A 57,671-nucleotide genomic window follows, 5' to 3' on the forward strand; every position below is an offset into this window, starting at 1 on the left:
GACCGCATATCCACGCTCAACAACCTGCGCCACGGCGTCCTGCTTAAACTCATCCGTAAACCGTATGCCCTTGTTCATATCCGTCTCTCCTTGGTTCCAAAATTACCAAGCAAAGCGTCTACAAATCTAGGGGCACCTCACCCTTTGCGCAGCGAGAGCGGCGGTTGCCTTTTCAATGGCCTCCAGCTCCTTGCGGAAAAGGGCGTCCGAGCTCATTCGCTCTCCTGTGCCACAAGCTCAAATTTGGCGTGTTCCAGATCTTCACCAAACTCCTCACCCAGTTCGAGCATGTTGTCATCTTCCGGATCATAAACCCATTTCACATTGACGGTTGCGCCGGCTTCGGCAGCTTCGTCGATCAAATCCATCAGGGTCATGACGATTTTGGCGCTTGATGAATTGAAATAGATGAACTCAAGCACAAACTCGCATGTTCCGTCGCCGTGGTTGCCGAGATGCGCTTCGAGCGGGTCCATGACAGGCTGGTAAAAGGCTGTGACATCCTCAGGATGCGACTCTCCTTTGAGACAGAAGCGGTTCTGATCAAAATCGAAATCGACTTCAGGCGTATTCGAGGTGGCGGGGATTTTTAGCGGTTCCATATACATATTCCTCAGATATTCGCCTTAAGCGCAAAAAAACTGTGACGATCGTCGACCTTCGCAAAATCAAACTCGATGGGTCGTGACGCACGACGAGCGATTTCTATGAAACCAATGCCCGCACCCTGGCTGTACTCGTCCGGGCCTTCCCGGAGTTTGTCTTTGTAAAACCGCTTAAGCTGATCGTGATTCATGCCTTGGATCTCTCGGAGCTTTTCTGAAACCCGCTCGGTGTCTTCGCTACGGATCAGGTTGCCCGACAGCAGGACATATTCATTGCCCTCTTTGCCGATGGTCAATATGCCAAAGCTAAGTTCGGTTACCTCTGGGGTTTCTTCTTCAGGTACACGTTCTGCCGAATACCGGATGACGTTTTGCATTTGCTCGACAAACACAGCAAACACGCTGCGAACCGTTTTGGTATCAGCTTCTTCCATGGAGAGTTTTTGTTTGAGCGTCTCGCCCACCGCAAGCCGCACTTGCTCAGTCATGTAGCCAGAATAGGCGAACATAACACCTGATTGCATGAGTGTCTTTCGGAGATCGTAGAGATCTGTAGCCAGCATACTGTTCCCCTATGCCTAAGAAATTTCAAACCCGAGAACGGTAAGATCGTCCCGCCGATATTCGTCACCTTGAAATGCCGCAAAGGCTTCACGAAGGCGATCGCCCTGTTCAGCCGTGCGGGTCGTTTCGCTCTCCGCAATAAAGTCGCGTAGCCGCACCTTGCCAAATCCACGACGTTTCGCGCCACCAATCTGATCAAACAAGCCATCCGTCGCGAGAATGTAGCGGCAAGCAGGCTCTAACTTCACGTCGATGTTCGTGAACTGCGTATCGGGACTGTAGCGATTGTACCCAATCCCGGCTTTGTCCCCTTTGACCTCATCGATGCCTGTACTGTTGGAGATAAACAGACTGAACCGTGATCCCGCAAAGGTTATGCGCTGATTAGCCTTGTCGATAAAACAGACACCCGCTTCAAGCCCGTCATCAGTTTCGGTATTGTCTTCGTTCTGACCCAGAAGTTGCTGAAGATCGGCGTGCAAGGCCGACAGCAACGCGCCCGGTGACATCTCGTCATTGGTGCGCAGATGTCGGTCAATAAGGCCACAGGCAATCAAAGTCATAAACGCGCCGGGAACGCCGTGGCCCGTGCAATCGCCTACAATGACGTAGGCGCCGTGATCAGTCTCGTGGCACCAGAAAAAGTCACCGCCAACAATGTCACGCGGCTCCCAGATCAGGAAGTGATCTGGGAGCATGTTGGACAAGGCTTTACGGGAAGGCAGCATCGCCTCCTGAATGCGGCTGGCATAGTGCACAGAGGACAAGATCTGAGTGTTGGCATGGCTCAGTTGATCTTCGCGTTGCTTTAGTTCGGTCAGATCCGAGTAAATCGCGACCGATCCGCCACCAGCCACTTTGCGTTCGCTGACCATGATCCACCGGTTGTCCTTGCGCTTCTGCAACAGGGGCTGGCCCGGCTCGCGGTGGCGTTCGAGACGGCGCTCCAGCCACTCTTCTGGGTCCAGCCGTGCTTCTTCGATCATGCCGGTTTTGACGGCGTTGCGCAGGATTGTTTCAAATGTGAGCCCAGGAGTCAGATCCACGTCAATCCCATCATACAGCAAGTCTTTGTAACGCTGGTTGCTCAGCACCAGGCGATCATCGGCGTCGTAGAACGCGAAGCCTTCGTTGATGCTTTCGATCGCGTCGACAAGCCGTTGCCGTGCGGTGGCGATCTCACGCAGATTACTTTCTTCAACCTCGACCGCAGTATCCCTGAAACCGACAAGGGCTTCAGCCATAAGAGTGATTTCGTCATGTCCCATCACAGGTGGCAGCGGTGTTTTCAGGTTTCCGTCAGCGATCGCCAGCATCGAATTGCTGAGCGCTGATAGCCGCGCTGTGAGGTTGCGGCTGACATAAAGCCAGACGATCAACAGCGAGCTGACAATACTCAGCAGAACCACCGCGATCAAAATATTCCGGTTCTGAAGCCGAGTCTCGACGGCCTCAAGATTGGCAACCGAAATGCGCTGATTTGCAGCATCCACCAAAGTGGCCGATCGATTGGTAAGAAAAGTGGATAGGCGCGTGTTCAACCCCAACAACTCTTCGGCTTGCGTGATTGCCATAAGTTCGGCTTTTCGGATTTCCGGCAAACCCTCCGTCCCTTGGGTCAGTCTAAGCAGAACATCCAACTGTTTCTCCAGACGCCCGCGTACGCGGGTGCGGATATAAGGGAGTAATTGCCGAATATCCGTATGTATCCGTTCCAGAGGGAAACTAAGCAGGTCAACCTGCTCAATAGTGCTTGCTTCAGAAATCAGGAATATCTGGCGGTTAAACGCATCAAACAGGACGGCTGCCTGCTGTTCAGGATAAAATGCAATGATCGACCGTGCCAATTCCTGCTGCCCTGGTGTCAGGTCCGTGTCCGCGTTTTCAGAAGCATCATTGCGCCATTCGCTAAGTTGGGATCCCAGAACTCGAGAGGAAGGCAAAAGGGTGCGCTGTGCATTCGCGTTTCCACGCGCAAGCCGAGTTTGCACCTTCTTCTTGCTTTGGATCAATTGCAAGCGATCGACGACAAATTGATTTATGCTCAGGAAATTATCGTCGATCCGCGCCACAAGCTCCACGGCACGGTCTGCGGCGACGCTTGTGTTGATGGCGCCATCCAAAAGATAGGGCTCATCGTCCAGTTCGCCGTACTGCCGGGCGTCTGCCAACAGAATTTTCAACGTCTCCATTTGCGAAAAAACTTCATCTGAAACAATCTTGCGGTCCGTTTCATTGTCTACGGCCAGCAAAGCGGGCGCGCCGCGCACCACGCGTTCAATGCTGCGCGAAAGTTCCTGCCAGGCCAGCGCCTCAGGCACCCGCCGTTCCGCAATCTGGTCAAACGATTTGCCAACCTGCGTGATCGAATAGATTCCTGTCGCTGCAGCCAGCACAGAGAACATAGCAACTGCCAAAAAAGCCAGAAGTAGTTTCCCACGCACTCCCCAAAACGCTATGGGGTCGGTACGCTGATCCGCGTCGAAGTCAGGGGTTTCCTTGGGCATGCTATCTCAGACGCTTTTCAGAACATTCGCGTCAATCATTCTGCAGGCTCATACCCGTCTTCAGTAATCTGGTTCCATATGAACGAAGTCAAACCCACCACATCACCTTTGCTATCAAAGGAGATCGTACCAAGCACGGTGTCAAATTCCTGTTCCAGAAGAGCGCGGGCGATGTCGGCGCCTTCAGTTGTTCCGGCTTTTTCGACTGCCTGCGCCCAGGCCTGAACCGCTGCATAGCTGTAGAGCGTGTACCCAGAGGGCTCAAAACCTTCATCATTTCTGAAAGCTGTCACAACCGCTTCGGCGGCGGGTGTTTCACGCGCATCGGGCCCAAATGTGAAATAAGCGCCCAAGCCAGCGTCGCCGGCTATAATTGGGAAGTCCTCGCTTGCCAGAGCATCGCCGGATATCAGAGTGATGTTGGGCAGTGCCCCTTTGGCCTGACGAATGATGATGCCTGCATCAGCCTGATACCCCCCCACGTAAATCACGTCGATTTCGCTTTGAACCAGTGCATCGACGAGGTCATCATAGCCGACCAGTTCCGGCTCGTAAGTTTGGAAGAGCGTTTCGGTAACGCCGTTTGCGTTCAGGCGATTTTTAGTGATCTCTGCCAATCCTTGCCCGTAGGCGGACTGATCATGCAAAATTGCAATATTGTCGTCTTTGAACCGCTCCGCCAAAAAATCTCCGGCAATCGCGCCCTGATCATCATCGCGCCCGATCACGCGGAAAACGTTGCCCAAGCCTGAATCGGTCACCAGCGGATTTGTTGAGGCTGGCGATATCATGACGATTTCTTCTTCCGCGTAGATAGGACCACCAGCGATCGAACCACTGGAACAGGCATGTCCGACGACAAAGCTGACCCCTTCGGCAACCAGTTGGCGGGCAGCGACTGCCGCCTGTTCCCCATTGCAGGCGTCATCTACTGATGTTGCCACGATCTGTTCACCCAGAACACCTCCGGCTGCGTTCAGATCGTCAATGGCCTTCAGAGCCCCAAACTCAACTTGCTCTCCCGTTGGAAGAGCCGCGCCGGAAAACGGTGCTGCGATGCCCACAAGGATCTCCGCGTTTGCAAAAGACGCACACAGCGAAAATGAAAACAAAACGGGGCTAAGGCATGGAAATTTCAAATCTATATACTCCCAAGGACGTGCCTTGGGGGATCGCGCCAAACCACTAAAGTGTGCTGCCAGCGTCTTCGACTTCCATCTTCAAACGTTCAGCTTCATTACTGGTTGAGCTAACGGACAAACCCTATTTGGCAAACACTAATTTGGCCCTTGACCCCCTGGCCGCAGCATTCAATCTATGGGTGTGGATACCGGTTGTCGCAATGGCTGTGTCGTCCCTGTTTTGTAGTGGCGGTTAGCACCGTTTCGTGCTGCTTTTCTTCGCTCAAAGCCGAGTTTGTAGGTGATTTATTTGTAGGTACCAGCCTTGCCGAAGAAGCCGCTGGAGATCAGGGGTACGTCCTAGTCACAGCCAGCCCGACCAGCAAAACTAGAGGCATCGCATGATCGACCGTGCGGCACAGTAGAGGTGATGGGACAACAAAGAAAGCCACACTTGCATAAGTACACTTTGTCCCCAACTCAGGCATTGCCCGGAATTTTTCGAATGTCTGCTGTTGGTTGGAAGCTGCCGTGATATCGGAGCCAGTTGATTGGTCCCGACCCCAGTGATTGCCTTCATGGTCCAGTTCATGCTTCAGACATCCGAATCCTCTGGCCTCGTCGCCGATAGGCAGCGGAAGGCGGATAACCTAATTTATCTATAGCTCAGGCAGGTCGCGAAAATGATCAAGTACCTCGGGATTTGCCAGTGAGTCCGTGTTCTTGACGCCTCTTCCGTGCAGCACGTGCGCTCTGGACTGCGTCCACCGCCACAATTCCTTTTCTCGAGTTTTTAATGCTTTCTCGCAGGTCAGGTACCGCCGCCGGCCCACCCAACTTTTTTAATAACTAAGGCTCGAAGCTTCGGTATTGGCGCTCGGAACGACAATCAGGTCGGGTTAATCCGAAGGCTCAAGACTGAGAATGTCGACTTTCTTGGAAAAGAGGCCCGCGAATAATCGTTTCCTCAGTGTCTAGTTCCACGGCTTAGGCTCAGTCGGAAATAGTTTTGAAAGTTCCACACCAGAAAAACCAAAGCAGATCGGGCGCAAACGGGCGTTGGTTTTTTGGTGCGCATTGGAGGCAACGGGCGCCATAAAGCGCCCGCAGCAATCTCAGATCAACCCTCAGGCGTATACCAGATGGGGGAAGAGTACGCCCGTTCCTGATGGATTAGTTGCGCCTCTTCAGGCAGATCGATCCCGTAACGCACCTTGTCGTAGACCACCCAGCGCGGGGTCGGGATTTCCAATACGCGCACATAGTAGAATGCGCGAGCAGCAGGATCAAAGTCGGGATCGCTCCACACGGTTGTCAGCTCCGAGGAACCGATTGTATTGGTCCAGCTTGCCGTTTCCAGATCAACAGTATTTCCGACTTCGGGGACGTTTCCGTTTTCGTCAGCGACACGGTCACCTGACCAGGCAACATCGTAGACTTTCTCGGCAAGCTCTCCGTCAGGAGTGAGCCAGCCCTTGACGACTTGAATCCGATCGAGGTTTGCACCGATGGCATCGCGCAAGGCATAGATCATAAAGCTCGGGGGGCCGTCACCTTCGGTCGGACGCAGGTCACTGCCCATGGGCACGCCTTTGCTATAGCCAATCTCGGCTGGCATCCGTGTGCGGAGGTCCGCGTCGGTGAAGTCCCAGCCGCCAAAGAAACGCAACGCGATACGCGGACCGGTGGTGGCATAGGTCTCCCGCCGCTTGAACGCATCAAAGATCGCGGAACGGGTGTTTTCCGTTGCCCATGCAGCCGTGTATCCGGACGCTACCAATAGGTGACCTGGAATCTCGCCCAGTTCACTTTTGATAAATGGGTGTTCAATCCTTGTTGCGGATGGTTCGACGCTCACAGATTTGCTAAAGAAGTTTTCTTCTTCGGCAGTCGCCAATGATGTGTGACTATCAGTCGCTCCGCCCATACCGAATTTGTAGGGGTTCACACCAAACTTCTCTTCCAGCATCAGACCGCGTTTGAGTGCTTCGCGCGCGTATTCGCCTGCCAGCATATCTTCGGTCTTCAACTCGGTCAGGTCGAGGTTGCCAATGTCCCAATTTTCGTAGTCCGCGAATGCATCGTCAGGGCTCAGCAGCGGATGGGTTTCACCGTCGCCTTTGATCTGTGTGATCTCATAGTGCGGCTCCCATTTGGCACGACGCTCGACATAATTCTGATCAACTTTATCGCCATGGTAGGTATCTTCGGTGGGAAACATCCAACCGTTCGACAGATTTCCGTTATGCGAGAAGGCAACTGCGCGTCCGCCAGTTTTCTCTTCGTACATTTCCAGCCAATCATACAGACTGTTGGGGTTGGTGTCGCCGTAAGGCGGTTGCGTAACCGGTGGCACAACCTGTTTCGCTCGGACACCGCCATCGCGCAACATAACGTTGCGGTGCAGGTTGAAGCCCTTTGGTACCGAGGTCCATTCAAAGCCGATGAAGGCCGTAAAGGTACCGGGATCGTTGTGGCGTTCCGCCGCGTCCACGATGTGCTCCCAGGTAAAGGCAAACGCATCCGCACCGGGGCTGTAGGATTTCAACAAAAGTTCCGGCAGAGTGCCTTGAGAGAAATTGGTAATCAGATCGAAAGCGGACTCCCCAGCCGCGGCACCACCAGCTGAATATCCTTCGTACCATTCGAGGCCTTTCGGGTCCGCCAGAACGGCCGGCTTCCCGGCCTGCAAATCAGGGGCAAAGCCCATAAGGTCTGTGTGATCCGTCAAGACCATCCAATCCAGTGGTCTGGACAGCCGTACAGGTTGCCCTGTCGATGAGATCACCTGTTCGCCCTTTGCAAATCGCCAAGCTTCATCCGGCAACAGAGTATTGCCGAACGCGCCTGCATCTAGCGACAGCCCAGTATGCAGGTGGGTTTCACCCCACAGTGGGCGCTCTGGAATTGTTCTATTTGCATACGGAGAAAAGGGTTTGTCTGAAAACAGATCTTCCGCAGCCTCGGGCGATGGTGCTCCGTCCGCAAAGGCGCCAGACGCCAAAAGCGAAACACTCAGTGTCCCAAACAGTTTTTTGTACATGATATTCTCCTTCCATATTGCAGTCAGTCCGCAGTATGCGACCGACCACAATATTTTGCTGCGATTCCAGATAGTTAATTCTGCTTGTTTTTCCGGCATCGAGAACTGAACCGATGGAATTGTACATCTACGGGCTCAGTCGGACGAAGATACCGCGACAAGCGTCGCACTCGTTCAACTTGCGAGAACTATGCAATTATGTTTCGCTCAAGTCGAATGAATAAGATTGATGACCTAAATGAACAAACTTGATTACCTGTCTATCGACGGCCAACTGCTACAGACTTTCCTTCTTATTCTTGAAACACAGTCCGTCACAAAAGCCGCGCGGCGAATGGGAGTCACTCAATCGTCAGTCAGCCATGCTTTGCGGCGGCTACGGATTTTTTTTGATGATCCGCTTTTCGTGCGCGCGGGCAACGGATTGATACCAACCGAACATGCCGAAAGCCTCAAGAAACCTGCCCAATCTGCCTTGGACCGGCTGAAGGCACTTTCATTTGAGCGTCCGTTCGATCCCACTGAGAACGAGCGGGCTTTCACGATAGCAGCCAACGATATGCAGCGAGAATTGGTGTTTCCACGTCTGATCCGAGACCTCAGTCGTCAAGGCATCGATGCCACTTTCGAGTTTATCCCATCCGGCCACCCCACACCTGCCCTGCTCCGCAACGGGCGATGTGATCTTGCACTTACCCCCTTTCCCCCGGACGCTTCAGATATCTTGCAAAAGCAGATCTTCGAGGGGCGAATGATGTGCTTTTTCGACGGGTCGATCCGTCGAGCCCCTGCGACCTTGGAGCAGTACATTCGCTCGGATCATGTCTCCGTGAAGTTTCCCGATGGTGGAACATCACGTCGCGCCTTAAAGGGAGTCGACACATTCACAATTCCCAAGGCCCGTGTGTCAGTCCCCAATTTTGGTGCCATCCCTGCATTTGTGAAGGGTTCTGCAATGGTTGCAACCGAGATGGATCTTATGAAAATAAGTTGCCTGAAGGATTTGGACATTGCGCCACTTCCGTTCGCCTCTAAACCTGTTTCAGTCTTCATGTCCTGGCACATCCGCGACTCAAACGAGGCAGCTCACATCTGGCTTCGAGAGACAGTGGAACAGATTGCAAATGATGTCGGTGCAGAATTTTCCACGTGCTGACGAGGTATCGGACAGCAACCATAAACTTGGTTATTTTCGCGCTATAAATCTGGCAAATCCCATCACCACGACCTGTCAAACCGCATTTGTGGCGCAAAATTCATGATTTATGGATTTGGAACGCTGTGACCTAGCGGATTATTTTGGCCTGTGCAGATGCTGAATTTGTCACGAGTTCAGGCTTTAAATGAGGGCGTGACGGTTGATAGTTGGGGATAGACTGCCGCCACGCCCTAAAAAATACTTCAAACAAACTATGATCTGCATCTGATGTGCCGGTCACTCGATTTACACACCAGCATGCAGCCAGCAAAACAACTCACGATGTCTCACTGGGTTCCGGCACAACGAACCGGTTTACTCGTACCATTTTAGCAGCCTAAAGATTTGGCCCCCAGAGTGTCCGCGGATCAGTAATGTTTCCGTACGGTCAAACTACCACTCTGGCTCAAAGCTACAAATTGGCAAAATTGCCTAGGTAGATTTACCTATGCCACCGCCATACATCCAAAGAACTTTAGGTGATGGATTAAGAGTTCAACCGTTGCGAGGCGATCGCCAAGTCAATGATTTCAACCATTGAACTGGCCTGCATTTTTTCGAGAATGCGTGCGCGATGGTGGTCCACCGTACGCGGGCTGATTTTGAGAGCGCGCGCGATTTCCTTGCTGGTTGTGTTTGAGGGGTTTGACACGACCATATCCACAATTTCCCGTTCACGGGTGGTCAGAGTGTCCAGCATCATTCTTGCGCGCACCGCCTTGTCCCGGGATTCGTTGGCAAGGGCACTGATTTTCAGCGCCTGATGGATACGATCCACAAGGACCTCCGTGCGAAAAGGTTTTTCAAGGAAGTCGATCGCGCCGGCTTTCATCGCCTCCACAGATTCAGGAATGCCGCCGTGACCTGTGATGAAAATAATTGGTGGCCCGTTTCCTTCAGTCACCAGCTTTTTTTGCAATTCAAGCCCGTTCATTCCCTCCATACCGTAATCAAGCACGATACACCCCGAACGGCCCGTTTCGTATTCATCCAGAAAGGCGCGGGCAGACTCGAAAGTTTTAACTGAGAACCCCCGTTTTTTCAGGGACCTGCTCAGCGAGGACCGAATGTCTTCGTCGTCATCGACAACAAAAATGGTATCCCCTTTGCCAGTCACTTTTGGGCCACCGGTACGGTAAAGCAGAAGCGCGCGCCCCCGGCCTGGCCGGGTTCATGCCACATCCGTCCGCCGCCAGTTTCGATGATGGATCGGCAGATAGACAGGCCAAGCCCCATGCCGTCGGCCTTTGTTGTTTCGAATTGGGAAAACAGATCAAGGCCTGGATCCACACCAGGCCCGCTGTCTTCGACAGAAACCGTAACGAAATCCTTGTCAGCGCTGGATGTTATCTGGATCGAGTTGTCGCGGTTGTCCGTGCCTGCAATCGCTTCAATCGCGTTGCGCAGCAGATTGACAATCACTTGCGCAATTTGGGTGCGGATGCCTGTCACTTCGGGCAGATCTCCGGGGTTGAATTCAATACGTACGCCATGTTCAGTCGCCTCTGCCTTAACCAAGTGCAAAGTCTGGCCGATCAGGGCGTCAAGGTCGAATGGTGTTTTCCATTCCTCCCCCTTTTTGGCGAAATTCCGCAGAGCCTTGATAATGTCAGCAGCGCGGTGGGCCTGTTGATCCAGCTCTTGGAGTATCTGTTGCAGTTCGCTGTCTTGCCCGGCGTTTTCTGTCGCGGTCAAAAGAGCGGCGTCTGCGTTCTGGGTAATGGCGGTCAGGGGTTGATTAAGTTCGTGTGCGAGCCCGGCCGCCATTTGGCCAAGAAGCTCGCCGCGCGCGAGATGCGACAAGTCCCGGTTCAGCTTTTCGATCTGCTTTTGGGAATTGAGGTTGCTTGTGATGTCAGCAATCGTCGCCACGAAATGCAACGGCTTGCCGTCGTTGTCGCGGATTAAGATCGCGTTCACCCTGAGCCAAACGGTCTGCCCATCCTTGCGAAGACATTTTCGGACAACGCTGGCATCGCCGCTATCCAGCATCTCGCTCAATATCCGGTTGAAGGCCGCCGGGTCGTCTGACGCCAGAAAGTCGACCGCCTTCATCTGCAACAGTTCTTCCGGCTCATATCCTGTGATGCTTGCGAACTTGGCATTGACCCGAATGAACCGCCCTGTTTCGGACGAAATTTGCACCATCCCCCGAGATGACAGTTCAAAGGTTTGTCCGTATTCGCGCTCTGCTGTTTTGCGTTGCATGATTTCTTCGGTCAGTGCGGAGTTCGCACGCTCAAGCTCTTTGTAAGTTCTTGGCATTGGCTCGGAAGGATCGACTTCACCCTGCGAAATGAGGGCGGCACGCACCGCGAAGGCACGCACGGGGCGGTTGATGTAGTTGGCCAGCAACAAGCCAACGGCGCCTGTCAGGACGGACACCAACGCCGCGATCCAGATGTTTCTTGTCCGGTTTTGAACAATCGCGCCGACGAAGTCCGATTTTGGTGCATAGACTGCAATCGTCCAGGGCAACTCCTCACTTATCGTTGGCACTATTGTTGATACGAAGTCTGCGCCCTCATAGCTGAACTCGGCATATGTTTCGGATTCAACCAAAACAGAGTCCATCTGCGCCAAACCTCCAAACGCGGTCTGCGCGATATTGTCTTCGATTTCCTCAATCCCAGCGAAACGGAACGATCCGTCTGTGTCGACTGTCTTGAGCAAAGCGGGGTTCGGATGTGCAATCACGTCCCCGTTCTGGTTAACGATAAGGGCAGTACCGTTCTCACCGATTTTTAACTGGGCGAGAAACTCCGATAATTCGCTGATCTCGATATCAACGCCCACCACGCCCTGTATTTCTCCATCGCTGCCGGTCACCGGAGCCGCGATTGTGATACCTGGGTTCTGGGAGGTGAAGAAAATATAGGGGTGTGTCCAGATCGTTCCGCGCTGCTGTTGGGCCTGTTTGTACCAGGGCCTTTCTCTGGGATCGTATGTATCTTCGGGGTCCGGCAGCTGGGCAACTTGAACATAGTCCCGGTCACGCCAGATCAGCTCTGTAGTTCGGTCATCACCGTCATAAGAAATAATTTTGGAGCGGAACGGCGCGGTCACATCGCTGCGTTTGACATAAACGAAATTGCCACGCTGATCGCCGTAAAATAAACCAGCCAGATGCGGCGCCGTCAGCAACTGCTGAAACAATAACTGTTCAAGCAGTTGCCGATTGTCGCTGGCGACAATTCTGTTTTCGGCGATACGCGCAGCCAGTTCGGCAGCATCTTGAGCAGGATTTAGGAATCCCTTGGAATGGGCGATTGTGTTGACGCCAACATCTCGTAGCAGATTGCGCGCATGATCCAACAAGACGCGCTCAGACGTCACATAGGACGACCACATGATGATAATGATCGCCACGAATTGTAGGCCGGCAAGGCAAAATGCAAGTACCAACCCTAACGAGGTTTTCATATGAAATCTCTCCCATACATCCCTGCCCTGCGTCGTTCTGATCGAAACATGGCTGGAAAATGCGTCAGTTGTTTGTGACACTTCAACCGAATTTTTAACAGTGTTGCGGGTCGCTATAGGCAAATCTACCTAGGTGAACACACCAATTTCGCACGATCTTTTTAGGTCGTATCGTACACGGGTGAGTGCAATAGCGTGTGTTTTCTGGTTGCTGAACGTCCTGCAAGCTGATCTCACGCGTTTTTCTTGGTGGTAACCTGTAAGCCGGTACAGTTTGTGCACCTGCGCGGTCCCGGGCCGAGCAGGACGGTTGTGTGCAAAGCCCGGGACCAAATTCCTTCGAACAGTCAACGGCCATTTACAACGGATCCCCGCGAGATCGGGGTCGGATACAAAGCTATGAACAAAGCCTTAAATTCGGGACGAAGAATGACCTTGATGCAGGACCCTTTTTTGATCGGCCGGGTTGCGATGGGTCAACTTGATGACGTTTCGGGCGGCGCAAATCGCATGGTTACTCACCTTTTTCTGCACGAGCCATTCGCGCTTGGTTACGCCATAGGCTTTGCCAAACAGGCCTTTCGACACGCAAAGAATGAAAATCAAGAAGTAAGCTGCGAAACCTACGTGCTGTGTGCGATCAGCCAAATGCTGGGCGATGAAAGGGCTGCCGCCTCTTTTGTGTCTTTTGCTGATACAAAAAAGGGCAACCGGACTTTTGAGCGCGGCTACGACGTAGGCTTGGGCGATATGGAATCCTGGTGCTTGAGCCATGAAGAGCGTCTGCCAGGCGGTCTTGTGCGGTATCTCGATATGGACGGGACCTGCAGCCGCATACAGCGCATCTAAAGGGCTCAGCCACCTATCCAACACTTGGTCCAATGGTTCATTTTCGCGGCCCGCAACTCTTGTTAACCATTCGATCTGAATGCTGCAGTGTGCTTCTTTAAAATGGCCCTTCCCCCACAAAGATCGAAGGGCCATTTCCGCCTAAAAAGTCGCTCTTCAGGTGAGATGATGAACCTCTTGCAATCCGTAAACCGGGGTGGGGATTCCTTCCATTCTTGCCTTGATTTGTAAGGCTAGGAATTGCGAATAGTGCCGCGACTGGTGCAAGTTGCCGCCATGCATCCAGAGGTTTGGCACCTGCGTCGGCTTCCACATATTGCGTTGTTCACCTTCCCATGGACCGGGGTCTTTGGTGGTGTCGGAACCGAGGCCCCAGCACTTACCAAGTTGGTCAGCCATGTCTTGCCCCATCAGGTCAGCAACCCAGCCGTTCATCGAATTGTACCCGGTCGCATAAACCACTAGGTCTGCGATCAGATGGGTGCCGTCATCAAGGATAACGCCCGTTTCGTCGAGTTCCACCACCTGACCGCGTTTGAGTTTTATTTCGCCGTCAATGATCAGCTGACTTGCTCCGATATCAATATAATAGCCTGACCCGCGCCGCAGGTACTTCATGAACAAGCCGCTGTCGTCATCGCCCCAGTCGAGCCAGAACCCAGCCTTTTCGAGCCCGTCGTAGAAATCCTTGTCCTGCGCTTTCATGGCCGCATAGGCGGGTATCTGGAATTCGTGCAGAATCCGATACGGCAGCGATGCAAAGATCAGATCAGCTTTCTCGGTTGTCATGCCCGCCTTAACGGCGCGTTCGGAATAGAGATCGCCCAAACCGAATTCCATCAAGGTATCGGAGCGCACGATATGGGTTGATGACCGCTGCACCATAGTCACTTCTGCATCCGCCTCCCAAAGCGCTGCGCAGATGTCATGGGCCGAATTGTTTGACCCAACAACGACAACCTTCTTGCCTTTCCATTGATCGGGACCGTCATGTTCAGATGAATGCTGTTGGACGCCTTTGAAGGTGTCCATGCCGGGGAACTCTGGCATCCGTTTCTTGCCTGACATGCCTGTCGCCATCACAAGTTGCTTGGGCTTGAGGACGACCTCTTTGCCGTCCCGGTCCACGACAACGGTCCATTCGCCCGAGGCTTCGTCGAATGTGGCGGACTTGGCTGAGGTCTTGGTCCAGTAGTTGAGCTCCATGACCTTGGTGTACATTTCAAGCCAGTCGCCGATCTTGTCCTTGGGGGAAAAGACAGGCCAGTTGTCTGGGAATTTTAGATAGGGCAGATGATCGTACCAGACGGGATCGTGCAGGCACAGCGACTTGTACCGGTTGCGCCAACTGTCGCCGGGCCGTTCGTTCCGTTCAACGATGATCGTTGGCACGCCCAGTTGTCGCAGGCGTGCGCCCATCGCGATCCCGCCCTGACCGCCACCGATAATGACGCAATACGGTTGCGTATCATAGCCAAGCTCAGCTTCTTCTTGCGCGCGTTCTTCGGCCCATGTGGTCCGGTTTTTGCCTGCGCCGTGCTTGGCCCCCAATGCCCGGAGTTCGCCGGCTGGTTCCTCATGCCCTTTCAGTTCTACCAGCGTGGTCAGAAGCGTCCAGATTTTGTCGCCCTTGAGGCGGACCAATCCGTATCCCCGGCCAACTTCGGTTTCGAATGTGATCCACGCAGTGGTAACACCGTCCTCCTCCGCTGGAGCCTCGCCCTCTGAGATTTTCCAATCGCGTGGCTTTGTGGTGGCCAGTTGTTGGGATAGCATGTCGCCGACCTGGTCTTTTCCCTCGACCGTCTTGATATTCCACGTGAAACTCACCAAATCACGCCAATAGCAGTCATCCTCAAACATGTCGCAGGCGCTTGAAATATCTCCCTTGGCGAGCGCGTCGCCAAAGCTGTCCAGGAACGCCTGAGTTTGATCTAAAACCGTGGTATCTAACATTGTGTCCTCCCATTAATCGCTGCAGTGACACTGAAAATTGCGCACAGATTCTGCCGGTGTCCTGACGACCATACCTTTCAAACATTGCTGCTCCGAGGATTTTTTTGGATATGGGCGGAACTCTGTGTGTGGTGGGTTTGCTGGTCAACCCATTGGCTCACTGAAGTTTACGCGGCACACGCAGCATCGCACTGGTGGATTATGCGTACCTCAGTTTGCGCAGACTAAGTCCTACTATACCGAGACAATCGGAGATGCTGCCGACGCAATCTGCTGTGCTCACCATTTGCCATCTCGTCAATTGAAATCGGTTCACCGAGGTTTGTTGAGACGTGCGGGATTGAAAAACCGGACGCTGCCGTTGTGAAGCTTAAGCAGGAGTTCGAAACAGATGCGAATGTGGGGTTTGTGTGCAGGGATCTTTCTTCACTAGAGAGCGTCCACGAAGCCGCAGTGAAGGTACTCAAGGTCCGGATAGTGGTTGTAAGCAGCCTCGGCTGCAATATGGGCATAAAAATAATGCAGTTCGACGACATGAACTGGGACAATAATTACCACCAGAACAAAACACATTCACAAAGCAAGCGGCGCAGATGATGTTTGCCCTTGAGTTACAGGACCGGCTGGAGACCGCCTGCAATTCGAACGTAGAGATTTACGTCTGCCATCCCGGCTCTTCACGGGCATCATTGATCTCGAACATCGGCAATCTAGCAACCCGGATCATGTTCGGGATTTTGTCCCTTTCACCGATGGTGCAATCGGCAGGGGAACCCTATATCCCACGGTCGGTCGCGCTCAAATAAGTCAGCATCTTGGGACCGGCCTCGTAGGCGTTAGCTGGTTATCAGGCGAACTCAATTTTTCGCGGTAGGGGTTTGCGATCGCATTTGAACAGCGTCACATTTCAGGTCTCGCAGCAGAGCCTGCCAAGCGTCGAATTGTGACAAGTGGACGCTTCCATTCAGATCCTTGATAAAACTTGACTGTTTCAGGCGGTCCATCACCGGGCCTTTGACTTCAGAAAGATGTAGTCCAACATCCATGTCCTTCAGGTGTTCGTTGATGGCCTCCAGGCTTTCCAGAGCGGAAAAATCTACTTCGTTAACAGCCGAGAACATGAGGATCACATGTTTGATGCTGCATCCCTCAGCCACTCGATTCTTGACCATTTCCTCAAGAAACCGCGCGTTTATGAAGTACAGGCTTTCATCAACCCGCAATGTAAGCACCTCCGGACTGGTTTCGACGCTGTGACGGTCGACGTTGCGAAAGTGCTGGCTGCCCGGAACCAGGCCAACTTCGGCAACGTGTGGGCGCGCCGTTTTAAACAGGTGCACCAAAACCGAGATGACGACGCCGGATGCCACACCGACCTCAACGCCAAGGCCCAGCGTCAAAAGGATCGTGGCCGTCACAGCGGCGAAATCTGACTTTGAATACCCCCAGGTCTTCTTCAGGATCGCAAAATCGACAAGGCTGAGAACAGCAACGATGATCGTTGCAGCAAGTGTTGCGTTGGGCAGATAGTAAACAAGCGGTGTCAGAGCGACAGCGGCGATGGCAAGGCCTACGGCAGTGTAGGCCCCAGCCGCAGGAGTTTCCGCGCCGGCATCATAGTTCACCACTGACCGCGCGAACCCACCCGTGACGGGATATCCACCAGTAAAGGCCGCCCCGATATTTGCGGCACCCAAACCGATCAACTCCTGATCCGGGTCGATGCGCAGACGTTTCTTCGCGGCCAGTGTTTGTGCAACCGATACAGATTCCACAAAACCAATCACCGAAATCAAGATGGCGGGAACGAGCAGAGCTTTGACCAAGTCTGGCGACAACCCGGGCAAAGTCAGCGGGGGCAGGCTTTGTGGCACGTCACCGACGATCCTGACCCCTGTTCTGTCCAGCCCCAAAAACCATACGGTCAGGGTTGTGACGACAACGACGGCAACTGGTCCGGCCTTGGTCGCAACATCTGCCAGTTTCCGAGACGCACCGACGCTTTTTAGAAACGGCTTCAGACCCTTGCGAACCCAGAACAAAAATCCAGTGGCACTCACCCCGATCACAACCGTGATCCAATTGATCTGCCCAAGGTGGGAAAGGATTGATCCGATCATTTCCGGCAACGTGTGGCCGTATGCGTCAACGCCCAGTATATGCTTGAGCTGGCTGGTAGCGATCAGGATCCCAGATGCGGTGATGAAACCTGCGATCACCGGATGGCTGAGGAAGTTAGCCAGAAACCCCAACCGCAACACCCCAAGCAACATGAGGAACCCGCCCGACAAAAAGGCAAGCGTCAGCGCCGCAACGGCATAGCCAGCGGTGCCTTGTTCGGCCACCTGACCGATGGCCGAGGCCGTCAGCAGCGAAACAACGGCGACGGGGCCAACGGCCAGCGCGCGGCTGGTACCAAAAATGGCATAGAGGATGATCGGCGCGATTGACGCGTAGATGCCCGCTTCGGGCGGCAGTCCGGCAAGAAGCGCATAGGCCAGCGATTGCGGGATCAGCATTATTGTTACGATCACAGCGGCGATCATGTCGTTTGAAAAGGCACTGCGATTGTATGTGCGGCTCCAGTCGAGGATCGGCAGGTAGTGTTTCAGCCCCATCGGCCACGCTCTTTCGAAAAAGCGCTCTGGCGAGCCAACGTCAACCCGCCTGCGCAGTTGCTTACAGAATTTCCACGCACAACGAGGAACACGTTCTGCTTTTGTGGATTATCCGGTCGCTAGAGTTTGGGCCGTGCCACAGTTTGCGATCCTGTCTGCAACTCCCGTCAGGTCGTAACCTGCCGCAAGAGTTGCAGCGAGGATGTCGGATTGGGATCGGCCGCCCGCGCCGTGAAACGCCCAAAGCATCGCTGACCGCGTACCGGTCCGGCAGTAGGCCAGCACCGGAAGGGGCCCCTGCGACAATGCCGCACCGAATTTGGCAACGTCCTCATCGCTAATCTGTTGTGGGGTGACCGGAATGTTATAGGCGACAAGACCCTCCGCCGTGGCGGCCGCTTTGATCTGAGCAAAGGACGTTTGGTCCTCTGTTTCGCCGTCCGGACGGTTGCAGACGATCGTTTTGAACCCAGCAGCTTTTATCGCCGCCATATCGTCGGGATGGATTTGTGGGCTGACGGTCAGCGTGTCGGTGATCTTGTTGAAGTTCATATCGAGCGAACCTTTCTGGCGTTAGAGCGCGTTGACAGGCACCTTGAGCATCGGGTTGCCGTCCTCATCAGTCGGCACCTCCCCCGCCCGCATGTTCACCTGAAGAGACGGAATGATCAGCTTGGGCATATCCAGTTGGGCGTCACGCTCAGTGCGAAACTTGACGAACTCTTCTTTGGTCTTGCCACCGCCTACATGGATATTGTGGGCTTTTTCATCGCCCACGGTGGTTTCCCATGCGATGTCACGTCCGTTCGGCCCATAGTCATGGCACATGAAAAGCCGTGTTTCGTCCGGCAATGCCAGCACTTTCATGATGCTCTCATAGAGCTCTTCAGCGCTCCCACCGGGGAAGTCGCATCGGGCGGACCCGCCGTCGGGCATGAAGAGCGTATCACCCACAAAGGCGGCATTCCCGACGACATGGACCATACATGCAGGCGTATGACCAGGCGTGTATATGGCAAAGGCCTGCATATTCCCGATCATGTAGGTATCAGCATCTTCGAACAACGCATCGAACTGGCTGCCGTCGCGCTGAAACTCGGTTCCTTCATTAAAGACTTTCCCGAAGACATCCTGAACAACTGTGATCTTTGACCCAACGCCGATTTTGCCGCCAAGTTTTTGCTGCAGATAGGGTGCAGCGCTGAGGTGGTCGGCATGAACATGGGTCTCGATGATCCATTCCAATTTGAGCCCTTGGGTCTCGACCTGACGGATCAACTCATCCGCATGGTCAAAAGTGATGCGACCGGCAGCGTAGTCGATGTCCATCACGCTATCGATGATGGCACAAGCGTCCGACGTGGGGTCTTTGACGATGTAGCTGATCGTATTGGTTGCATCGTCGAAAAAGGCCTGAACGTCGGGTTTAATGTCCATGTTCACAGGAAAGGTCATTTTGTTGCTCCTTCGCTTTTCGGCGCAGTCAGTGACCGCGGCCTTGTTCCATCATCATATCGTGGACAGCGGCCATACCGCGATCCGCCATATCGGTGACTTCGGCTGCATGGGTCTGCAGCGCGGCCACCAATTCGGGGTTTTCGGAGGTTTGGATGACGACAAGCCCGTCATCGGTCATCTCGACAACCGATTGGATTTCGTCACCGTGCAGAAAGAATACATCAAGCGTAGGGCTTTGGATCCGGATTTTGGGGTCGTCCTTTTGACCCACGCGATCAATCATGCCGACGGAATGGCTGACAAGAGCATCCATCACCTCCTGATCCGTTGACCTTGTCACGGTCCGGATGCCATCCGGCAGATTTTCCACCTCGCGGGTGATAGTATCGAATTTGCGGAACATCAGTGCCAGTTCCGCGCTTTCTTCCGGGCTAGCATTTTCGCCAAGCAGCCCTGGCATGGTAACTTCATCGTGCAGATGCATGCCCCCACCGTGAACCATATGCCCGTGGGATTGCGCATTGGCAAAAGTCAGACCAGAAATTGCCACCACAGCAACTCCTGCACCGAATTTCATCCAGTTTTTCACTGCATGGCTCCGATTGGTGTTCTGCGGGTTAGAAGACGGCGCAAATAGAACCCAAAAACAACTGCGATAAGAAAAAGGGCAACTTCCCAACGCCCGGTCCCAAGGGCTGGGATCGCAGCACCCGGACAGAAGCCCGCGATGCCCCATCCAATGCCAAATAGGGCCGATCCACCAACCAGTTTCATGTCGATTGCGTTGCCTGTGGGGACCTGAAACTGGCCAGCGAATAGTGGCGAGCCCCTCCGCCAAACCAGTCTGTAACCCACAAAGGTCATGACCAGCGCACCGCCCATAACAAACGCAAGACTGGGGTCCCAGCTGCCTGCTAAGTCAAAGAAATTAAGCACCTTGGCTGGGTCCATCATCCCAGAAATTGCAATACCGGTCCCAAAGACGATCCCCGAAAGCAGGGCAAAAACGAGCTTCATCGGTCAACCTCCCAACACATGACGAATGATAAAAACGGTGATCGCAGCGGTCACCATGAACGTTGGCACTGCAATCAGCGACCGGACAGACAGACGGGACAAACCGCAGACCCCGTGGCCGGACGTACAGCCGGACCCTAGACTTGCACCAAGCCCCACGATGATCCCGCCCACGACGATCATCGCCGGGTTGATAGGTACGTTGATGGCAGGCATCTGGCCTGTGACAACAAAGATCAATCCGGGCGCTAGGATCATGCCTGCGATTAATGCGATGCGCCAAGACCTCTCTTCTCGGTTTTCAGCGAAGACGGCCCCGGACAGTATGCCCGTTGCGCCAAAGATGCGCCCGAGACCCAGCATCAAAAGGACTGCGCCAAGACCGATAGCAAGCCCGCCACCGAACGACGCGAAAGGTGTAAACGTGGTTTCCATCTCAGCACTCCCGGCACGTTTTGAGCCCGAGAACCGAATAGATCGGGCATATCTTAAGCGTTGACGTCGCCAGCATTACGACGCCGATCACAGCTGCGCTGTATTTGAACAGCGGGGTTGCAAAGAGTGTCAGGCTGCTCAGAAACGCCAAGTAAAAAAGGACAGCGCCAATAGCCGCGCGCAAAATTCGGTCGATGGTTCCAACATTCGCAGTCATGAGATGCTCTCTGATGTGATTGATCTTCTCTGTTGATAGCCGGGGCGTTTTTTGGCTTCAGTGATATTGTCACCAAACCGCAAAGAAAATTTCGATGATCAGGTGCTTTCTGCTATCGCGCGCAGCCCCATTGCGTTTGTCATCGTGATTTGCCCACGGGTCTGTTGGATCAGCCCACGTTTGGAAAAGTCCTGCAATACACGCGAGATGACCTCACGCGCGGTTCCCAGTTCGCTGGCAAGCTGCTGATGCGTTGCAGAGATGTCGTTGTTGCCCCCTGCCAGCGCGATCAACCGCTCGGCCAGTCGCACGTCGATCCTGCCAAAAGCGACGTCATCGACCACACGCAACAAATCGATCAGCCGCCGCGAATAGGCGTTGAACACGAAGTTGCGGAATGCTGCTTCTTCGGCCACCAATCTGTCAAAGGCCGGACGCGGCAAGATTACTGCCACAACGTCCGTCTCGGCAGTTCCCTCAGCGTTATATGCCTCTTCGGCCAACATGCATGCAGTCGTCAGCACGCAACTGTCCCCGGCTTCTACCCGATAGAGTACGATATCGCGCCCGCCTTCGGATGATTGCGAGACGCGAATGGTTCCGTTGACGAGAAACATCAGGCTGTCAGGGATATTGTCGGGGTTGAACACCGTCTTGCCAGCTGAAAACCTCACGATCCTCGCATTGTCCAGAAGCCGGTTGCGGACAGAACGCGGCAGTGCCGCGGTGCCCTGAAAGCGTTCTGTCCAGTCGCCGATTGCCATCTTTCCTCAATCCTTTTTCCGTTGCCTCCCGTTAGGACGCATTTCACCTGCGGTGAAACACCGGGTGCTACAGATGTACTTGTCACATCCACTCAATACATTCATATTCAAATATAAGAATTATAGGGAGAGCTTCAATGCGCCAGTCACGCCGTTCATTTTTGCAAAGGGCCGCCGCAGTGCCGCTTGCCAGCGCCCTGCCCAACCTGACACGAGCCGACACACCGCTTGGGTCGGCCACCCTTACGACCGTCAGCGACGGCAGTTTGATGCTACCCGGCAGTTTCATCTTTGAACCCATGCCCAAAGACGAACTGGCTCCAATCCTCACGGATTACGGCATATCGGACGAACGACTGACACCCGAATGCAACCTCGCGCTCTACCGTGATGGAACCAACACTGTGCTCTTTGACGTGGGCTCGGGCCCGGATTTTATGCCAACAGCAGGCACTATCATTGACAGTCTTGATGCCGCAGGGCTTTCGCCCGAGGACATTACCCATGTTGTGTTCACTCACGCTCATCCCGATCACATCTGGGGGTTGCTGGACGACTTTGACGAACCGTTGTTCTATGACGCCACTTACATGATGGGCCGGTCCGAATGGGACTATTGGTGGGATCCAGAAACCGTGAATTCCATTGGTGACGCGCGCGCCGCTTTTGCTGTGGGGGCTAAGCGCCGGATGGAGGTGATCGAGGACAGCGTGCAGCTGTTCGACGATGGTCAGGAAATCCTGCCCGGCATCGCTGCCGTGTCGACTCCAGGTCATACACCCGGCCACATGAGTTTTGAGTTGCGCAATGGTTCTGACAGCGCGCTGGTCATTGGGGACGCAATTGGCAACCACCACGTGGCCTTTCGCAAGCCTGCCTGGATCAGCGGGTCCGATCAGGACGGCGATATGGCCGCCACGACCCGTAAGGTGTTGTTCGATCGGATCACATCCGAGCAAATGCAGGTTGTCGGCTTTCACCTGCCTCAAGGTGGCATGGGTCGCGTTGACAAGGATGCAGATGGGTACGTGTTCGTGCCGGGTGACGTATGATGCGTATTTTTGCCATCTTGAGCGCGCTTGTCGCCTTTCCCGCCCTCGCAAGCGAAGACATCGCAGACCAGTATCCCGGATCTATCCTCTATTCCAAACCGGTCGAGGTGATCCCGCACGTGTGGTCCGCCATCGGGGCCACGGCACCACCAACCTATGAAAACAGCGGGCACAACAACAACCTCAGCTTTATCGTCACAGGCGATGGTGTGATCGTCATCAACGGCGGCGCGGCCTACCTGTTGGCCAAGGCGTTGCATGATGAGATCAAAACGATCACCGACCAGCCCGTCAAATTGGTTATCGACGAAAACGGTCAGGGCCACGCGATGCTGGGTAATTCCTATTGGGCGGAACAGGGCGTGCCGATCCTCGCCCATGTCGATGCCGCACATGAGATCGAGGAGAACGGCTTCCGCATTCTCGAGAACATGAAACGCTACAATCGTGACAAAGCTGAAGGCACATTTGTTGCGGCGCCCACGCAGACCTTTGAAGACCGCGAAGATATCCAAATGGGCGATTTCAGGATCGAAGTCTTGCACCTTGGACCGGCCCATGGCCCCGGCGACACGCAAGTCTGGTTACCTGACAAAGGACTTGTCATTGCCGGCGACATGGCATTCCACGAACGCATGCTGCCAATCTTTGCCGACACGATGACCGCGGACTGGATCGAGACTTGGGAGTGCTGTTTCGAGGCGTTGAACGCCACTTATGTGATCCCAGGCCACGGCCATCCGACCAATATGGATCAAGTGCGCCGCTACACGCGTGACTACCTCGTGTATCTGCGGAAACAGGTCGGTGCGCATCTGGACGCCGGTGGTGATCTGGCCGACGCCTATTATGTCGACCAATCGCCCTATTCCAACCTTGATACGTTTGAAGAACTGGCCACAAAGAACGCCGGTCGCGTCTATGAACAAATAGAGTTTGAGTAGGATCCATTCACTTGCGCTAAGTCAAAGCGCGCGCGCCACAATGCTGGCACAGCACGCGCAGAATAAACAAGACTGGAGCATTTGGTGCTGGAGACCCTGATCGACCGGTACGGTGAACCTGCCTTCATGTGCGCGGCTGGGCTGCTTGTAGGTCTGCTGTTCGGTGCCGCCGCCGCGCATTCAAAATTCTGCCTGCGCGCGGCGACTGTTGAGGTGTCTCAGGGTCAACCCGGCCCCCGGCTCGCCATTTGGCTGGTGGCGTTTTTTGCCGCACTTTTGATGGTGCAGGTCGCCATACTAACCGGTGCGCTGGACACCAGTGATGTGCGCCAACTGGCAGCCACAGGTAGTCTGTCGGGCGCGATCATCGGCGGGCTGATGTTCGGCGCGGGCATGATCCTTGCCCGCGGTTGCGTCAGCAGGTTGCTCGTGCTGTCCGCGACTGGGAACTTGCGGGCCATCGTGACCGGGCTTGTCGTGACGATCGTGGCACAAGCTGCACTCACCGGTGTGTTTTCACCCCTGCGCGAAACGCTTGCGCTGCTTTGGACGGTACCTGGTGGGTCCGCGCGAAACATCGTGACGATGACGGGCATGGGCGTATCTGTTCTAACCATCATTGCAGCACTCGCGTTTTTGGGCGCACTAATTTTTGGACGTGTCCACCGCATGCCTGCGTTCGAGCTTGCAGCGGCAACTCTTGTTGGCGTCGCAGTCTTTGCCGGCTGGGCGGCGACCTACACCATTGCGCAGGTGTCCTTCGAGGTGATCGCGGTGCAATCCGTCACCTTCACTGGGCCCTCAACCGATACTCTCATGGCGCTGGTCACAGCCCCCGAAGTCATTCCCAGCTTTGGCCTTGGCCTTGTGCCTGGCGTTTTCATCGGCGCTCTTCTGACTGCACTGGTCAAGGGAGAGGCGCGCATCCAGCGTTTTGACGCCGACAGTCCAATGGAGCGGTATCTGGTCGGCGGGGTTCTCATGGGCTTTGGCAGCATGCTCGCCGGAGGCTGCGCCGTGGGGGCAGGCATGGCAGGTGGTTCCATCATGGCGCTGACAGCATGGGTCGCTGTGTTCTGCATGTGGATGGGGGCAATGATCACCGATCGCTGGTTGGCGTTACTACAGCAACTGAAGCAATCGATCTAAAGCTTACTGTGCGGCCATTGGGCGTCGCGCCAACTGGCATTGGGTCCACAACTCTTCCAGCGCGGACACAAGGCGTTCCACATCCGCATCGCTATGAACAGGCGATGGCGTGATGCGCAACCGCTCTGTCCCCTTCGGAACTGTCGGATAGTTGATGGGTTGGATATAGATTCCGTAGTCGCGCAACAACGTGTCCGAGATGAACTTGCACTTCATAGGATCGCCCACCATCACCGGGATGATGTGGCTTGGATTGTCGATATGCGGGAGGCCGATGGCGTCAAGCCGTTCACGCACCTGCGCTACGCGGGCCTGCTGGGACGCGCGCTCTGTTGCACTCTGCTTCAAATGGCGGATGGATGCCGCCGCACCTGCCGCAACTGCAGGCGGCAAGGCGGTGGTAAAGATAAACCCACTCGCAAAGGAGCGTACGAAATCACACAGTTCGCTCGATGCAGCGATATATCCGCCCATGACTCCAAAGGCCTTACCCAATGTCCCTTCAATCACGGTGAGCCTGTCCATCAACCCTTCGCGCTCGGCCACGCCTCCGCCGCGTGGGCCGTACAGGCCGACGGCATGCACCTCATCCAGATAAGTCATGGCATTGTAGCGGTCGGCCAGATCGCAAATCTCGGCAATCGGGGCGATGTCGCCGTCCATGGAATAGACGCTCTCAAAAGCGATCAACTTGGGCGCGTTGGCTGGCAGAGAAGCCAGCTTTGCCTCCAGATCCTCCAGATCATTGTGTTTCCAAATCATGCGTGCAGCTTTGGAATGGCGGATGCCTTCAATCATTGACGCATGATTAAGCGCATCCGAAAGGATCGTCAGACCGGGAATACGCGCACCCAATGTGCCCAGAGCCGCCCAGTTCGACACATAGCCGGACGTAAACAAAAGCGCCGCTTCTTTTCCGTGCAGATCCGCAAGTTCCGTCTCAAGCAACACGTGATCGTGGGTTGTGCCTGAGATGTTACGCGTTCCTCCTGCCCCTGCCCCGGTCCGGTCGAGAGCTTCGTGCATTGCGTCCAGCACCAGTGGATGCTGGCCCATGCCCAGATAATCATTGGAACACCAGATCGTAACTTTACCCGGGCCATTGTGGCATTTGGCCGACGGAAAGGCCCCGCGGTGACGTTCAAGCTCGGCAAAATCGCGGTAGTTGCCGCTGTCGCGAAGCGCATCCAGCTGAGATCGAAAGAAATTGTTGTAGTTCATCAGTTCTCCACGGCGTCAGCGACGATGTCGGCCAAAAGGGCCTGCACCTTCTGCATCTCTCCTTGCGGGTATTCGCGGTAGCCGACCATGACTCCATCGGCGTTTTCAGCCACGAAGATGCCATAGGGGCAATGCGCAATATTCATCGGGTTCGCTTCCATCACCTCGCGCGACACGACGGCCGAGCAGAAGATGAAAATGTCCGCCTCCTTGAACAGTTCGACATCGCTGCCAACGTCCGCACCCGTGCGGTTCAGCATCTCACCCGTATGGCTGACATAGTCGATCACAAGGCCTTTGCCGACAATCGCACTTTCCACGGCAAAGGTGGCGTCTTCGAAACTGCCCTCAAACGGCACTGTGATTGGGGTTTCGGCATGAGCAGCACTGGCAAGGCACAGCGAGATGGCAAGAACGGTCTTTTTCATCTTTTTCTCCTTATTTTGCTGCAGAATTGCATACCGTTGCCGGCGGTGCCTTGAGATACATCAAGACACCGCCGCATTCTTAAACCGAAGCGCCAAACATGTCGGCGGTGATGCCGGAGTACCAGCCTTCGGATTCTTCGTAGGTGGCCTTGCGCACATCTGCGGTTTCGCCGGTTTGCGAGATGAACCCGTCGACCTTGGCGATCTTTTCGTCCGTCGCCTCATAGGTGGCTCCGACTTTGACGCCGTCATTGGTGTCGATGAGCGACCAGCAGGTGTTCGAGAACTTGGCTGGGAACACCTTGGACCCCGTGAGTGCTCCGCGCACGGCGTTGGCACAAACCTTCGCCTGGCTGTTGGCAGAGAAGCCGGATTTCGGCATATCGCCCTGCTGGCTGGCATCCCCGAGGACATGAATGTCCGGGTCGGCCTTGGAAGACATGTCAGCCGCGTTGACCGGAGCCCAGTTGCCATCAGTGACGCCCGCGATTTCAGCGATGTGACCCGCTTTCATGGCCGGGATGACGTTGCAGACGTCAACTTTGGTCTCTTCGCCGTCGATGGTTACGGTCATGGCCGCAGGATCCACGGACACAGCACCGCCACCGAATTCTTCACCGATCCAGTCGATCATACCGGCGTAGTGGTTGTTCCACCCTTCCTGGAATAGAGCCATTTTTGAGAACTTTGGTTTTGGGTCAGCCACGATGATCTTGGCCGTCGGATTGTTGGCTTTGAGGAAGTGCGCAACCATAGATACGCGCTCGTATGGTCCGGGCGGGCAGCGGTACGGGTTTGGCGGGGCAACCATGGCAAAGGTGCCACCTTCGGGCATCGCCTTGAGTTGCGCCTTGAGCAACTCGGTCTGCGAGCCACCTTTGTAGGCGTGGGGCATCGCGTTCTGCGAGGTCAGATCCCACCCCTCGACCGCACCGGCGACAAAGTCGATGCCGGGGCTGAGGATCAGCTTGTCGTAAGGCAGGCTACCGCCGCTGGCGAGGGTTACAGTTTTTGCACCGCGGTCCACGCCCACGGCCCAGTCATGCACAACGTTCACGCCACCTGCGGCAAGCCCGCCATAGCTGTGGCCCAAGTCATCGATGTCTTTTACGCCACCAAGATAGAGGTTCGAGAAGAAGCAGGTGTAGTAGGTGCGCGTGGGTTCGATCAGGGTCACGTCGACCTCACCCTTGCTGTCTTTGGCAATGTAGCGGGCCGCTGTTGCGCCCCCTGCCCCACCGCCGATCACGATGACGCGCGGCTTTCCTTGCGCGCGCACCATTGGTGCGGCAAGGCTGGCTGCCATGACGGCAGAGGTTCCAAGGAACATCCTTCTATTAAAAGTCATTTCTGTCTCCTCCCTAAGGTTGCCTCTAATTTTCGAGGTCTTTGAAATATGCGGCGAGTGCCGCGATCTCTTCGTCACCCAAGCGCCCTGCAATCATCTGCATGACGGGGTGATTGCGTTGTTTGTTCTTGTAGGCGTGCATGGCCACGACGAATTGGTCTTCGGGCCAGAGGGTGATCGATGGGATGCCATCGTCGCCACCCGCTGCCTGATGACACGTGGTGCATTCGCCGCTCAGGTATTCGCCGTATTCGGGGTCGCCAACGAGGGCAAGGATCGCCGGGTCGAGATCGTGATCGACCGCTTGCGCCGTCGGGTCCGCCTCAGGGATGTTTGCGGGATTATCCGAGAACTGGCGCAGGTACACGATCAGGTGGGCTCGTTCCTGTGGATCCTTGAGGCCTCGGTAGCTCATCCGGGTGCCGCTGGTCATGGCGCGTGGGTTTTCGAGAAATACGTCAAGTGTATCGGCGTGCCATTCCAGACCGCCTGCGCCTGCGCCTGCGCCTGCGCGCTGAAAACTCTTGGAATATTTGAAGTCATCAAGCCCGGCTGCCTTGCGTCCAAAAAGACCATTCAAATGCGGGCCAATCCGGTTTTTAGCAGAGGCTCCAACCTGATGGCAGCCCTTGCATTGCTGGAACACCTTTTCGCCCAGCTCCGCGTCGCCGGTTTCGGCTTGGACGGGCAAGGCCATCAGCCCGACAAGGGCCAACGGCATCAGATACTGCAACACGCGCATCGCGATCACTCCGCGAAGCTCGCCAGATAGGCAGTGATGGCGTCCAGATCCTCGTCCTTCTTCAGACCGGCAAAGGCCATCTTGGTACCTTTGATGTAGGACTTGGGCTTGGCCAGGAACGCCGCCATTTCCTCGGGTGTCCATACTTTTCCTGCCGCGTTGGCCTCGGCAAAAACGTTCGAATACCCGAAGCCTTCAACCGAACCCATTATGCGGCCCATGACTCCATTGAGCTGAGGGCCCACTTTGTTCTTAGCCCCGTCGCCGACCGCGTGGCAGGCCGAGCATTTGCGGAACACTTTTTCCCCATGCTTCAGCAGCGCATCACCATCGTCGGCTACGGCCACTTCGGTCACCTGTGGAGCCGGCGCCTCGGCGGGTTTGGTTGCCGCTGCAGGGATGAAAGACGGTCCCGCAGCAGTGAAGGACGGCAAGTCGTCGACTTTGGCCGGGTTCATGACCGAATTTGACCCACCTTCGGGCGGAGTCTCCACCAGGAAGACCGAGCGCATGGTGATCGAGACCTCGTCCTTGCAGCTCTCCATGCAAGGTTCCACGCTCCATTCGGCATATTCCACGTCGGCACGGTCATCCACAATGAAGCCTTCGGCATTGTGCATCTCGACGTCGTTGAACGTCTCGTTGCTGAGGACAAAGTCATCGTCCACCATGTCGTTGGAGTAGAGTATGTAGGCCACGATGGCGTAAGTTTCGTCCGCTGTCAGAGTACCTGCACTGCCGAACGGCATCGAGCGGTGAACGTAGTCCCACACCGTTGAGAGATAAGGCCAGTAACTGCCTACGGTCTTGACCGGATCCTCGTTCGCAAGCGTATCAAAACCTCCGGCCAACACGGGCCAGTTGTCGACGCCTTCCGCAAAGTCGCCATGGCAGGATGCACAGTAGTCGACGAACACCTCTTCGCCGGTCCACACATCGCCACTGCCCTCAGGCAGACCGCGACCATCCGGCAGAACGTCCACGTCCCAAGCGGCAATCTCTTCGGCAAGCGCGGCGCGGCCCAGACCATAGCGGCCCTCAATCTGCGGCGCGGGTTCGGCAAGCGTTCCACCTGCCACTTGCTTGGCGGCAGCGGCCTGTATTTCGGCGACCTGCTGCTCCAATTCAGCCGCACGGGCCGCTTCAACCTTGGCCTTTTCAGCAGCAGAGCTTGCCTGCGTTGACACCTGATCCACCCGCATTTCGAGCGTATCGATCTTGTCGGCGGCGTAATCACGGTTCATCAGGCCAAACGCCACGCCAAGAACAAGGGCTGTGCCACCCAATGCGGGGAGGAGGAGATTAGGAGACTTCGACATTCTCAGCGATCCCTTCTGCGTTCACGTACCAGGTCTGGATACAGTTGTTGTGATAGACGGAGTTTTCGCCGCGCTTTTCGCGCAGCTGTTCTTTGGTCGGCTGGACGTATCCTGTTTCGTCCATGGCGCGAGATTGCAGCAGCATCGGCGCTCCGTCCCAATCCATGTCGAGGTAAAAGCGTGTGAGCGCTTTGGTGTCGCCCTGCTTGCCCAAACGCGCGGTTTCCCAAGTGATCCCACCATCCTTGGAGACATCGACGAGGGTAATCTTGCCATGGCCGGACCATGCAAGGCCTGAAATGACCAGTGGCCCCTTGCCATGGGTGATCGGCATTTGTGGACTGGGCGACGTGATGACGGATTTTGCGTCCATCTCCCATGTCCATTTGCGCGCCGTGCCGTCCTCCAGCACGTCTGTGTACTTACTTGTCTCTTCGCGGCTTTCCACGGCCATATCGGTCACTTCGATGCGCCGCAGCCACTTGACCCACATGTTGCCCTCCCAGCCCGGCACGACGAGGCGCACCGGATAGCCATGCTCCATGCGCAGCGCCTCACCATTGGCCTTGAACGCGACAAGCACGTCATCGAGGGCTTTCTCCATCGGGATGGATCGTCCGTTCGATGAGGCATCGGCGCCTTCAACATAGACCCATTTGTCAGCGCTGATATCTGCGCCCGCCTCTTTCAGCAGGGTCCGCAGGGGCACGCCGGTGTATTCCATGTTGTGGATCATGCCGTGGGTGAACTGGACACCATTCAGCTGGGCGCCGGCCCACTCCATGCCTGTATTGGCCGCGCATTCACAGAAATAGACGTGGTTTTCGCGCGGGAAGCGTTCAAGGTCTTCGTAAGTGAAGACAAGTGGCTGATCGACCAGACCGTTGATCATCAACCGGTAATCCAGTTTGGAAAGCTCAATGGCCCCCGAATGGTGGCGTTCAAACGCGCAGCCCTGTGGTGTGATCGTCCCCTCAAGGGCATGAATCGGGGTGAAGTTGATCGACGAGATGGGCGAAGCCGTCAGCCACTCCACATTGCGTCGCACCACGTGGGACTCAAAACTGATAGGCATGCCGTAGGGAGTCTCGTCCACGCCGACGCCTGTGTAACTGGCCCAGTCCTGCAGCTCTGTGATCAACTGATCGGGCGTGTCCGCCGCTGCCGCACCGGCAACACCTCCGGCAGCCAAAGCGGCGGAACCGCGAAGGAAGGCCCGCCGGGATGGTTTGAAGATATCATCCATGTTTGACAATTCCCCTGATTAAACGCCGGTCACGACGACGCTGTTGTTGTCTTGGTTAACGGTCACAGTGCCCATCTTGGCGATGTGGCTTTCCACCACGTCCCAGATTTGCGGCCCCTCAGTGTTTTCATTGACGGATGCCCAGCCGGCCACGACATAGTTGCGTGCGGGATCGATTGGTTCGCCCGTGCCCAGCAATGTCATATTGCTGATACGGCTGCCTTGGGGTTGGCCCACGTCAATGTGGTACCCAAGCCCGCCGGTGCGCACCATGTCCCCGCCCTGCTGGTAATAGGGATCGGGGTTGAAGATGTTGTCGGCCACATCCTCCAGCACAACCTTTAGGAATTCACCCGTCATTTCCGTGCGATAGGCTTTGCCATAGGTCATGGAGGTGACGTTGTAGATATCCTCGCGGGTGATGTCCTGTCCGGGGATCAGCGATGGGCCCCAACGCACACCGGGGCTGAGCGCAATCTCGGCCTCCCGTTCAGACAACAAGGCATCACAGATCAGATCATCCCAAGTGCCGTTGAAGTTTCCGCGACGGTAGAGAAGGCTGTCGGTCTGCCCAATCACTTGGCCCATGTCCGCTTCAAACGGTGCGCGCTGTTCATCAATCAGCGCGGCCATATCAGCATCGGGAGAAATGACATCGGAGAAGATCGGGATCAGTTTAGAGCGATAGCCCATCATCCGACCGTCGCGGATATCAAGGTCGATACGCGTCACAAACTTTCCGTTGGATCCAGAGGGAAAGATCAGCGTTTCGCCAGACAAAACGGGTTCGGGTAGCGCGTCATGCGTATGCCCCGACAGGATCACGTCGATGCCGCTGACGACCGTGGCCATCTTCTTGTCAACGTCAAAGCCATTGTGGCTGAGGACGACAACGCATTCAGCACCGGCAGCGCGGACTTCGTCCACCATAGCCTGCATGTTCTCATCCCGGATGCCGAAGGCGTATTCGGGGAACATCCAACCGGGGTTGGCAATTGGCATATAAGGGAATGCCTGCCCGATCACGGCAATCTTGGTGCCCCCGCGTTCGAACATCTTGTAGGGTGGGAAAAGATCTGTTGGCTCGTCCCACTCGGTGTCAAATATGTTCTGACCCAGAGCAGCAAAGGGCAGCCCCTCGACCAACTCGTTGACCCGGTCAGACCCCAATGTGAACTCCCAGTGGAAAGTCATCGCATCAGGCTCAAGCGCGTTCATGACGTTGACCATGTCCTGACCTTGAGTCTTGAGACAGGTGTAGGAGCCGTGCCATGTGTCGCCCCCATCCAGAAGAATGGCATCGGGGCGGTCGGCGCGGATGGCCTTAACCACTGTCGCGACACGGTCCATCCCACCGACAAGGCCATAACCTTGCGCAAGCGATGCAAAATCTCCGGAGCTCAGCGCGTAGTGCGAGCGCGAGCCGTCCTCGATCCCGTAGAGTTTGCGGAAATCAGAGCCCGTGACGTGCGGTACAACCCCTTTGTTGCCGCCAACGCCAATATTCACCGAAGGTTCGCGGAAGTAGATGGGTTTTAGCTGCGCGTGGATGTCCGTGACGTGGATCAGCGAGACGTTTCCGAAGGTGTCAAACTCCAGCAACTGATCCTGAGTCAATGCCTGTTGCGCGGCCAGCCGAGCCCAGCTCCCAAAACCCGATGTTCCAAGCAGCGCTGAGGCCGCCATGCCCACTTGCAGAAAGTCCCGACGTGAGATCATGTCTTAACAGCCCCCCAATACATATGCGCATGTTTGAATTTTTGCGCAAAAAAAGTGCCTCACCCCATACAGAGGCGAGGCTCAAATCAGTTTAGTTGCGAACGGAAGGCGTTTCTACCGACAGACCTTGTCCGCGTGAAGCAAGATACAACTCCAGTGCCTTGAATTCGGCTCCGCCTTCTTTGAACGGCGTGGCGCGAATGTTCTTCATGCAACCTTTGAAACGACCATGGATCGAATTCAGCTTGGCGTTTTTCAAACGGTATGTCGGAAAGCCGTTGATCTGACCCTGGCTGAGGTGATCGGCGCGGATCATAACCCCGTAATTGTCCTCGTGGCAGTTCGAGCAGGACATGTCGAGTTGGCCGACACGGGTGTAGTAGAGCTCTTTGCCCTGCTCCCAGAAGGGTGCAGCATCGCCATCGACAGCAACGTCCATGGGCATTCCGCGCGACTGAAGACCGATCAGCGCGGTCACGGCTGTCATCTGTCCGCCCGAATACTTCCAGGGTTCTGCACCCATTCGCTCCGTCCGGCACTCGTTAACCAGATTTTCCATCGTGACCAGTTCGCCATCGTCCACGCGTGGCAATTGTGTGCGCAGTCCAGCAAAGTCTTCGACATCCTCATGGCAGGACGAACACGCCTTGTTTTCGGTGCCTTCGACCTTGTCGAACAAGTCGATACCCTGATCGACGAAGACAAACGCGGGGTTGTCGAAATCGTCAGTTTCCAGTGCTTGCGTCTCGCTAGAACGGAAGCGCCAACCCGAATAGATCGTGTCAACATTTTCCATGTGCGCAGGCGCCGCCGTCTCAGTGACGAAAGAGTCGCCCTCGATCGAAAGCGTGCTGCTGTCCTGAGCAAAGGCCATGCCTGCAAAGCTGGCCATTGCCACTGTCATCCATGGTTTCAAGTTCATTTTGGTCCCTCCCTGGCTGACCCGGAACGGGCCAAACTGGATCGCGTCACTTTTTGTTAAGAAACTTCGATCTTCTTGGTTGTCTCATAAACGTCGCCGTCATCGTCGTACCAAGTGAATTTGAATTCACCGGATTCAGGCACAACCGCCTGGAACTGGAAGTACGGGTTGGTCGAAATCGCCGGCTCGAGCGTCACATCAATCACGTTCTGACCGTTAAAGTCGCAGGTAAAGCGATTGATGATCGAGCGGGGAATGACGTTGCCATCATCGTCTTTGCGCTGACCACTTTCCATCTTGTGGCTGATCAGGGTCTTGATCGTGATCGTATCGCCAGCTGCCGCCGTTTTGGGGACCTTGACGCGGGGTTTTACACCAGATGCCATATTTTCTCTCCTCGTCTCTTTGAGTCAGCCGCCGCAGCCGCCGATGGTCACTTTCACGTTGGCTTTTGCCATCTGGAACGAACCGTCTTCCATCTTTGCAACGGCAACGACATTCTGGGTTTTTGCCAAACGAATACGGGTCGAAGCGCTGCGTTCCGCGCTGAGCGGTCCGAAGTTGAAGGTCGCCACACTGGGCACAGGGTTACCGTCCGCGTACAGTGTGATCGCGACGGCGCCAGGGGCAGAGACTTCGATCGGAACAGTGTTGCCATTTTCAGCGATTTCAGGCGCTGTAAGGGTGATTGCTCCTTCGCCCAGCTCGGCATCGCCGGTCAGTTCCGCGATTGCATCATCGGTCAGCGAGGCAAAGGCAGGGAAAGACCCAATCGCCGTCGCTGCCACGCTTGCCGAACTCAGGATCAGCAGATTGCGCCGTGTCAGTTTCATTTCATTTCTCCTCGAGTTCCGGGATATTACTGTTCTTTGAGGGTCATCAGGTAGGCGACAACATCCTCGACCTGCTGTGCGGTCAGAATGCTTTTGCCAGCAAAGTCGTCCAGCGGACGGGTATAGCCTTCGTCGATGTAGAAAGCTGGCATGATCGTGCCCTCGAACATCATTTTAGAATTTGTGACGATACCGCGCAGCTCTGCTTCGAGCCACCGATCACCGACACCATCCATGGGCGGGCCGACTTCACCGTGAAAGCTTTCTTCGGACAAATCGGCATTAGCGTGGCAGGCCAGACAATTGCCTAGCTTGCGGTTGGCAAACACCTTGCGCCCTTCAACCGGATCGCCTGTTTGGCCCGTCAAAGACTCTGTGACTGTACCGTCGACAAATGAGACAGTCGTCGGCTTCACTTCCTCTGCAACAACCGTCGAAGCAAATAGTGCTGCGGCGGTTGTCAATCCAAATGCGTTTTTCATGCATCCTCCCTGGACGATTCTTATGGTCCTTAACGGGTACACTAACGTACACATTCACCATCACGCAATATCAAATTCAACTACTTGAATTTTTATATCTGTTCGCACCCGCAGCATTGAGCGCAACAATGACAATGCGCACGCAGCATTTCTTAGCCCTTCTGCGCCTCAAACTTGCGGGCATGGTACTTTTGGAACGGCTCGTCGCCCTCGTAACCCTTTTCAACAACCCAGTTCAGCATGTTGAACGTGGTCCAACGGCCAAAGGCGCCCGGCATATTCGCAACTGCCGCTTGGGTTGCCATCACATCATCACCCACCTCTTCCGGAAAGAAATAGATGCTGGGGGTGAACAGTGCGCCCCAACGTTTGACCATATCTTTCTCAGGCAACACTGTACCGTCAAAATCTGTGACTTCGACGTCGCCAAACATGTTGATCTGGACCACAAAAAAGTTGTCTTCGATGTATTGCCCGATCTCAGGGATCACAAAGACCTCTTCGTGCATCTTCTTGCAGTAGATGCAGCCGCGTTGCTCGACCATGATCATCAGGCGTTTGCCTTCCGCGTTGGCTTCGTCCAGATCTTCGGTCAGGTCCTTGAACGTATCGCGCATCCACGGCGTTTTGTGCAGCCCGTCATCTCCCAGCTCGCCAGCAATTGCTGGAACGGCAAGGCTCAGAGCGATCAGCAGTGCAATCAGTCGAAACATAGTATCCTCCGTTGAATGTCAGCCAATGGCGCTGAACCACGGCACGTGCTCCAGCATCCATTGCGCGATGTAGTTGATGGAATTGGTTGCGATCAGAACCCCGAACAGGATCAGCAGCGCCCCCATGATTTTTTCGATCAGTCCAAGATGGCGGCGAAACCGCGCCATGAACCTCATGAACGGCCCGATAAACAGCGCGGCCGCAATGAACGGCAAAGTCATGCCCAGACCATAGGTAAAGAGCAGGCTCGCCCCCTGCCCGGCCGTCTCTTGACCGGCGGCGGTGAACAGGATGGCAGCCAGCACCGGGCCCACGCAGGGCGTCCAGCCAAAGGCAAAGGCCAGCCCGATCACAAATGCACCGAACAGACCCACATTCGAGGTGTTCCCCGCATCCGCCCGGAACTGCCGGTACAGGAACCCGATGCGCACAATGCCCAAGAAGTGCAGCCCCATCGCAATAATAATCGCGGCCGCAACCCAACGCAGAACGTCAAAATACTCGCGCACCATCTGGCCAAAGGCGGTGGCCGTGGCACCAAGTCCCATGAACACCGTGATCACCCCGAGCGCAAAGCAGCACGCCGCCAGAAATGCACGCATGCGAACGGCGCGCGAGATCTCCGCCTCTACCGAGATCTGGTTCATGCTGACACCCGCCAGATAGCTTAGGTAGAAAGGCACGATAGGCAGTATACAAGGCGATAAAAAAGACAGCAGACCTGCCAGCAAAGCGCCCAAATATGTCACATCAAACATGTCTTCGCGGCCCTTTTACTTGAGATATTCACAAATTAGATTATGATGAACAGTGAATCGACGTCAATTGGAGTGGGTCGTGAAGACACTGAATGCCTGGCTGATCGCAGTCCTTTTGGTTCTGCCTTTGCCCGCCTTCGCGCAGACTTATCTGCTGATGGCGGAAGAGGCTGGATGCGCTTGGTGTGCTCGCTGGAACGAAGAAATTTCTCACATCTATCCAAAGACGCCCGAGGGCCAGACCGCCCCGCTCCAACGCTACGATCTGCACGGCGAGACGCCGAATGTCACCTTCACTCAGAAGGTGAGGTTCACGCCAACGTTCATTCTGGTAAAGGACGACATCGAAGTGGGCCGGATCGAAGGATACCCCGGCGAAGGTTTCTTTTGGGGCCTTCTCACAATGATGTTTGAACGTGCCGACATTCCCTTGGACAATACGGGCTAGAACGCTATGACGCTTGACATGACAAGTGAACCAACACCTCAGAGCGGCTCGCTCTCGCGCCTTCCAGTCTTTGACGCAAAAATGTGCGCCGAGGATATGGAAAAGATGATGCGCAACGCGCAGGAAGCCTCAAACTTCCTCAAGGCCATCAGCCACGAAGGCCGATTGATGATCTTATGCCATCTGGCGTCTGGCGAAAAGTCTGTGACCGAGCTTGAAGATTTGCTGTCTGCCCGCCAAGCAGCGGTTTCACAGCAACTGTCCCGGCTGCGTCTCGAAGGGTTGGTAAAACCCCGTCGTGATGGCAAGGCGATTTACTACAGCTTGACAGATGATCGTCCCCGGCAAATCATGGAAGTGGTCTACGACCTGTTCTGCAGGGACGACGACTGACCGATTGCTTAGCCAGCGATCGGTCCCGGGGGAGAAGCCGAGATGCTGGAATTACTGGGTGAAGCCAACACCGTTGCCTGTATTGGATTGCTGGGCGGCATAGCGCTTGGGCTGGCAGCGCGCATTGGCCGTTTCTGCACGCTTGGGGCAATCGAAGACTTTCTCTACGGCTCAGATGATCGGCGCATGCGGATGTGGCTGATTGCCATCGGAGTCGCAATCGTGGGCACCCATATTGCCATCTCCATCGATCTCTTTGACTCAGCCGAAGCGGCCTATCTCGACCGGGTGTGGAACCCCTTGGGAACGATCATTGGCGGGCTGATGTTCGGCTATGGCATGGCCCTCAGCGGGAATTGTGGCTACGGCGCGCTGGCGCGGCTTGGTGGAGGCGACCTGAGATCATTTGTGATCGTGTTGGTGATGGGCTTATCGGCCTATTTCGTCATGTCAGGGCCCCTCGCCCATCTGCGGGTCGCTTTGTTCCCGGTCGAAACCGATGCCACGTCGTCTCAGGGTTTTACTCAGCTGTTTGACGGGTTCGGGATAGCCCCCCTTGCGACTGGACTGGTGGCTGGCGGGGCACTTTTGATATGGGCCATCGCGTCCGCAGAAATGCGCCGTTCGCCTGGACACATGTTTTGGGGCGCCGTAGTCGGCCTTGCCATCGTATCCGGCTGGATTGGCACGTACTGGGTCGCCATGGCCGGTTTCGAGGCTGAGCCAATCGAAACCCACACCTTTGCCGCCCCGGTTGGCGATACGATTTTTTATTCGATGACTGCGTCCGGCAATGCCCTGTCATTCAGCGTTGGATCAGTGTTGGGTGTGGTGATAGGCGCAGCCCTCGGCTCATATTCCAAGGGCCACTTTCGCTGGGAAGCCTGCGAAGACCCACGCGAATTGCGGCGACAGATCATGGGCGCCGCGATCATGGGGCCTGGGGCCATCCTTGCCGTTGGATGCAGCGTCGGCCAAGGCATCTCTGCATTTTCGGTCTTGGCGTTCAGTGCTCCCCTGGCCTTCCTGGCGATCTTCGTCGGAGCAGCTGTGGGATTGAAACAGCTTATTACGGGCTTCGTTCCCGCGAGCTAGCCGAATGGCGTTTTGCAAAAGCGAGAAAGCTATGATGGTTAAGATACTCGTTGCCAAATTCCATAGCGCGCACCAACCTGACGAGCGCACGTTTACTTCCAAAACTGTATACCTGAACTCAGCCCTCGTCGCCTGTCGGCTCATCAGGAAAAGGCGCTCGTTCCCCGAGAAAGCTCTCATCGTCGGCTTCATCATCAGGTACTTCCATCACTGGCGGGACATGCGCTGCGGGTTCGGGCGTGGGCATAAGGTCGAGCGGTGCATACGCGGGTTCTGCGGCAGCATTGCTAAGCAAAATCTCCGCGCGGTAAGGCAGGCCCGTGTAGATATCTCTGGCAAAATAGACCAAGGTTCCACCGTTTATTCTAGGCACGTTGATCTCATCGAAATTCGGTATACCAAAGTCACGCAAACGCATCGCATCCTGGCTCCAGCCCTTTTCGGGGTCTTCTTCGGCCATTGTCGCCTCGTAAGCCGTGCGGAACGCTGCGGGGTCTTCAATCACTTCGTAGTCGCCACCACTTGCGAGTTCGTTGAGAATGTCCGCCCAGTTCATAGGTGAAGCGTTGGGCGCCAGAGATATGATATCTGCAATCGTGCGGGCTTCTTGAGTGCCAACAATAACCACCCATTCCCCCTGAGCCGTGACGCTAAATTCCATAAGATCTGTGTAGTCTGACATCGCCTGTTGTCCTTCCGGTTATTTCGGCTCAAGGCTTCGGGATCATGCTGGCCCAAGAGGCATCAATCCATTTCGGATCGAGAACTTTTCGCGTACCAGGGGGGTCATATTTCTTCCACAGGATGACTTCTCCTGACATGGGATCGGGCGCCGCAACAATGTACACGTGATAAGTGCTATCGCCCCAGTTTGTGTCCGCAATCACAACCTCCGGGGCGCCCAAGTCCGTGATCATCTCTGCAGCCATTGAATCCCGACCAGCATCGGGTTTTGAGAAATGGGCGGCAGTGCGGACAGTTTTGATAAGGTCGGCCAATTCCGTCGGCGTCTTGCCTTCAGTGGGGCGATTGTCCTTGGCCGCGGTATCATAATCACCCAGAAAACCTTCCAAACGCTGTTTTTCATGCGGAGTCGAAGCTTCACTGATCCAACGTTCAACATGTTTGCGCGAGGCCGCGACCTTTTCATCATAGTATTTCTGTGTCTGTTCAACCGGCATATCTTCACTGGCGATTTTTGCGCCGGGATCAATCAAGGTTGATTTGATCCGATCTTCAACGGTCCCTTCGCCCTCAAGGATGGGTTTAAGCGAAGGGTCGTTGGGCATGGCGTTGAACCCATGGATACCAACCGTCCGGATCACTATCATGTCTGCCGGGTCGGCCCCAAATGTGCCGACCAGATTCTCAAGAACCTTTGCAGTTCGAGCCCCTTGTTTAGCGCGCGTGTTAGATTTCGGCACCTCTTTGCCGCCGACAACTGCGTAGTTCTCGCCCACAGCTACGTTGTAGTCCGTCTCGCCAAAGAGCTGCTCGACCGCCTCGCCGGTCTGTCCTCCAGAGGCCATCTTCCATGGCGCGCGGTCAACAACGGTTTCCGTGGTTCCATCCGGTTTGGTGACTTGCTTGGTTCTGACCATCGCATCGACAAACTCTGCTTCGATTTTAGGCTTCAGAGCTTTGGCCGCATCGCTGTCAGCTTCAAGACCAAGGGCCTTGAGTACCATGGGTGTAACTGCAGCCACAAATTTTTCGCGCGATGTGATGACGGTTTTGGTCGCCTTTTCCACCAATACATGGCGGCCTTGGGATGAGTGTCCATCGCTAGACACACCATCAAGCTTAGCGTTGGGATCATACTGGATTTCAAACCCTTTGCGGACCTGAAGCAGGATTTTCGCAATATCCTTGCCGACCTCGGGCTCTTCTTTGCCCATGGCTGCAGCCACATCACCGCGAATCGCCGCTGCACCAGCGGCATTCCGGTCCTGGATCTTTTTAAATTGCGTGCTTGCTTCGTTTCGCGCCAAGGACGTGGCAAGAGTATATTCGAAAGACCGCATTATCGGGTCTTCGCCCGGGGGCGTTTCTGTAACGACCGGGGTTTTTGGACCCTTTGCTGTCGTCAATTTACCGGTTGATGCGATCTCGGCATATTTCTCCATCGCAACCAGCGGCTGCCCTTCGCGAAGATTGCGCGATGGCGCAGTGGAAAAGCATGACCCGACTGGTCCCTGATCAAGCGATTTCATCATTGTAGCCAGCACAGCTGTCTTGGCTTGATCTGCACTGACTGGCCCAGTTACGCCAACCGCGCGTCCAACCAGTTCTTCGGCGCCACCACCAACAGCGGGTTTGGTCATTCCATTGATGATTTCGCCTGCTTTGGGCTTTTTGAGTTCCTCAAGCGTGCGCAGAGTGGTGTCGCTCATGGTCGGCATCGGGTGTTTCATCGCATCCGGATGGAACAACAGATTGCCGACAGCCTTTTGGGCAGCTTCGCTTTCAACGTCCAGATTTCCGTCGCCGTCTATCATGGCCGAAGCGGTGGCTACGCTGCGCTTTTGCGCGCGCTCATTGGATTTGTCGGTGGGAATTGCCTTAAAGCCTGAGTCTTCAAGATGTGCACCCGACGAAATGTATGCATCAAGTTTGTCGAAGTATTCAGGACCGCAGTACGATCCCGTTTGGATAAGTTTTTCTGCGTAGGCACGAGGGTCTTCGCCTTCGGGCAAGGTTTTACCGTCTTTATCGGCAAATCCGGCTGACAGATTGTCCGCGATACCGCCAAGGGCGTTGGCCACTGCTTCGGGGTGACGCGCGCCTGTCGCTGACTCGATGGCTTTCGCCGTCAGGCCAGGATCCTTTTGAAAGCCTTCAATGAACTTGGCAGAAACCGCATCGTCGAAGGGAGCGCCATGATTGGGCGACAAAGGTCCGACGGTGATGGCATCCAGAATGCCCCGCTTGGCTTCCTTTTTCTTAAGATCATCGGATGCAGCTTTGGTTCCTTCTTTGGCGGTGTCATGCTCGCCCTTCGCGGCAGCAGCAACGTCTTCGGCGGCTTTGATGTCGCGCGCTTTGGCTTCTTCGGCCGCTTGCGCCGCCTCTTTGCGCAATCGATCCAGTTCCATGCCCTTGAGCATGGCCTCGTTGCGCTCACTTTCAGCCATTGATGCAAGGTCAGGCAACGCGTCGTTGAAGTCCTTCCATGCCTTTTCCGCAGCCTCTGCCGCGGCAAGCCCCTTGGCCCAGTCCGAATTAGGCGCCGGGTTGCCGTTCTTCAGCTCCTGAAGCGCGACGTTTGCAACACCGAGTGCCGCAAACTTTTCGGCCTCTGCCTTTTGCGCTGTGTCCAGCGCTGTCTTTCCTTCGGCAATCTTTTCAGCGCTGGCTTCGACGGCTCCACCAGCTTCCAGTTCCTTGAGCGTAATCATCGCCGCTTCAAACGACTTCGGATTCTTTTCAGCGAGTTTTTTAAGAGTCGCCTTTTGCTCATCCGGAACAGTCTCTAGCGCTGCGACGATTCTATCTTGCTCTTCGTCCGAGTAGCCAAGCTTCTGAAGTTCAAGCTTCAGGCGACCATCCGGAGTTAGGCTATCAATGAAGTCATCCGCCGCCTCGGCAACATCCGACACAACCTCCTTGACCGTATCAACAGCGTCAGATGCCATCTCAGACAGTGTGTCCATGAAACCAGACGAAGATTTTTCCAGTTTGGCGTATTCCTTATCGACAAAACTCTTGGCCAGATTAACCAGGCCAGTCGCCTTTTGGAAATCTTCGCTCTTGAGGAAATTGGCATAGGCCGCTTCAAGTTGTACTGCCTTCTTGGACACCGCTGTTTCACCAGCCTCTTTGATCGCGCCCAACTTGCTTTCAATTTCCTTGTAGGCTTTTTCGACCGTTTCGCGCATCGCGTCGGTGTCTATATCCGGCACCGTAGGGCTACCGCCGTCTCGATCTTCTGTCGCGGGCTTGCCACTCGACACACCCATCGCCTGAAGCGCTTTCGCAACCATGATGGTCGTCGTTTCCGCAGAACTGAATTTGCCCGACGCCACGGCCGCTGAAGCCTTTTTCAATCCGTCGGCCAGTTTGGATGCAGCTGACTTGTTAATTGCGCCCAGTTTTTTGACGCCGACAGCCAACTCTTTGATTTTGGCAGTCAAGAGTTCGACGCGATCATCCGTGCCTGCATCCGTATCTTGTTCGCCGCCTGCGTCTTCCTTAGCCCCAGTCTTGGACGGTTCTTCTTTGTCGTCTTCGTCGTCGGTGATAGATTCACCGCCCGGCATGACAAATGCAACTTTGAACGCCAACCCCCTGTCTTTGAGGTGTTTTTTCGTTTGCATAAGAAGAATTTTGGGGGGCGGATCGTCGCCTTCAACGGTAAACTCCAGTACTTTCCCCCTGACTAGAAAAGTACCCATCGTCCCCTTGGAGGTGCCACCGTTGGCCTTGGCTTGCCGCCACATCACTGCCGCAGCCTTTCGGGGGTCGGCTTCAAGAACCACACCGTCATCCTTGGCGATTACCAAGGCAAAGTTATGCGGTTTCTTACGGGCTTTTGCGATCAGAGCACCGAGTGCTGAACCCTCATCTTTGTGTTCTTTTGCAGACTTCTTGGCCAAAGCGCACACCTCTCTAAGCTAAGTTATTCAATCAGAAACGGCGTTGCGTTAAGAAACGAAAAAGCTAAACTGGTTTATTCAAAGTAGCTCTGCTATAGACCTAGCTTGACCACATTTGTCCTCATTTTCAAGCCCGACGGCTGAGGACTGGCCTACTTGAACACAGATGCTGCGCCTACCAAAAGGCCTGAGAGTACTACACCAGAGGCCTCGCGACGTTGTCGCCTCGCCCTACCTTCTGCGAACGAAGCGAAGAGCAGAATTGTTTAACCGTAAGACAGCTTGCCCTCACCGTTGCCGATGTCTCCTTCGAGCCCTTTGTGACAGTTGATCCACGCTCCGCTCCATCATACGGTGCCAACCATGTCAGAGTTTCCTCATTTTGCAGTCTTGGAACGCCACAGCGCTCATCGCCGAAAGCGTTTTGCCGGATAGCCAGGGTCGCAACAACACCACCCTGCATACGACTTTTGGAGACCATAAATGACTGAATTTACAGAAATACCAGTGCTTGACCTTGCGCCATTGATTACTGGCGAAGACACAACTCAACTGGCCGCAGACTTTGCTGACGCATATGGAAACATCGGCTTTGCCTATGTTGTTAACCATGGTGTGGCCTCCGATTTATGCAAAGCCATATTCGCGATTTCAAGGCAATTTCACGATCTGCCCGACGCAGCAAAACAAGCAATCGCGCTCGACTCAACCCACCGCGGCTATATTGCCATAAACACCTCTACAGACGTAAATTCCGATCTCGCCGAGGTGACAAAGCCCAATCAATCCGCGTCGTTCATGATGATGCGCGAAGACGCAGAACCCGATCCTGACCTGTATTTATCCGGCCGAAACCAATGGCCTGTCCTGCCCGGGTTTCGGGACGCGTGCGAGGCGTATGCGAAAGCAATGACAGAGTTGGGTTACCAGCTGATGGGGTTGGCGTTGGATGCGATCGGCACGACCGACAGGTCTATTCTAAGCGCATTCAAAACGCCGACAATTTGGTTGCGGTTGCTTCACTATCCGCCGCTGCCCCCGCAAGCGCCTGAGGACCTCTATGGTTCTGCCCCGCATAAGGACTTTGGGTGCTTAACGCTTCTTGCGCAGGATGATGTCGGCGGCCTGCAGGTTCAGACGCCTGCGGGTCAATGGGTCGACGCACCACCACGAGATGACGCTTTCATCGTGAACGTTGGCGACATGTTGCACCGCATGTCGAACGGAAAACTGCTGTCAACGCCGCACCGGGTTATTAATGCAACGGGGCGGGAACGCTATTCGGTGCCCTTCTTCTTTGACCCCACTGTTTCAGCGACCATCAAACCTCTACCAGGAACCGGTTCACCGCAGTTCGAACCTTTAAATTTTGGCGACTTTCTAAAAGGCGAGTTGGAAGCCAGCTATGACGCACATCAGGCCGACCCGTCTGGTCCACAGCCTAAAACCGGCTAACAAACACATTTCCCTTCATCAGAACCAACTGAACGTCGACTTTAGCGGCGCTAAAAAGCAGTTAAGCACCATCAGTTGCGAATGAGAGACCAGCAAGGTAGAGCGCCAACGCAAAGATGGGTTTTTGAAGCATGGTTGTTGGGCACGTCCTGATCTATGGTCCCGCGCAGCTTTGATGCTCGTTTCTAACGGGTGAATCGATGGGACTACGATATGACGACAACACTGCAAATTCTGCTTGGCAGCGCTCTGTTGACCTTCTGTGCACTCGTCCATGTGGGAATAGTGGCAAGTGCTATTCCTGTTCTGGAAAAGGTTGGGCAACGTGTCGCTCATGCCAGCCATTCATTGGGGAGCATGATTGTTCTGAGTACTGGCGTCCTGATCATCCTTTTGGCGCACACGATGCAGGTCTGGACGTGGGCAATTGCATTCATCGTCAGCGCCGCAATACCTGACTTTCCCACCAGCTTTTACTTTTCCATGGTCACTTACACCACACTGGGATACGGCGATCTGGTGTTGGGTGAAGGCCTGCGCATCTTTGCTACGTTTGCGGCGGTCACTGGTCTTTTGACGTTCGGGATAAGCACCGCGTTCCTGATCAGCATCCTCACTTCGCTCTTTCCAGAGATATACACCCGCCGTTGAACACGGTGCACTTGGGTTTCGCCCGCTGTCATCTGAGGACAGGCACGAAAGTCGTTAACACATTCAACCATTCATGGTATTTCGGTGGCATTGATTTAGATTTTTGCACCGAGGTCGCGGATGACAAATATTGCAGGCAAGGCCTACGCCATGAATGTGGTAACCCCGAGCAACCCGCGGGTCACTTGGATCAACCGGCTATTGTTCATGGCCGCACGGGGGATGCCGGAACGGCTCATGGGACTGTTGGGCCTGTCTTTGATCCACTTTGCCCGCTGGGTGATCATCAAACCCGAAGATTGGCCCAATCTGGGCCAAGGCCGCCAGAAGATCGACAATGACTACATGCTGTTTTGTTCCAATTTCAACGGCACGTGGGATCAGTACATTGACGCCTTTTCCGATGGCATCCCAAACGGCCTGAACCTGTTTTGGTTCTCGGCCACAAAGTACCCGCTTTCGATCCCTGTGACCCCATTCAAGACCTACATAACCCACAATCAGGTCCATACAGATTACTACTACAACGCCACACCGGGGGCCGCACAGCGCGATATCAAAACGTCACTCGACATGTATGACGCCCTGCTAGACCTTGAAAAGACGCACAAAAACCAAACCCCTGAAGAATTCGCAAAAACCTACAAGGCCGCTGTAACCCGCGTACAGGCTGGGTTTGGTGACACGGGGTTCGGCCCGGTTGCCAGCCTCAGCACAGAAAGCGCCGACCTCAATCGCGGCGACTACATCGCCAGCGCTGGCGAGGGTTGATCATGCCTGATCTCGACAGCGGACATATCTTTCTGACAACCTTTGCCCCTATTCGCGACAGCAGCGCGCGCCCGGACAAACATACCTCTTTCACGCAGGATGTGCGGGTCGCGCTGGCCAGCCTTCCTACGGCTCTACAATCCCCGGCGACGGAAAAAATCGGTGTGAACAGCCCGTTCTCACGCAACACTCGCACCCATCTGGCGCGGATGTTTGTGCTGAACGACGTGGTCTACAATGGACGTTTGGGCCAAAACGCACTGGCAGCGTCCGTCTCTGGAGATAACCCGGCCACCATTCAGGAAGTGGACCGCCTAAACACTTCCTACCTTGTGTTCTGCGCTGACATTGACGCGGTCGAAGTTGACGGCGCTCCCCTGCCCCATACCCTCGCCCCCGAAGACCAAAAACGTGTTCGTGCTTCTTACGCCACCAAGCTTTGGGAGACGATGGAGGACGAATTGCGTGCCGTCTATTCAAACTGCGTCGGGTTTGACAGCGTAGACAGCGCCGAAGACTTCGCAACCTATCTGGACCGCTGCCACGTCGAAACGACCATGCCGTTCCACGATTACTATCTTAAACTGCCCGAGTTTAATCGGCTGCCCCTCAAGCTTTTGTTGGCCGCTGTTGGGCTGCCCCTTCTCTATGCGCTTCTCGGTCTGATTTTGCGGATATTTGGGGTGATGGAGATGCCTGTCTTTGGCACCAACACGCTGCTCGCTCTGATCTTTGGCGGGATTGCCACCATAGTCATCGGGTTCGCGGCCGTACTTTATGCCATCCACAACGGAGAAAAGCCGCTGCCACCGGGGGAATATGACGATCTGCCCTCTGTGTTGAAATCTCTCTATTTGCAACGTGCATTTTCGGACTTTTATGTGGAATCCCAAGGGGTAGACGATGCCGATCTACACGCACGCTTTGGCGCCTTTCTTAAGCAACACAAACCCAGCGACCGCTCCGGTCCGACACAGGCCCCCGGCGTGATAGGTGCCCCATGACCAAAGCGCTGAACTTGCACGACATCCAAGGCAACGTGGTGCGCGCCTACGGGCGGTTTTCCTTTCCCTTTGCGCGCTATTTCTTCTTTCATATCGCTGACCGAAAGGCCGGGCGAAAATTCGTGGATGATGTGCGTGGCCAAGTGACCACAGCCGCGCGCTGGCCTGATCAGGCTGAAAAGCCGGACTGCACTGTGAACATCGGCTTCACGTTCTTTGCACTTTGGCAGTTGGGCGTGCCTGCGCGCACGCTCAAAGGCATGCCAGACGAATTCGTGGACGGTATGAAGGCACGGGCCTTTGTCCTTGGAGATCGCGACACAACCAAAGTGGCCGAGGATGACCCCGAATGGGACGCCCATTGGGATCCAATCTGGCAGAGCAACCGTATGCCAGGCACGTCTGGTCGCGATGACGTGCACATCTGGGTGTCCCTCAATGCGCAACTCAAGACACCCGGCGCAGCTGAGCCTGTGGATGCGCTGGAGGATAAGACGCAGTGGCTGCGCGACTTGTGTGACGCCACGGATGGCGGCGTACGTTTGTTGAGTGGGCACGGCAAGGACGGCAAGGCAGACTTTCAGTCCGCCAACGCAGTCTTTGATAAGTACGGTGAAACAGAACTGCCCACGCCAAAAGAGCATTTCGGCTTTGCTGACGGAATTGGAGACCCGGTCTTTGACGGGCAATATGATCCAGAGAAAACCAAGACCGCAGTAATCGGACGAGGCAAGCAGGTGGACGGCAAATGGGTGCCAATCCAGACCGGTGAATTCATTCTTGGTCATCCTGACGAAAGCCAGGAACTCCCGCCCGCCGCCATGCCGCCTGAATTTTCGCAAAACGGCACCTTCATGGCCTTCCGCAAACTGCATGAATATGTGGGTCGGTTCGATGAGGTTCTGGCAGAAGAAGCCAAATCATTTGCCGCGGTTATGGACGTCTCTGCCGAAGAGGCGGCACAAACGCTGCGGGCAAAAATGTGCGGACGCTGGTCAGATGGGGTGCCACTGGCCACCGTGCCAACTTACGCAAAATGGCAAACTTTTCGGTCAGAACATGGGTTTGACGACCCGGACCCTGTCAAAGCTCTGGAAAATCAGGCCAAATACCTGCGGTCTCCGGCTGCATCTGACTTTCGTTACGCCGACGACATGCCCGGTTTCAACGTGCCCGGTGGCGCGCATATCCGGCGGATGAACACACGCGACTACCTTGATCCTTTGAACAAACCTGGCGTTGATGACACGGGCTGTCCCTTCTCAAACGAAAACGCCACCCACGCGCTCAACAAGCGCCGTCGTGTGTTGCGGCGGGGGTTGCCATACGGGGCGTCGGACCCCAGCCAAAACACAGACGACACCGAACAGGGCGTGGCCATGATGATCATCGGGACCAGCTTGTTTCGTCAGTTTGAATTCGTGCAGCAACAGTGGGTGCAGTACGGGCTCGACTTCCATCAGGGCAACAACACCTGCCCGATGCTGGGAGAGCACCGCACGCACACCCGGTTTACGATTCCGTCAGACCCGAAGTCAGGCAAACCACCCTACATCATGAGCAAGCTAAAGACCTTTGTAGAATGTCGTGGGGGGGAATACTTCTTTATCCCATCGATGACATGCCTGCGCCTGATCGCAATGGGGATCGTTGACCCGACCTGAGCGCACGCACAAAGAAATCCCGCGCGTTATCGGCTCATGCGGTAGACTTTCCCGTTGCCCACAGAAACAAAAAGAATGCTGCCGTCGGCATCCTCAACAATATCGCGCACGCGAAGCGTCTCGTCACTTTCAAGCTGTTCGACTTCGCGCACGCGTCTGCCGGATACATCCAGCCTCGAGATATAGCTGAACTTGAGAGAACCGACGAACATATCGCCCTTCCATTCGGGGAACATATTGCCCTGATAAACAATCAGTCCCGACGGTGCGATCGACGGGTCCCAGTAGTGTGCCGGCTGCTCCATTCCCGGTGCCGATGTGCCCTGCCCGATCTTGGCACCGGAATAGTGAACCCCGTAGGAAATGATGGGCCAGCCGAAGTTCGCGCCTTTCTGCACCCGGTTCACCTCGTCCCCACCTTGTGCACCGTGTTCCGCTGTCCAAAGCGTGCCGCGCGCATCCAGACCGGCGCCCTGAGGATTGCGGTGTCCGTAAGACCAGATTTCAGGCTGCGCCCCCTCCACACCCACAAAGGGGTTGTCGCCCGGCACCGTCCCATCCCGGTTCACTCGAACGATAGAACCGTTGTGCACGGAACGATCCTGCGCAGATGGGCGATCCCCGCGATCTCCAATCGTGACAAAGAGCGTGCCATCGCGCGCCTCGACCACGCGGCTGCCAAAGTGACGACCACCAGAGCCGCCGGGTGCGCTTTCAAACAGGTCGCGCAAGTTGACAAGACGTCGTCCATCCGCGCTCAACTCAGCCGCAGCAAGGGCTGTGCCTGACCCGCCGCCCTGCCGTTTGGAATAGGTCAGAAACAGGGTGCGGGTACGAGCGAAATCACGCGCCAGTGTAATGTCGAGAAGGCCACCCTGCCCCCGTGCCACCACGCGCGGCGTTCCTGATACCTTGTTTTTCCGCCCGTCCCGGATCAGTTGCAACGTTCCATCGCGTTCGGTGACAAGAAGACCACCATCCGGCATTGGCGCCACAGCCCAAGGTCATCTAGCCCGGTGGCTACGGCTGTCACGTTTACGGTCCCGCGCTCGGCATCAAGCGCAACGGCTTGTGTGGCTAATATAGTCAGAGTCAGTGCAACGGCATTTTTCATAGCAACCTCCCGGATCGCAAAAGCGCGCTAGTCGCCTTTGAAGTCATATGTGCCGCGTTTGAAGGATTTACAGGCCGATTGACCGCGGGGAGGCCAAGTAACCCACTTTTCTTTTTCAAAAGCCCCACGTAACGTCCTGTCCCAGAACAACAGTTCCAATAAGGGAGAAACAAAATGAAAAAATTCATGATGGCCACAGCGGCCACAGCACTGATGGCAGGCTCTGCCTTTGCCGACGGTCACCAAGCGGACGTCAAAATCGGCATCATTCTGGGTTTCACCGGCCCCATTGAATCGCTGACGCCTTCCATGGCCGATGGCGCTGAGCTGGCGATGAAGGAAGTCACGGATTCCGGTCTGCTGCTCGACAGCGCAACCGTCACACCCGTACGCGCAGATTCGACATGCATTGACGCAGGCGCGGCATCGGCTGCCGCCGAACGTCTTGTGACGGCCGACAAGGTCGATGGCATCATGGGCGCTGACTGCTCCGGCGTCACAGGCGCGATCCTGAACAACGTGGCCGTGGCCAACGGTGTTGTGATGGTCTCACCTTCCGCCACAAGCCCCGGCCTGTCGCACAACGACAACGAAGACAACGGCCTGTTCTTCCGTACGTCACCTTCTGATGCGCGCCAAGGCGTTGTGATCACCGAACTGCTGATGGATCAGGGCATCAAAGAAGTCGCCGTGACCTACACCAACAACGACTATGGCAAGGGTCTGGCTGACAGCTTCCAGGCAGCGTTTGAGGCCGCAGGCGGTACTGTGACGATCAACGCAGCACACGAAGACGGGAAAGCCGACTATTCCGCGGAAGTTGGCGCGCTGGCATCAGCAGGCGGTGAACGTCTTGTCGTCGCCGGTTACGTTGACCAAGGCGGGTCGGGCATTGTGCGGGCTGCACTTGATTCCGGTGCCTTTGACACATTCCACTTCCCGGATGGCATGGTCTCTGCGGCACTGCTGGAAAACTTCGGCACTGAAATCAACGGCTCCTCGGGTGCACACCCCAGCCCCTCCGAAGAGCTTTCTACTGCGTTTGCCGATCACGTCGGCGGTGCCTTTGACAGCTCCTCTCCCTTCACACCAGAAAGCTATGATGCGGCTGCGCTGATCATGCTGGCGATGCAGGCGGCTGGCTCCAAAGACAGCAACGACTACAAAGAGCACGTCATGAACGTCGCCAATGCACCGGGTGAAGAGATTGGCGTGGGCGAATTGGCCAAAGCGTTGCAAATCCTCAAGGATGGCGGCGACATCGACTATGTCGGTGCCACAGGCGTAGAACTGGTCGGACCGGGTGAAGCCGCGGGCAACTACCGCGAAATCAACTATGACGGCGGGGTGGACAACACGGTCGGCTTCCGCTGATCCGTTTCGCATGTACAAACAAGACAGCCCGAGGCGTAATCCTCGGGCTGTTTCAATATCTTGAAGGTCGCTCTTAACGTGGCACGGGGACAGATATGATCGTCGTTGACGACCTGCACAAGCATTTCGGCGGATTTCACGCCGTGGACGGTGCATCGCTACAAATCGAGCCGGGATCAATTACTGGGTTGATTGGCCCAAATGGCGCCGGAAAAACCACACTATTCAATGTGATCGCGGGCGTTCTTCCACCAACCTCCGGTCGCGTGACCATGGACGGCGAAGACATTACCGGCCTGCCGCCGCATACCCTGTTTCACAAAGGCCTGCTGCGCACCTTCCAGATCGCCCACGAGTTTTCGTCCATGACATGCCGGGAAAACCTGATGATGGTTCCTGCAAGCCAATCGGGTGAAACGCTGTGGAACACTTGGTTCGGTCGCAAGCGCATCGCCGATGAGGAACGTGCACTGGCCGCCAAGGCGGACGAAGTGCTGGAGTTTCTCACGGTCGAACATCTGGCGGATCACAAGGCGGGTCAGGTTTCGGGTGGACAAAAAAAGCTGCTGGAACTGGGCCGCACCATGATGGTGGACGCCAAGATCGTATTTCTGGATGAAGTGGGCGCAGGCGTGAACCGCACTCTGCTCAACACCATTGGCGACGCAATCCTGCGGCTTAACAAGGAACGCAACTACACCTTTGTGGTGATTGAGCACGACATGGATTTCATCGGCAAGATTTGCGACCCCGTCATATGTATGGCCGAGGGCCGTGTGCTGGCCGAAGGAACACTGGCCGAGATCAAGGCCAATGAGCAGGTGATCGAGGCTTACTTGGGCACGGGCCTCAAGAACAAAGACAAGGTGGGCGCATGATCCTGTTTGGCATTGATCGCAACAATCTGACGGGCACGAGTGGCGCTTTCCGTAGTATTGTCGGTCCGGAAAAATTGGGAGAAGACGATGTCTGAACCCTTTTTGATCGGCGACACAATGACCGGAGGTTACGGCGCCGGCCCTGACATCCTGCATGATTGTACTGTCGCCGTTGAACCAGGAGAGATTGCGGTGATCGTTGGCCCCAATGGAGCAGGCAAGTCTACTGCAATGAAGGCCGTGTTTGGCATGCTGAACGTGCGGCAAGGCTCGGTCAGACTGGACGGCGAGGACATCACCAATCTGTCTCCGCAGGACCGTGTGGCTAAAGGCATGGGGTTTGTGCCGCAGACGTCGAATATTTTCACCTCGATGACGGTTGAGGAAAACCTCGAGATGGGTGCGTTCATCCGAACGGACGACTTTTCCGGGACGATGGCGCAGGTCTATGACCTGTTTCCGATCCTGAAAGAAAAACGCTATCAGGCTGCGGGCGAACTGTCCGGTGGACAACGCCAACAGGTCGCCGTGGGTCGCGCGTTGATGACACAGCCCAAAGTGTTGATGCTGGATGAGCCCACCGCCGGAGTCAGCCCAATCGTCATGGACGAGCTGTTTGACCGTATAATCGAGGTGGCACGCACCGGTATTCCGATCCTGATGGTGGAACAGAACGCCCGCCAAGCGCTTGAGATTGCAGATAAAGGTTATGTTTTGGTGCAGGGGCGCAATGCGTATTCAGGGACAGGCAAGGAATTGCTGGCTGACCCCGAAGTGCGCAAGAGTTTCTTGGGGGGATGAGGACCGTGAAGCGAGATTTCATCCCGGCCGTGGCATCGGCAATGACCCATGCCACAAAGTGCGAGGGTAAATAGTCATGGACCTGCTAAATGCCTTCGTGGCCCTTTCCAACTTTGTTCTAATCCCCGCCATCGCCTACGGCTCGCAACTCGCCTTAGGCGCACTTGGCGTCACCCTAATCTACGGCATCCTACGCTTTTCTAACTTCGCCCATGGCGACACGATGGCCTTTGGCACTATGGCCACCATCTTGATCACATGGGGGCTGCAATCCATAGGTGTCACTGCCGGCCCACTTCCAACGGCCCTCATCGCCCTGCCCTTTGGCATCGCGATTTGTTCTGCTCTTTTGCTTTTCACCGACCGCACCGTTTATCGTTTCTACCGCCAGCAAAAAGCGAAACCAGTGATATTTGTAATCGTGTCGCTCGGAATCATGTTCATCATGAACGGGCTTGTCCGCTTTATCATCGGGCCCAATGACCAGCGCTTTGCGGATGGCGAACGCTTCATCATCTCGGTGCGGACATTCAAGGAGATGACGGGCCTGCAAGAGGGGCTCGCCATCAAGACCACCCAAGGGATTACAGTTGTCACGGCCGTCATCGTAGTCGCAGCTCTGTTTTACTTCCTTAACCGCACGCGCACTGGCAAATCCATGCGGGCCTATTCGGACAATGAGGACCTCGCGCTGCTCTCCGGCATCAACCCCGAACGGGTCGTCATGGTCACCTGGCTGATCGTAGCGGCACTCGCCACGATCGCTGGAGTTTTGTACGGCCTCGATAAATCGTTCAAACCCTTTGTCTATTTCCAACTGCTTCTTCCCATCTTTGCCGCTGCCATCGTTGGCGGTCTCGGCTCCCCAATCGGCGCCATTGCAGGTGGATTTACCATCGCCTTCAGCGAAGTCATGATCACTTATGCTTGGAAAAAGGTCGCCAACTACGCTCTCCCCGAGGCCATCGCGCCTGACGGTCTGGCCCAGCTTCTGTCCACGGACTACAAATTTGCCGTCAGTTTCGTAATCTTGCTGATTGTGCTTCTGTTCAAGCCGACCGGCCTTTTCGCGGGGAAATCCGTATGAGCGATCTCACACGCAATACCCTCTATTTTGCATTCGTCGCCCTTCTCATCATCGGCACTGGCTTTGTTCAAAGTTGGAACTCTGCCCTGTTTGTACTCAACTTCGGCCTGATCAGTGCGATCATGGCGTTGGGGGTGAACCTGCAATGGGGGTTCGCGGGGCTGTTTAACGTCGGGATCATGGGTTTCGTCGCACTGGGCGGGCTTGCCACGGTACTCGTCTCGATGCCTCCAGTAGGTGAAGCCTGGGCGGCGGGTGGTATCCGCGTCGTCCTTTCTCTTGTATTGGGGGCCGCCACGATCGTCGGAGCGATCCTTGCTTATGGCGCCTTGCCCAAAGGGCGAATGCGCACGATTGGCATGATTGCCATCCTCGCAATTGGCTTCTTTGTCTACCGTGCTGTCTTTGATGGCGGCGTACAGGCGGTCGAGGCGGTTAATCCTGCCAATGCCGGCTATCTTGGCGGGCTGGGTCTGCCGGTGCTGATCGCATGGCCTGTCGGTGGACTGCTGGCAGCGGGTGCGGCTTGGATCATTGGCAAAACGGCCCTCGGCTTACGCTCGGACTACCTTGCCATCGCGACGCTTGGCATCGCTGAAATCATTATCGCTGTGATGAAGAACGAGGACTGGTTGGCGCGTGGTGTCAAAAACGTGGTTGGCTTGCCCCGTCCCGCGCCGTACGAAATTGATCTGCAAAACGACCCGTCTTTCGTCGAACGCGCCGCCGGTTTGGGCCTCGACCCCGTTACCGCTTCGACCATCTGGGTCAAACTGATCTATGCGGGCCTCTTCGCCGTGGTCCTGATCGCTCTCTTCATTCTGGCGCAACGCGCGCTCCACTCCCCATGGGGACGGATGATGCGCGCCATCCGCGACAATGAGGTGGCGGCGGAAGCCATGGGCAAAGACGTCACCGCCCGCCATTTGCAGGTTTTCGTGCTTGGCTCGGCCATCTGCGGTATTGCGGGCGCTATGATGACGACGCTGGATGGGCAACTTACCCCCGGCAGCTACCAACCACTGCGCTTTACCTTCCTCGTTTGGGTTATGGTGATCGTTGGTGGCTCGGGCAGCAACCTCGGCTCGGTGTTGGGTGGGTTCCTGATCTGGTGGCTCTGGGTGATGGTCGAACCTATTGGGCTTGGGCTCATGCAATTGATCACATCGGGCATGGCCGAGGGTTATTGGCTGCGAGACCATCTGCTGGATTCTGCGGCGCACATGCGACTTCTGACCATGGGATTTGTGCTGATCCTTGTGCTGCGGTTTAGCCCGCGGGGGTTGATTCCTGAGAGGTAGGAGAACGTCCGCATAGCGAACACACTCATCGTTCGCGATCTATTCTTCGCCAAGTGACCTTTGTGTCTTTGAATATCGCCCCCGATACTGCCAAGTTATTCTTGTAGAACGATGGAGACTGTTATGAACCGACTGGCTCTTCGCCCCGGACACAGTGACTTTGGCGTGCTCCACAAAGGATTGTCATGATGGCCCGCCTTTATCCCATCGCCCTGGCGATCCTGATTGGCACTGGTGCGGCGACTGCCGAGGACTGGTCCGGCCAGATTTCCCGCGCTGTCGAACTGCCTGCGCATCGATGGCTGGCTGAGCAACGCGCGGCCAGCGATGGTCCGACCCCATTCAGAACAGATGGTTGCTCAGGGGGAATGTCCAGCCTCTGGACTTTCATGGCCGAACGTTACCCGGCATTTTCCGAGGCGCATGGGGGTATACCACCTTGGGAATCCTGCTGCGTGACGCATGACCGGGCCTATCACGATGCTGGACCTGACCCGGCACCCATCGTCAGCTACGACGCGCGCCTAACTGCCGACGAGGTTCTGCGTCAATGCGTGCAAGGAACTGCAAGCACTCGCGATAGCGTTCTGATCGAGGAATACGGGTTGAATGCAGAGCAAGTGCGAGCCGCTTACGATGCGATCTCCGAGTCAATGTTTCAGGCCGTTCGGCTGGGGGGCGGTCCTTGTACCGGTCTGCCTTGGCGTTGGGGGTACGGCTACCCGCATTGCTGGCAGCGATAGGGCATCACGGGCCATACTAAACACCGTCGGTGGGCTGTGAACACCGTATGGTAAAGCTCTGGCAAGATGACCAAATCGCGGAATGTGCGGGCTGCGCCATGTCGCTTCCCCAACTACCGTTTTGTGGATGAATCTGCCGGTCGAACGCGTTATTCGGATCGCGACAAATCCCCCAAAGCCAACCCTCACGGCAGGTGCCAGCGCGTCACTTTGCAAAATACATACGGACTTCCATGCGTGGGAGCAGCCGTGTTTCCATCAGAAACAACACAATGTTGGACCGCATCGTGGATGCAGCCGGATAGCTCCACGCGCAAGAAAAGTGAGCATTCCAAAAAGCAATTTGTCCAGTTGGCAACATGGATCTGTTGGAACGCGTTTATACAGTTTGGGCCATGATTGACCTCATCCGAACAATCTCAGTCTTTATTGCTCTGACCGCTGGACTGAATGCCAGAGTAAGGCCGGGCAGTACCCGGCGCTTTCGGGTTTGGGTGCCTGACCCACAGAAAACTCTGCTGGATCAGGCCATTTTTCCGATTGCAGTCCTACTGGGACATGCCACCTTCAGTCGATACTTGTTTTTCAACATCGCTCTGGTTTTCGACAGCGGCTCCACGCGGCGGGAATTCCTGAAAGCTCTGCAGGTGTCGTTGAACGACGCGAGCTGCCGGACCAAACGCCCACATCTTCTTGCCCATCCAGTTGACATACATACCTGACTCTTCGGCAGCTTTTTCGTATGGGTCACGCCTAAGATTGAACAGCAAGGGTGCGTTCAACTCATCCTTTGGACCGCCCCACCCGTGATTTTGAACGACAAAGTGAGCTTTCCAATCACGATAGCGGATCGCTTGAAGGTTCGTGCCTTCATAGTACACGATTTCATCTCGTTGGCTGTCTTCTCCGCCCATCAAATAAGAGAGCTGATTGTAACCGTCGAGGTGGACTTGGTAGCCCTCATATCCTTCCAGCAAAGCCTCGGGCAGGTTGTCTGGGCCACCGGCTGCAGCGACCAGCGTGGGCATCCAGTCCATCCCTGAAAAAATGCCGTTGGCGACACGGCCTTCAGGTACTTTACCCGGCCATTTGATGATTGCAGGCACGCGGAAGCCACCTTCCCATGTGGTCCCTTTTTCGCCATGAAACGGTGTTGTACCACCGTCAGGCCAAGTCATCGTTTCCGGTCCGTTGTCCGACGTAAAGACCACGATCGTGTTGTCGCTTACGTTCAACGCATCCAGGCGTGCGAGTACTTTGCCTACGTTGTCATCAAGCTCTTTCATGACCACGTCCTGCAAGCCACGCCCATCGCCCAGCATCGCTTCATACACCGGGCTCAGGTGAGTCCAAACATGCGCTCGGGCTGGTGCCATCCAGACAAAGAACGGGGTTTCGCTTTCCACTGCGCGGTCAATGAAGTCCAGCGTCTTTGCTGTCACCTCATTGTCGAGAGTTTTTTGCCGTTCAGGTGGCGCCGGACCATCGTCGATAATGCGCTGGTTGCCGACCAATCCCCACCGCGGATCTACAGTCTCGTCGGTTTCTTCGGTGGCAAAGGCGTGGATGACATTGCGCGGCCCGAATTGTGCTTCGAATTCGGGATCGTCAGGCCAGTCGGGGTCAGACGTATATTCCATTGCAT

The 57,671-nt window shown here is 55.5% G+C and carries 52 protein-coding genes and 1 pseudogene (1 of these 53 running past the window's edge); 19 read left to right on the plus strand and 34 right to left on the minus strand.

What is annotated here, in order from left to right; translation table 11 throughout:
- Window positions 1–212: 212 nt before the first annotated feature.
- From ABJD00_RS02075 to ABJD00_RS02095, 5 genes are all read right to left on the minus strand, one after another.
- Window positions 213–602 (minus strand): DUF1987 domain-containing protein, encoded by a 390-nt coding sequence (locus ABJD00_RS02075; RefSeq protein WP_413829150.1) that lies wholly within the window; start codon window positions 600–602, stop codon window positions 213–215.
- Between the two features lie 11 nt (window positions 603–613).
- A complete protein-coding gene (locus tag ABJD00_RS02080; protein WP_413829151.1) occupies window positions 614–1,168 on the minus strand; it encodes a SiaB family protein kinase in 555 nt (184 codons plus the stop codon).
- 15 nt (window positions 1,169–1,183) lie between these two features.
- The gene (locus ABJD00_RS02085; RefSeq protein ID WP_413829152.1) at window positions 1,184–3,676 is read right to left on the minus strand and encodes a PAS-domain containing protein; all 2,493 of its coding nucleotides are present in this window, start codon (window positions 3,674–3,676) and stop codon (window positions 1,184–1,186) included.
- 35 nt (window positions 3,677–3,711) lie between these two features.
- Window positions 3,712–4,740 carry a branched-chain amino acid ABC transporter substrate-binding protein gene (locus tag ABJD00_RS02090; protein WP_413829153.1) on the minus strand — a complete coding sequence of 343 codons (1,029 nt, stop codon included), beginning with the start codon at window positions 4,738–4,740 and terminating at the stop codon, window positions 3,712–3,714.
- A gap of 1,177 nt (window positions 4,741–5,917) precedes the next feature.
- The gene (locus tag ABJD00_RS02095) at window positions 5,918–7,840 is read right to left on the minus strand and encodes a DUF3604 domain-containing protein (protein ID WP_413829154.1); all 1,923 of its coding nucleotides are present in this window, start codon (window positions 7,838–7,840) and stop codon (window positions 5,918–5,920) included.
- A gap of 238 nt (window positions 7,841–8,078) precedes the next feature.
- Between ABJD00_RS02095 and ABJD00_RS02100 the strand changes: the two genes are divergently transcribed.
- Complete coding sequence (locus ABJD00_RS02100; RefSeq protein WP_413829155.1) at window positions 8,079–8,996, plus strand: LysR family transcriptional regulator; 918 nt, start codon at window positions 8,079–8,081, stop codon at window positions 8,994–8,996.
- Window positions 8,997–9,525: 529 nt separating this feature from the next.
- Here ABJD00_RS02100 and ABJD00_RS02105 read toward each other — a convergent pair.
- The 4 genes from ABJD00_RS02105 to ABJD00_RS02120 form a co-directional block, all read right to left on the minus strand.
- Window positions 9,526–10,155, minus strand: a complete 630-nt coding sequence (locus tag ABJD00_RS02105) for a response regulator transcription factor (RefSeq protein WP_413829156.1) — start codon at window positions 10,153–10,155, stop codon at window positions 9,526–9,528.
- Entirely contained in the window at window positions 10,152–12,461 is a 2,310-nt protein-coding gene (locus ABJD00_RS02110; protein ID WP_413829157.1) for a sensor histidine kinase, read from the minus strand. The genes ABJD00_RS02105 and ABJD00_RS02110 overlap by 4 nt, the downstream gene beginning before the upstream one ends.
- Before the next feature lie 411 nt (window positions 12,462–12,872).
- On the minus strand, window positions 12,873–13,445 hold the full coding sequence (locus tag ABJD00_RS02115) for a hypothetical protein (RefSeq protein ID WP_413853739.1): 573 nt from the start codon (window positions 13,443–13,445) through the stop codon (window positions 12,873–12,875).
- A 21-nt stretch (window positions 13,446–13,466) separates the two neighbouring features.
- Window positions 13,467–15,266 carry an NAD(P)-binding domain-containing protein gene (locus tag ABJD00_RS02120; RefSeq protein ID WP_413829159.1) on the minus strand — a complete coding sequence of 600 codons (1,800 nt, stop codon included), beginning with the start codon at window positions 15,264–15,266 and terminating at the stop codon, window positions 13,467–13,469.
- 593 nt (window positions 15,267–15,859) lie between these two features.
- On the opposite strand from ABJD00_RS02120, the gene ABJD00_RS02125 reads away from it, so the two are divergent.
- Complete coding sequence (locus ABJD00_RS02125; protein WP_413829160.1) at window positions 15,860–16,072, plus strand: hypothetical protein; 213 nt, start codon at window positions 15,860–15,862, stop codon at window positions 16,070–16,072.
- A gap of 51 nt (window positions 16,073–16,123) precedes the next feature.
- On the opposite strand, the gene ABJD00_RS02130 is transcribed toward ABJD00_RS02125, so the two are convergent.
- The 8 genes from ABJD00_RS02130 to ABJD00_RS02165 form a co-directional block, all read right to left on the minus strand.
- Window positions 16,124–17,884 carry a SulP family inorganic anion transporter gene (locus tag ABJD00_RS02130; RefSeq protein WP_413829161.1) on the minus strand — a complete coding sequence of 587 codons (1,761 nt, stop codon included), beginning with the start codon at window positions 17,882–17,884 and terminating at the stop codon, window positions 16,124–16,126.
- A gap of 108 nt (window positions 17,885–17,992) precedes the next feature.
- The gene (locus tag ABJD00_RS02135; protein WP_413829162.1) at window positions 17,993–18,436 is read right to left on the minus strand and encodes a TIGR01244 family sulfur transferase; all 444 of its coding nucleotides are present in this window, start codon (window positions 18,434–18,436) and stop codon (window positions 17,993–17,995) included.
- A gap of 21 nt (window positions 18,437–18,457) precedes the next feature.
- Window positions 18,458–19,339: an MBL fold metallo-hydrolase gene (locus ABJD00_RS02140; protein WP_413829163.1), complete on the minus strand. Its 882-nt coding sequence runs from the start codon at window positions 19,337–19,339 to the stop codon at window positions 18,458–18,460.
- 28 nt (window positions 19,340–19,367) lie between these two features.
- Window positions 19,368–19,931: a hypothetical protein gene (locus ABJD00_RS02145; protein WP_413829164.1), complete on the minus strand. Its 564-nt coding sequence runs from the start codon at window positions 19,929–19,931 to the stop codon at window positions 19,368–19,370.
- Window positions 19,928–20,359, minus strand: coding sequence for a DUF6691 family protein (locus ABJD00_RS02150; RefSeq protein ID WP_413829165.1), 432 nt, complete (start codon window positions 20,357–20,359; stop codon window positions 19,928–19,930). The genes ABJD00_RS02145 and ABJD00_RS02150 overlap by 4 nt, the downstream gene beginning before the upstream one ends.
- Window positions 20,360–20,362: 3 nt before the next feature.
- Window positions 20,363–20,794: a YeeE/YedE family protein gene (locus tag ABJD00_RS02155; RefSeq protein ID WP_413829166.1), complete on the minus strand. Its 432-nt coding sequence runs from the start codon at window positions 20,792–20,794 to the stop codon at window positions 20,363–20,365.
- A gap of 1 nt (window position 20,795) precedes the next feature.
- Entirely contained in the window at window positions 20,796–21,011 is a 216-nt protein-coding gene (locus ABJD00_RS02160) for a DUF2892 domain-containing protein (RefSeq protein WP_413829167.1), read from the minus strand.
- Window positions 21,012–21,109: 98 nt separating this feature from the next.
- Window positions 21,110–21,775: a Crp/Fnr family transcriptional regulator gene (locus tag ABJD00_RS02165; RefSeq protein ID WP_413829168.1), complete on the minus strand. Its 666-nt coding sequence runs from the start codon at window positions 21,773–21,775 to the stop codon at window positions 21,110–21,112.
- A gap of 137 nt (window positions 21,776–21,912) precedes the next feature.
- Here ABJD00_RS02165 and ABJD00_RS02170 point away from each other — a divergent pair, with 137 nt between their 5' ends.
- From ABJD00_RS02170 to ABJD00_RS02180, 3 genes are all read left to right on the plus strand, one after another.
- Window positions 21,913–22,827, plus strand: a complete 915-nt coding sequence (locus ABJD00_RS02170) for an MBL fold metallo-hydrolase (RefSeq protein WP_413829169.1) — start codon at window positions 21,913–21,915, stop codon at window positions 22,825–22,827.
- A complete protein-coding gene (locus ABJD00_RS02175; RefSeq protein WP_413829170.1) occupies window positions 22,824–23,771 on the plus strand; it encodes an MBL fold metallo-hydrolase in 948 nt (315 codons plus the stop codon). The genes ABJD00_RS02170 and ABJD00_RS02175 overlap by 4 nt, the downstream gene beginning before the upstream one ends.
- 84 nt (window positions 23,772–23,855) lie before the next feature.
- Entirely contained in the window at window positions 23,856–24,920 is a 1,065-nt protein-coding gene (locus tag ABJD00_RS02180) for a YeeE/YedE family protein (RefSeq protein WP_413829171.1), read from the plus strand.
- Window positions 24,921–24,923: 3 nt separating this feature from the next.
- Here the strand turns inward: ABJD00_RS02180 and hemA are convergent, their stop codons facing one another.
- The 13 genes from hemA to ABJD00_RS02245 form a co-directional block, all read right to left on the minus strand.
- Entirely contained in the window at window positions 24,924–26,141 is a 1,218-nt protein-coding gene (hemA, locus tag ABJD00_RS02185) for a 5-aminolevulinate synthase (RefSeq protein WP_413829172.1), read from the minus strand.
- On the minus strand, window positions 26,141–26,569 hold the full coding sequence (locus tag ABJD00_RS02190) for a DUF302 domain-containing protein (RefSeq protein ID WP_413829173.1): 429 nt from the start codon (window positions 26,567–26,569) through the stop codon (window positions 26,141–26,143). Before ABJD00_RS02190 ends, hemA begins: the two co-directional genes overlap by 1 nt.
- 79 nt (window positions 26,570–26,648) lie before the next feature.
- Window positions 26,649–27,917 carry an FCSD flavin-binding domain-containing protein gene (locus ABJD00_RS02195; protein ID WP_413829174.1) on the minus strand — a complete coding sequence of 423 codons (1,269 nt, stop codon included), beginning with the start codon at window positions 27,915–27,917 and terminating at the stop codon, window positions 26,649–26,651.
- A 25-nt stretch (window positions 27,918–27,942) separates the two neighbouring features.
- The gene (locus ABJD00_RS02200) at window positions 27,943–28,659 is read right to left on the minus strand and encodes a c-type cytochrome (protein ID WP_413829175.1); all 717 of its coding nucleotides are present in this window, start codon (window positions 28,657–28,659) and stop codon (window positions 27,943–27,945) included.
- 5 nt (window positions 28,660–28,664) lie between these two features.
- Window positions 28,665–29,978, minus strand: a complete 1,314-nt coding sequence (locus ABJD00_RS02205; RefSeq protein ID WP_413829176.1) for a c-type cytochrome — start codon at window positions 29,976–29,978, stop codon at window positions 28,665–28,667.
- Window positions 29,962–31,224, minus strand: a complete 1,263-nt coding sequence (gene soxC / locus ABJD00_RS02210; protein ID WP_413829177.1) for a sulfite dehydrogenase — start codon at window positions 31,222–31,224, stop codon at window positions 29,962–29,964. The genes ABJD00_RS02205 and soxC overlap by 17 nt, the downstream gene beginning before the upstream one ends.
- Window positions 31,225–31,242: 18 nt before the next feature.
- Entirely contained in the window at window positions 31,243–32,943 is a 1,701-nt protein-coding gene (soxB, locus tag ABJD00_RS02215) for a thiosulfohydrolase SoxB (protein ID WP_413829178.1), read from the minus strand.
- Window positions 32,944–33,034: 91 nt separating this feature from the next.
- Window positions 33,035–33,865, minus strand: a complete 831-nt coding sequence (soxA, locus tag ABJD00_RS02220; RefSeq protein ID WP_413829179.1) for a sulfur oxidation c-type cytochrome SoxA — start codon at window positions 33,863–33,865, stop codon at window positions 33,035–33,037.
- A 56-nt stretch (window positions 33,866–33,921) separates the two neighbouring features.
- Window positions 33,922–34,251, minus strand: a complete 330-nt coding sequence (gene soxZ / locus ABJD00_RS02225) for a thiosulfate oxidation carrier complex protein SoxZ (RefSeq protein WP_413829180.1) — start codon at window positions 34,249–34,251, stop codon at window positions 33,922–33,924.
- Between the two features lie 24 nt (window positions 34,252–34,275).
- Window positions 34,276–34,698, minus strand: coding sequence for a thiosulfate oxidation carrier protein SoxY (soxY, locus tag ABJD00_RS02230; RefSeq protein WP_413829181.1), 423 nt, complete (start codon window positions 34,696–34,698; stop codon window positions 34,276–34,278).
- A gap of 26 nt (window positions 34,699–34,724) precedes the next feature.
- Entirely contained in the window at window positions 34,725–35,180 is a 456-nt protein-coding gene (gene soxX, locus ABJD00_RS02235; protein WP_413829182.1) for a sulfur oxidation c-type cytochrome SoxX, read from the minus strand.
- A 152-nt stretch (window positions 35,181–35,332) separates the two neighbouring features.
- Window positions 35,333–35,893 (minus strand): SoxW family protein, encoded by a 561-nt coding sequence (locus ABJD00_RS02240; RefSeq protein WP_413829183.1) that lies wholly within the window; start codon window positions 35,891–35,893, stop codon window positions 35,333–35,335.
- Window positions 35,894–35,911: 18 nt separating this feature from the next.
- Complete coding sequence (locus ABJD00_RS02245) at window positions 35,912–36,652, minus strand: cytochrome c biogenesis CcdA family protein (RefSeq protein ID WP_413829184.1); 741 nt, start codon at window positions 36,650–36,652, stop codon at window positions 35,912–35,914.
- Between the two features lie 79 nt (window positions 36,653–36,731).
- Between ABJD00_RS02245 and ABJD00_RS02250 the strand changes: the two genes are divergently transcribed.
- From ABJD00_RS02250 to ABJD00_RS02260, 3 genes are read left to right on the plus strand one after another with little or no spacing between them, the layout of a single operon-like run.
- The gene (locus ABJD00_RS02250; protein ID WP_413829185.1) at window positions 36,732–37,100 is read left to right on the plus strand and encodes a hypothetical protein; all 369 of its coding nucleotides are present in this window, start codon (window positions 36,732–36,734) and stop codon (window positions 37,098–37,100) included.
- A gap of 18 nt (window positions 37,101–37,118) precedes the next feature.
- Window positions 37,119–37,493, plus strand: coding sequence for an ArsR/SmtB family transcription factor (locus tag ABJD00_RS02255; protein WP_413829186.1), 375 nt, complete (start codon window positions 37,119–37,121; stop codon window positions 37,491–37,493).
- 42 nt (window positions 37,494–37,535) lie between these two features.
- Window positions 37,536–38,588 carry a YeeE/YedE family protein gene (locus ABJD00_RS02260; RefSeq protein ID WP_413829187.1) on the plus strand — a complete coding sequence of 351 codons (1,053 nt, stop codon included), beginning with the start codon at window positions 37,536–37,538 and terminating at the stop codon, window positions 38,586–38,588.
- 118 nt (window positions 38,589–38,706) lie between these two features.
- Here the strand turns inward: ABJD00_RS02260 and ABJD00_RS02265 are convergent, their stop codons facing one another.
- Window positions 38,707–39,270: a hypothetical protein gene (locus tag ABJD00_RS02265; RefSeq protein WP_413829188.1), complete on the minus strand. Its 564-nt coding sequence runs from the start codon at window positions 39,268–39,270 to the stop codon at window positions 38,707–38,709.
- A 28-nt stretch (window positions 39,271–39,298) separates the two neighbouring features.
- Complete coding sequence (locus ABJD00_RS02270) at window positions 39,299–43,183, minus strand: hypothetical protein (protein WP_413829189.1); 3,885 nt, start codon at window positions 43,181–43,183, stop codon at window positions 39,299–39,301.
- A gap of 483 nt (window positions 43,184–43,666) precedes the next feature.
- Here ABJD00_RS02270 and ABJD00_RS02275 point away from each other — a divergent pair, with 483 nt between their 5' ends.
- The 5 genes from ABJD00_RS02275 (at window position 43,667) to ABJD00_RS02295 (ending at window position 48,728) form a co-directional block, all read left to right on the plus strand.
- Window positions 43,667–44,638 (plus strand): isopenicillin N synthase family dioxygenase, encoded by a 972-nt coding sequence (locus ABJD00_RS02275; protein ID WP_413829190.1) that lies wholly within the window; start codon window positions 43,667–43,669, stop codon window positions 44,636–44,638.
- 213 nt (window positions 44,639–44,851) lie between these two features.
- A complete protein-coding gene (locus ABJD00_RS02280) occupies window positions 44,852–45,289 on the plus strand; it encodes a potassium channel family protein (protein WP_413829191.1) in 438 nt (145 codons plus the stop codon).
- 120 nt (window positions 45,290–45,409) lie between these two features.
- The gene (locus ABJD00_RS02285; RefSeq protein WP_413829192.1) at window positions 45,410–46,060 is read left to right on the plus strand and encodes a hypothetical protein; all 651 of its coding nucleotides are present in this window, start codon (window positions 45,410–45,412) and stop codon (window positions 46,058–46,060) included.
- A 2-nt stretch (window positions 46,061–46,062) separates the two neighbouring features.
- On the plus strand, window positions 46,063–47,064 hold the full coding sequence (locus ABJD00_RS02290) for a hypothetical protein (RefSeq protein ID WP_413829193.1): 1,002 nt from the start codon (window positions 46,063–46,065) through the stop codon (window positions 47,062–47,064).
- On the plus strand, window positions 47,061–48,728 hold the full coding sequence (locus tag ABJD00_RS02295) for a Dyp-type peroxidase (RefSeq protein WP_413829194.1): 1,668 nt from the start codon (window positions 47,061–47,063) through the stop codon (window positions 48,726–48,728). Before ABJD00_RS02290 ends, ABJD00_RS02295 begins: the two co-directional genes overlap by 4 nt.
- Window positions 48,729–48,754: 26 nt before the next feature.
- Here the strand turns inward: ABJD00_RS02295 and ABJD00_RS02300 are convergent.
- Window positions 48,755–49,842 (minus strand): annotated as a pseudogene (locus ABJD00_RS02300) (PQQ-dependent sugar dehydrogenase).
- Between the two features lie 174 nt (window positions 49,843–50,016).
- Here ABJD00_RS02300 and ABJD00_RS02305 point away from each other — a divergent pair.
- The 6 genes from ABJD00_RS02305 to ABJD00_RS02330 all read left to right on the plus strand — a co-directional run bounded on the left by ABJD00_RS02305 (window position 50,017) and on the right by ABJD00_RS02330 (window position 56,026).
- On the plus strand, window positions 50,017–51,216 hold the full coding sequence (locus ABJD00_RS02305) for an ABC transporter substrate-binding protein (protein ID WP_108837988.1): 1,200 nt from the start codon (window positions 50,017–50,019) through the stop codon (window positions 51,214–51,216).
- Between the two features lie 95 nt (window positions 51,217–51,311).
- Window positions 51,312–52,094, plus strand: a complete 783-nt coding sequence (locus tag ABJD00_RS02310; protein WP_413829195.1) for an ABC transporter ATP-binding protein — start codon at window positions 51,312–51,314, stop codon at window positions 52,092–52,094.
- Window positions 52,095–52,181: 87 nt separating this feature from the next.
- Complete coding sequence (locus ABJD00_RS02315) at window positions 52,182–52,895, plus strand: ABC transporter ATP-binding protein (protein ID WP_413829196.1); 714 nt, start codon at window positions 52,182–52,184, stop codon at window positions 52,893–52,895.
- A gap of 76 nt (window positions 52,896–52,971) precedes the next feature.
- Window positions 52,972–53,982 (plus strand): branched-chain amino acid ABC transporter permease, encoded by a 1,011-nt coding sequence (locus ABJD00_RS02320; RefSeq protein ID WP_413829197.1) that lies wholly within the window; start codon window positions 52,972–52,974, stop codon window positions 53,980–53,982.
- Window positions 53,979–55,283: a branched-chain amino acid ABC transporter permease gene (locus tag ABJD00_RS02325; RefSeq protein ID WP_413829198.1), complete on the plus strand. Its 1,305-nt coding sequence runs from the start codon at window positions 53,979–53,981 to the stop codon at window positions 55,281–55,283. Before ABJD00_RS02320 ends, ABJD00_RS02325 begins: the two co-directional genes overlap by 4 nt.
- Before the next feature lie 188 nt (window positions 55,284–55,471).
- Window positions 55,472–56,026 carry a hypothetical protein gene (locus ABJD00_RS02330; protein ID WP_413849672.1) on the plus strand — a complete coding sequence of 185 codons (555 nt, stop codon included), beginning with the start codon at window positions 55,472–55,474 and terminating at the stop codon, window positions 56,024–56,026.
- 548 nt (window positions 56,027–56,574) lie between these two features.
- Here ABJD00_RS02330 and ABJD00_RS02335 read toward each other — a convergent pair.
- Window positions 56,575–57,671, minus strand: partial view of an arylsulfatase gene (locus ABJD00_RS02335; protein WP_413829200.1) — the 3' portion only. It continues 481 nt past the right edge of the window; 1,097 of the gene's 1,578 nt are visible here — the last part of the coding sequence; the start codon falls outside the window, past its right edge; the stop codon is at window positions 56,575–56,577.

Origin of the sequence: Tateyamaria sp., assembly GCF_039945315.1 — a bacterium.
Classification (GTDB): Bacteria; Pseudomonadota; Alphaproteobacteria; order Rhodobacterales; family Rhodobacteraceae; genus Tateyamaria.

Coding starts and splice junctions, on each gene's coding strand:
- ABJD00_RS02075 (WP_413829150.1), bottom strand. CDS start 602: ATGGAACCGCTAAAAATCCCCGCCACCTCGAATACGCCTGAAGTCGAT.
- ABJD00_RS02080 (WP_413829151.1), bottom strand. CDS start 1,168: ATGCTGGCTACAGATCTCTACGATCTCCGAAAGACACTCATGCAATCA.
- ABJD00_RS02085 (WP_413829152.1), bottom strand. CDS start 3,676: ATGCCCAAGGAAACCCCTGACTTCGACGCGGATCAGCGTACCGACCCC.
- ABJD00_RS02095 (WP_413829154.1), bottom strand. CDS start 7,840: ATGTACAAAAAACTGTTTGGGACACTGAGTGTTTCGCTTTTGGCGTCT.
- ABJD00_RS02100 (WP_413829155.1), top strand. CDS start 8,079: ATGAACAAACTTGATTACCTGTCTATCGACGGCCAACTGCTACAGACT.
- ABJD00_RS02110 (WP_413829157.1), bottom strand. CDS start 12,461: ATGAAAACCTCGTTAGGGTTGGTACTTGCATTTTGCCTTGCCGGCCTA.
- ABJD00_RS02115 (WP_413853739.1), bottom strand. CDS start 13,445: ATGGCCCTTCGATCTTTGTGGGGGAAGGGCCATTTTAAAGAAGCACAC.
- ABJD00_RS02120 (WP_413829159.1), bottom strand. CDS start 15,266: ATGTTAGATACCACGGTTTTAGATCAAACTCAGGCGTTCCTGGACAGC.
- ABJD00_RS02125 (WP_413829160.1), top strand. CDS start 15,860: ATGATGTTTGCCCTTGAGTTACAGGACCGGCTGGAGACCGCCTGCAAT.
- ABJD00_RS02130 (WP_413829161.1), bottom strand. CDS start 17,884: ATGGGGCTGAAACACTACCTGCCGATCCTCGACTGGAGCCGCACATAC.
- ABJD00_RS02135 (WP_413829162.1), bottom strand. CDS start 18,436: ATGAACTTCAACAAGATCACCGACACGCTGACCGTCAGCCCACAAATC.
- ABJD00_RS02140 (WP_413829163.1), bottom strand. CDS start 19,339: ATGACCTTTCCTGTGAACATGGACATTAAACCCGACGTTCAGGCCTTT.
- ABJD00_RS02150 (WP_413829165.1), bottom strand. CDS start 20,359: ATGAAGCTCGTTTTTGCCCTGCTTTCGGGGATCGTCTTTGGGACCGGT.
- ABJD00_RS02155 (WP_413829166.1), bottom strand. CDS start 20,794: ATGGAAACCACGTTTACACCTTTCGCGTCGTTCGGTGGCGGGCTTGCT.
- ABJD00_RS02160 (WP_413829167.1), bottom strand. CDS start 21,011: ATGACTGCGAATGTTGGAACCATCGACCGAATTTTGCGCGCGGCTATT.
- ABJD00_RS02165 (WP_413829168.1), bottom strand. CDS start 21,775: ATGGCAATCGGCGACTGGACAGAACGCTTTCAGGGCACCGCGGCACTG.
- ABJD00_RS02170 (WP_413829169.1), top strand. CDS start 21,913: ATGCGCCAGTCACGCCGTTCATTTTTGCAAAGGGCCGCCGCAGTGCCG.
- ABJD00_RS02175 (WP_413829170.1), top strand. CDS start 22,824: ATGATGCGTATTTTTGCCATCTTGAGCGCGCTTGTCGCCTTTCCCGCC.
- hemA (WP_413829172.1), bottom strand. CDS start 26,141: ATGAACTACAACAATTTCTTTCGATCTCAGCTGGATGCGCTTCGCGAC.
- ABJD00_RS02190 (WP_413829173.1), bottom strand. CDS start 26,569: ATGAAAAAGACCGTTCTTGCCATCTCGCTGTGCCTTGCCAGTGCTGCT.
- ABJD00_RS02195 (WP_413829174.1), bottom strand. CDS start 27,917: ATGACTTTTAATAGAAGGATGTTCCTTGGAACCTCTGCCGTCATGGCA.
- ABJD00_RS02200 (WP_413829175.1), bottom strand. CDS start 28,659: ATGCGCGTGTTGCAGTATCTGATGCCGTTGGCCCTTGTCGGGCTGATG.
- ABJD00_RS02205 (WP_413829176.1), bottom strand. CDS start 29,978: ATGTCGAAGTCTCCTAATCTCCTCCTCCCCGCATTGGGTGGCACAGCC.
- soxC (WP_413829177.1), bottom strand. CDS start 31,224: ATGGATGATATCTTCAAACCATCCCGGCGGGCCTTCCTTCGCGGTTCC.
- soxB (WP_413829178.1), bottom strand. CDS start 32,943: ATGATCTCACGTCGGGACTTTCTGCAAGTGGGCATGGCGGCCTCAGCG.
- soxA (WP_413829179.1), bottom strand. CDS start 33,865: ATGAACTTGAAACCATGGATGACAGTGGCAATGGCCAGCTTTGCAGGC.
- soxZ (WP_413829180.1), bottom strand. CDS start 34,251: ATGGCATCTGGTGTAAAACCCCGCGTCAAGGTCCCCAAAACGGCGGCA.
- soxY (WP_413829181.1), bottom strand. CDS start 34,698: ATGAAACTGACACGGCGCAATCTGCTGATCCTGAGTTCGGCAAGCGTG.
- soxX (WP_413829182.1), bottom strand. CDS start 35,180: ATGAAAAACGCATTTGGATTGACAACCGCCGCAGCACTATTTGCTTCG.
- ABJD00_RS02240 (WP_413829183.1), bottom strand. CDS start 35,893: ATGTTTCGACTGATTGCACTGCTGATCGCTCTGAGCCTTGCCGTTCCA.
- ABJD00_RS02245 (WP_413829184.1), bottom strand. CDS start 36,652: ATGTTTGATGTGACATATTTGGGCGCTTTGCTGGCAGGTCTGCTGTCT.
- ABJD00_RS02255 (WP_413829186.1), top strand. CDS start 37,119: ATGACAAGTGAACCAACACCTCAGAGCGGCTCGCTCTCGCGCCTTCCA.
- ABJD00_RS02260 (WP_413829187.1), top strand. CDS start 37,536: ATGCTGGAATTACTGGGTGAAGCCAACACCGTTGCCTGTATTGGATTG.
- ABJD00_RS02265 (WP_413829188.1), bottom strand. CDS start 39,270: ATGTCAGACTACACAGATCTTATGGAATTTAGCGTCACGGCTCAGGGG.
- ABJD00_RS02275 (WP_413829190.1), top strand. CDS start 43,667: ATGACTGAATTTACAGAAATACCAGTGCTTGACCTTGCGCCATTGATT.
- ABJD00_RS02280 (WP_413829191.1), top strand. CDS start 44,852: ATGACGACAACACTGCAAATTCTGCTTGGCAGCGCTCTGTTGACCTTC.
- ABJD00_RS02285 (WP_413829192.1), top strand. CDS start 45,410: ATGACAAATATTGCAGGCAAGGCCTACGCCATGAATGTGGTAACCCCG.
- ABJD00_RS02290 (WP_413829193.1), top strand. CDS start 46,063: ATGCCTGATCTCGACAGCGGACATATCTTTCTGACAACCTTTGCCCCT.
- ABJD00_RS02295 (WP_413829194.1), top strand. CDS start 47,061: ATGACCAAAGCGCTGAACTTGCACGACATCCAAGGCAACGTGGTGCGC.
- ABJD00_RS02305 (WP_108837988.1), top strand. CDS start 50,017: ATGAAAAAATTCATGATGGCCACAGCGGCCACAGCACTGATGGCAGGC.
- ABJD00_RS02310 (WP_413829195.1), top strand. CDS start 51,312: ATGATCGTCGTTGACGACCTGCACAAGCATTTCGGCGGATTTCACGCC.
- ABJD00_RS02315 (WP_413829196.1), top strand. CDS start 52,182: ATGTCTGAACCCTTTTTGATCGGCGACACAATGACCGGAGGTTACGGC.
- ABJD00_RS02320 (WP_413829197.1), top strand. CDS start 52,972: ATGGACCTGCTAAATGCCTTCGTGGCCCTTTCCAACTTTGTTCTAATC.
- ABJD00_RS02325 (WP_413829198.1), top strand. CDS start 53,979: ATGAGCGATCTCACACGCAATACCCTCTATTTTGCATTCGTCGCCCTT.
- ABJD00_RS02330 (WP_413849672.1), top strand. CDS start 55,472: ATGGCCCGCCTTTATCCCATCGCCCTGGCGATCCTGATTGGCACTGGT.